The sequence below is a fragment of the Tunturiibacter gelidiferens genome, from assembly GCF_051013345.1.
Lineage (GTDB): Bacteria > Acidobacteriota > Terriglobia > Terriglobales > Acidobacteriaceae > Edaphobacter > Edaphobacter gelidiferens_A.
Genome location: NZ_CP132939.1, coordinates 4,293,229 through 4,350,899, shown reverse-complemented (window position 1 = coordinate 4,350,899; position 57,671 = coordinate 4,293,229). Strand labels below are relative to the sequence as shown.

Sequence of the window (57,671 nt, the reverse complement as noted above, 5' to 3'; positions counted from 1 at the left end):
CGTTGCCCAGCGCGCCGCAGCCGGCCACCAACAACTTTGCCTCCGAGAGTACATTCTGCGACCAGCCATGAATCTGGCTTTGCCTGCTGAACCGGTCGCTTTCGGAAGACTCCCGGAAAGTAAACGCCTCACCCAATGGAGCGATCATAGGCTTCACGCCGAGCCGGGGAGCTGAGCACTTGATACGCGAGATTCAATTGTTGCATGCGTCTCTCGGCCGATTCACTCGACGAAAATTGGTTCAGATCCGGATGGCACTTCAAAGCAAGCCTGCGATACGCGGTTTTGACTTCGAGCGATGAGGCATTGCGCGCGATGCGGAGATCGCTGTAATAGTCGGGAAAACCATTTAACTCACGCCAGCAAAGAATTCCCTGTGGCTCTGGGAGTGCAGGTTCGGTAATCTCTCGCCAAGTCACCACGGCAATACCTTTCAGATTATGTACCTAGTCTCGTCTCAACAAGAAGTTCGTGCCAAGTAGCATTCCATGTACGTCTGTCAAAGAGACTTGCTGGATCACGTGATCATATGGAATGAACGGCGTCTCAAACGGCTGATGAGCGAGTACGTCCACTATTACAACGATGACCGAACACATCTTTCACTAAGGAAAGCAACGCCGGCAAGCCGAGCAGCGGTAGAAGATCCAGGTGCAAGCGGTAGAATTCTGTCCATGTCAAGGCTCGGTGGCCTCCATCATCGCTAAGATTTGGCTGCCTAACTCTGGGTTATGGCATTCCCGACAAAATCGAAGATAGGTGACGGCAGAGGTGTACCCGCGTTCCCATCGTCAAACGTGCAGCTACGCTTTCGTCGTCACGCGTAGCCGTCAGCAGTCTAACTTCGCCCGGATGGCATTTTGACGAACCACAGGTGGCGCGCCGGGGCGACTTGGTGACGATAATTGCGATGCAGTCTGAAGACGCGAAACGGAAGCCCAGGAGATGGCAAAGGCGAAGACGTGGTCAGTTGAGCCGCTCGTGTCGGTGTAATGCTCCTCGATCCGCAGATCGGACTTGTGGTAAAGCAAGCCATCGAGAACATGCGTGGCGTCAGGTGCCGGGGCGGAACCTCGAAAGCCTACGTTACTTCCTTTAAACTCTCTCAAATTAGAGAAGGAGTTTGTTCGATACATCTCCGGCTTCTGCCCATTAAATAGCTTCCGATAATGGGGACGCGTCTTATCAACTCTTTAACGTTTCTCCGCTGTGTTCGAGCCCTTGGCCCGGGGCTTCGTGCTGAGAGCCTGAGATTGGTTCACCATCACAGAAGATGATGGCGTTCTTGAACTTCGGCGCTACCCTCTCGCCCTTATGACTGACATGTCTCTCGGCTGCCTTGCCGTTAAAACCGAGAACCAAATACTTCGGTCCGAGGACTGCACTCAATGCTCTTGCGGGAGAAACGTTCTTCACACCTTCTACAGGTTCTTTTAGCTCCGCCGCACTCCAGCAACTGTCCAAGACTACGGTCTTTAGTTTTAGCCCATAGCGGGCTTCGAGGGCGTGCAGATTCGAAGCGAACTTTTCGGCGGCTTTTCTTTCTCCACCAGGGAGATCGCCAAAGAGCCAATGTATGTTTCCATGTGTACCTACAACGAGCACACCGTCGGCGAGAATTTCCGTGTCGGAGTCCGATGCTGGTATGCCCTGTAACTCATGTCTTCCTGGGTCATATGCGATGGTCTTATCGTTCATGAATTTTACGTTCTCGCCGTAGTAATTTCGCATCGAGTGGTCGATAACATCTCTTTCTCTAGCATCATCTGACGTCGATGTGAGTAGTACGGCCTGTGTCTTCGTAAAGAGATTATCCCTTTTGAGAAATTCGCTGAACTGCTTCTCCCAATTCTTCACCATTTGGATTGCTGTCGCACCAGGTGAGTAAGGCGGTCGATCACACTTGGTGAGATTCAAAGAGCTCTGGAGGGTGGCCCGTTTTGTTACCAATGGAACCGCCTGTCCCAGCAGAGGAGCCTGCGGAGTTCTCGCGTTTCCCGCACGACGCTGGATTGCCTTCGGTGGTCCGAGCTTTATTTCCTCTGGACGGTATACCGGTGGTGCGCCGGGGCGACTTGGCGACGATAATTGCAATGCAGTCTTGCGATTGCCTCCCGTATGCGGTTGGGCCGAAGTCACATTTGGGCGGTAAACAGGTGGAGAGGCAGGCTTCGACTGTGCGACCAGCGGGCTCTGGGGGCGGTAAACAGGTGGCGAGGCAGGCTTCGACTGGGCGACCAGCGCGCTCTGGGGGCGGTAAACGGGTGGCGAGGCAAGCTTCGACTGGGCGACCAGCGCGCTCTGGGGGCGGTAAACGGGTGGCGAGGCAAGCCGGGATGGCGTGGCGAAGTTTGGCTTGCGGGGCGATAGGACATTCATGACGCGCTGGCACCTCGTAAATGGAGTTTACCAGTGCTGCAATCCGGGCAGCGAAAAGCCCTCGGGCCTCGGCCTCATCTCGACCGTATTGAATGGATACGACTGTGTTGCCAGCTTACTGGTATTTGGAGTTATTTATACGCAACACTCGTACAACTACCATAACGTCTGATTCTAGGTAGTTACGGAAACCTGTTGCGCAGTTAAATAGCTGATAAATAAGCTAGGGAGAGTCTGCACAAGTTCTGCATCGCTTGCCTGATTGATTAATCTGATAGCTGCGAGGAGATTGCGATGAAGCAGCAGAGTCTGTCGAGTCAGGGTGTGTTTGAGAAGTACGGGCGGAAGAGTCGGCGGGAGTTGTTTCTGGACGAGATGGAGCAGGTGGTTCCATGGTCTGCGCTGGAAGCCCTGGTACGACCGCACTATGCGAAGGCGGGCAAGGGACGGCAGCCGGTAGGGTTGGCGATCATGCTGCGGACTTACTTTGTGCAGCAGTGGTTCAATCTGTCGGACCCTGGGGTGGAAGAGGCGTTGTACGAGTCTGCGGCGCTGCGGCGGTTCGTTGGCGTGGACCTTGGGATTGCGCCTGCGCCGGATGAGACGACCATCCTGCGGTTCCGTCATCTGCTGGAGAGGCACGAGCTGGGCGGGTTGATGCTGGATGCGGTGAACGTGCATCTGGATGCCAGGGGCATCCGGATCGCGACGGGCACGATTGTCGATGCGACCATCCTGCATGCGCCTTCGTCGACCCAGAACGCGAGTGGCGAGCGCGACCCGGCGATGCACCAGACCAGGAAGGGCAACCAGTGGTACTTCGGCCTGAAGGCGCATATCGGCGTGGACGCGAGGAGGGCATCGTCCACTCTGTGGCGACGAGCGCAGCCAGCGTGGCGGACTGCCACATGTTACCGGAACTGCTGCACGGCCAAGAGCGTAAGGTGTGGGGCGACGGCGGCTATCAGGGCCAGACCGACGCCATCCAAGAGGCCGCTCCGAAGGCACAGGACATGACCTGCAAGCGGACGAAGTTCAAAAACTATGTCGACGAGTTACAGAAAAAGAAGAACCGGAGTAAGTCGAGGGTGCGGGCCAAGGTAGAACATCCGTTCCGGATCCTGAAGCGCATCTTCGGCTTCGACAAAGTGAGATACAGAGGCATCGCGAAGAACCATCACCGCCTGTGCGCGAACTTCGCGCTGGTGAACCTGTACCTGCACCGCAAACGTCTGGCAGTCCTTGGGCAGTAGTGCGCCTGGAAGCCCCGGAAAACGGGCGGATGCGCGTTCCAATTAGCCCTCCAACAGCATCAAACCAACCAAAACCCGCGCATCTTCCATGCCCACTCCCTGACCCCAGAAAGTCAGACGCCTACGCAGAGGTTCCCTAGATCTTCTGTCTTATGCTGTCGGGATTGTTGCTCGCGCTAAACGGACGTCTTTGTTGCGTCGATTTTCAAACTGTGACGCAACACCCAACGCTTAGCCGTACATCCCGAAATCCACCACCATGTCATCGACGAGCTTCGTCACCGCTTCCATAGGGGCATGCACGCATCGCGTCGGGCCTTTGGGGACGTATCTGCTCGCCCACTCGAACGGGAATTCAAGCTTCGGATCGGCTGTAATGCGGTTTTCGAGTATCTTGCTAAAGGCCATTTTCTTCATGGGACAAACGGATCAGATAACAATTCACTCCCCAGCTTGATCCGATTTCGTCCTTGGTGACGATGAGCCGTATGAATTTCCTGATGCCGCAGCCAGGGCGCGGGGACATCGGAATATCCGAAGATGTTCCGGCATGCGTGGAATGCTGACAGTCAGCGATATATAGAACCGCAGGAATTGCACCATCGCGTCAATCGGCGAATCGATCTCGTAGATCGGCAGCATCCAGGATATGGTGTTCGCAATCGAATCGTATTTCTTCGACGGTGGTGGAATCCTTTGATACAGAAGCTCGCCAGCGCGCAGGAGCAATTCGCCAAGTTGATGGTTTTCGGGCGACGGTAATTCTTCACTCGACATCGGCTGAAGACGCAACACTTCGGGCGCGATATACCGTAGTTGCCCCTGGAAGAAGATCACCTGATTCTTGGCATAGGCCTGCAGTGTGGGAACGAGACTTCCGCCAGCGGTTATTACCTTACAGTAAACGATATAGTGGACACCAATTTTCCACTCCTGAATATGCTGGAACATTGAATTCGCAGGTTTGAGTGTTGAAAGACCGCCTCATCGTTTTGCAGGCGTCCCTGCAGGCTCATCGATCTTGAGGATTTGATCCGCGGGGAGATCTTTGAGGGTCTGTACAATTCCGCTCGGCCAATGAATTTCGATTGTCTTTACATTTGTGTCTGAACCTAAGCCGAAGTGAGCTCTGCGGTCACCGGAGGAGAGATAGCTGCCGGCTGTAGAAACGATGTTGTATTGAGCGCCAAGCGAGGTAGTAATTTTGATCTCTGCGCCAATTCCGTCGCGGTTGCTACGGTGCCCGACCAGGGTCAACGTGATCCAATGATTCGAAGTTGGAGTTTCGTTGCGCAGCAGGTAAGCAGGACCGTCGTTGGTCGTGACGACAGCATCGATACGGCCATCGTTGTCGATGTCCCCTACGGCTAGCCCTCGGCCTACCCAAGCTTGATGAAACACATCTCCAGATTGGCTTGAAACATCGACAAAACCTTTGCCAGTATTATGGGCCAGCAACATAGGTTCTTTATAGCGAAGTTGAGGATAATTGAGCTGAATTGTGTCAAGATCGTGGCCCTGCGCGACCAGTAAATCCTTTCGTCCATCGTTGTCGTAGTCGAGAAAATGGATGCCCCAACCTGAATGCAAAAGGGTCATGCCACCGATCCCAGTCATGTAACTATCGTAAGTAAAGCTGCCGTCTCCGTTATTGCTGTAGAGAGCATATTTCTGGTTAGCAAGGTTGGTAATTACCAGATCAGGTAGGCCGTCTCCGTTGAAGTCCTGGAAATCGATACCCATGCCGGCGTATGTTCGACCTTCGCCATCAACGGCAATTTCTGCTGGCAAACCGACTTCCTCAAATGTTCCATTACCCTTATTTCGGTAAAGGAACTCAAGCATCGAATCATTCGCTACTGCAAGGTCAATCTTTCCATCCCTGTCGAAATCACCGATGGCGATGCCCAGTCCCTTGCCAGGCTTGTCGAGTCCCATCTTTGCCGAAACTTCACTGAATTTGCCGTTCCCGTCGTTGTGGTAGACCAGCGCAGAGATCGCGGGGAAGATGTCGGGATGGCAGTACGATCGATAGCCCTCCCGGTGCTCACCGCACCAGACGTCGTCAAAGTCCCACTTAACATAGCGCAGAACAACGAGATCCAGAAGGCCATCATTATCGAGATCGACCCAGGCCGCCGAGGTTGACCATCCGCCGCCACCCGTACCGGATCTTTCGGTGACATCGGTGAAGGTCCCATTCCCGTTGTTGTGATAGAGACGATTGCCTCCGTAAGAGGTAACGTAGAGGTCTTCGTATCCGTCGTTATCGTAGTCACCAACGGCTACGCCCATTCCATAGCCAATTCCCTGGAGGCCAGCCTTCTCGGTAACATCTTCAAAGGTTCCATCCTTTTTCTGATGAAAGAGTCGATTCCAGTACTTCGAATCGGTCTTTTGCGGGATGGTGCCCTTCGGCGTCGTGCTGGACAGGGGTGCGCCATTCACAAAGAAAATATCCAGCAGACCGTCGTTATCGTAGTCAAAGAGGGCCACCCCGGACCCCATGGTCTCGATCAGATACTTCGTTGGAGTGTGGCTCGCTTGGCTGTTGAAGAGAAGATGGCTCATTGCCGTGATGTCCACAAACTTACCCGGGGACGCAACTGTAGATGCGGGTTCCGAAGATGTCACATCTTCGGCCGTTTTTGTTTGCGCTGACGCAATAGAGACCAGGAGCGGGCACAGGAAACAAAGAATGATCAAACTCTTGAACATCAGATCCATTCTCCTTTTTTGTAGAGGAAATGAAGATAACATGCAGGACTATTCGTCATGGTCATGCGAACGGACCGCCTTTGGACCGGCGGTAATGTTCTAAAGGCAGCATGTGCACACCTGTCCGGTGCGGTCGCTGCGAGGGTGGGTCTCATCAGTCGAAATCGACACGGGGCCTCTATTTCAAGAGGTCTCGAGACACGGTCAAGTCGGTCAAAGTTCGCTGCATAAGGATTCGATTGGTCTTATCATGTGGTTCATCGTCTGCTGGAGGAATTTGACTTGCGCGGCGATGGCTTTGGGATTGGTTCCTAGCTCATCTTTTTTGTAGAAGTGCTCGAAGCCGCGAATGATGGCGGAGCGACTGAACGAGATTGGGAGACAGGCGAAGAAGGGGGATTGCAGTATACGTATCACAATCACAACTTCGAGTTTAAGAAGCTATGGGGCGGTCAATCCGGTTATGACATTTTGCTGACTAAGATTGATCTGGAGGCGGTTGCCTTCGAGCTGGACTGCGGGTGGGCAGTGTCGGCAGGCGTGAATCCGGCTGATTATTTTGTGCAGAATCCTGGGCGCTTTCGGATGCTGCATGTGAAGGATTGTGTGGCGACGCCTGAGCCGATTTTTTCGCTCACTAAGGATCAGAGACCGCAGGGTACGGAGCTGGGGCCGAGGCCATATCGATTACAAGTCGATTTTTTGCGGCAGCGGCGAAGGCGGGAATCAAGGACTACTACATTGAGCAGGAGCCCCCGTTTATTCGATGACGACGATGGAAGCAGTTGGAGTGGAATATCGTTATCTGCGTGCGATCTAAATCGCGCTGCCGTTGGGGAGAGAGATGAATCGTCGAGCGTTTGCTCAAATGATGACCGCTGCGTTGGCCAATCCGCGGTGGCTGCACGCCAAAGAGACCGTGGCAAAGGGTGTGCGGTTTTCTTTTATGCTGTGGGCGCTGGAGATTGAGGCCCCTTTCGACCGCTGCGTGGAGATCGTTGCTGAGGCGGGTTACCAGGGAATTGAGTTGACGGGAGAGTTTCAGAAGTGGTCCCCGGAGGAGCGGAGGCGGGTGATGGCGAGAATACGTTCGCTAGGGCTGGTGGTGGATTCGATGAGTGGGGTTCGAGCCGGGTTCGCGGTGGCGGAGGAGACGGAGGTTTTTCGCGAGCAGTTCGTCGAACATCTGCGTTACGCGAAGGAGCTGGAGTGCCCCCAGGTGATTCTGCTGTCCGGCAAACGGGTTCCGGGAGCGACGGGGCAGCGTGAGACAGCGGTTGAGAATCTGAAGCGTGCGGCAGAGATTGCGGCGAAAGAAGGCGTTGAGATCGTGATCGAACCGATCGATTTGATTGAGAATCCGCCGATCTACCTAGCGAGCGTGCACGATGGGTTCGAGATTGCGCACGCGGTGAATATGCCACAGGTGAAGGTGCTTTATGACTTCTACCATGAGCAGAGGAGCTTCGGAAACCTGATCGAGAAGCTTGAGCAAAATGTGGACATGGTGGGGCTGCTTCATGTAGCGGACGTTCCGGGAAGACATGAGGCAGGGACCGGAGAGATCAACTATACGACGATCTATCGAAAGCTGGCGGAGCTGAAGTACAACCGTTGGATCGCGATGGAGTACTACCCTACGGAAGAGCCTGTGGCTTCGCTGAAGAAGACGAAGGCGGACGCGCAGAGGGCGCTTGCGACGGTTTAGGTGCGTTTGTTCCTGTTGAGGGGGTAAGGCGTTGTAGAATCGAGCGTCGTCCACGACGGCCGAACGAATCGCTTGCGGGATCAGAGAGACAGGATCGCGAGAGTGCGGGTTTCCATGTCAGCGCTGTTGCTCCTGCTGATGATGACGCACGGGATGTTTGGCGTGAGTCCCGCGCAGCCGCAGTACACGCGAACCGTGTGAAGGGTGCAGGATGGTCTGCCCGAGGACACGGTTCAGGCACTTGCTGACGAAGGATGGGTATTTATGGGTGGGAACGACGAGTGGCCTGGCGCGCTTCGACGGCACTCGGTTTCGATGTACGAAGCGTCGTCGTCCATGCCAGTGTTAGGGGGAATAGCATCTTCTGCCTGGAGCCTTCGAGCGACGGCGGGTTGTGGATCGGGACGGAGGGCGGAGGGCTGCTGCATCTGCTGAACGGGCAGGTGAGGAGCTTATGGGGTGACGAGCGGTCTGACGGACGGCTGTGCGGACTGTGCTTGAGGATCGGCAAGGGACAGTGGGTAGGCACGGATAACGGGCTCTTCAAGGTTAAGGGAACAGGGTGGAGCGCGTGGAGATAGCGGCGGGAATGGGACCGCTGGCGATTCACGCGATCTCTGAAGACAGAGGGGCAGGATCTGGGTGGGAGGCTCGCGGCTTCTCTCCATCGAAGACGGGAAGCTTCGTTTTTATGATTTGCCGGGCAGTTATAGCAGCAACCGGGTCAAGACGGTTCTGCAGACGACGGATGGAGCGCTGTGGGTGGGGATGGTCAATGGCCTGGAACGGCTGGAGGGTGAAAGTTCAAACGCGTGCCGGAGGTTGAAGGCACTGTGCGTACCCTGAAGCAGGCAGGCGATGGGACATTATGGATCGGCACGATCGGGAATGGCCTGTGGACTTATAAACAGGCGGTGTTTTCGCACCTTACGGCCTGGTGGGCAACAGCATCTATCAGATACTGGAAGATCTTCACCGGAGATTCTGGCTAAGTGGTCCGAACACGATCTCATCGATGGATGAGCGGCAGCTGAACAAGGTTCCGATATCTGCGGATCATCTGAGCGTGTCGCTGTACACGATGCCGTACGGTGCGGAGGATGCACAGATGTACGGCGTTCGTGAAGAACTGGAAGGTGCGTGAGAGTTATGGAGTACAGTTCCGCTGGGAGTTGTTTAATGCGTTCAACCATGCTAGCTTTGCAACGCCTAACAACGATCCCACCGGTGCGAACTTCGGCCAAATCACCAGCATCGGTCCAATAGCTCCTCGAGTTATGCAGGGAGCCTTGAAGCTGACCTTTTAGAATAAATCCGCCTTGTCGGCGAAACGTGGTCTTTAGAAAAACCTTAGGATGGCTGATTTCATGGATAGACGCGATTTTCTCCGGGGGACGGGAACGTTGCTGGCAGCTGCGACGCTACCGGGCGTTACCGCCTTCGCCGAAGAATCTCCCACGTATGGGCGAGCGATTTTGCCAATCAACCGTAGCTGGCGATTTCACCCGGCACAAGTGGCTGGGGCCGAGACTCAGGAGTTCGACGACTCTTCCTTCGAGCGAGTTGTTCTTCCGCACACGAACATAAGCCTTCCGTGGCACAGTTTCGACGACAAGGATTATGAGTTTATCTCGATCTATCGTCGCCGCTTCAATACACCACCCGGTTCTGCGGGTAAACGTATCTTCGTGGACTTCGAAGGTGCCATGACGGCCTCAACCGTATGGATTAATGGGGTCTCGCTTGGCGAATATAAAGGTGGCTTTACCCCGTTCTCTTTCGAATTGACTCCGCATCTTCGGAGAGACGGCGAGAACGTTCTCGCCGTGCAGGTAGATTCCACGGAGCGGAACGATATTCCCCCGTTCGGCAACGAAATTGACTACCTGACTTTTGGTGGCATCTATCGCGAAGTCTCTTTGCGCGTGGTTCCAAGCCTCTATCTGAACAATATCTTTGCGCATCCGAAGAACGTGCTGAGTGGTAGGCCCACGCTCGACGTGGACTGCTTTCTCGCGGGGACGTCTCCTCGCGGTGATTTGGTGCTTGAGGCCGAGTTGCTCGATGGTGAACGTACTCTCGCAAAGACAAGCAAATCGATTAGAGTATTGGCGGGCGGCGATCCGAACGCAGCAGCCGACCCGTCCACAAGCGCTCCTGTTTACTACAGCACGGAGACGGTCGATGACCGCGCGAAGCAGACGCTATCTCTCAAGGAGATTGACGGGGTAAAACTCTGGGATATCGCAACACCAAACCTCTACACCATTCGGGTACGTCTCCTGCATGCCGGAAAGATTATGGACGAGGACACTCGCCGTATCGGTTTCCGCGGCGCAACCTTCACCGATCACGGCTTCTCTTTGAACGGGAAAATCATCAAGCTGCGCGGCCTCGATCGTCACCAGACTTTTCCCTTTGTCGGTCAGGCCATGCCGGCCCGCGTGCAACGCCAAGACGCAAAGATTCTTCGCCATACCCTCCACTGCAACATTGTTCGAACCTCGCATTACCCTCAGTCGCGGCATTTTCTGGACTGCTGTGACGAGATCGGTCTGCTTGTGCTCGAGGAGATTCCAGGGTGGCAACACATCGGCCCCGAACCGTGGAAGCTTATCGCTATTGATAATGTCGGGCGCATGGTGCGACGGGACTGGAACCATCCGTCCATCATTCTCTGGGGCGTGCGAATCAATGAATCTCCAGACGATCACAGCTTCTACGCGCGCACCAACGCGCTCGCCCACGCGCTGGATACCACTCGCCAAACGGGTGGCATTCGTAACTTCAAGGAGTCGGAGCTTTTGGAGGATGTCTTCACCATCAACGACTTCGGTTTCCCGTTGAGAAAGCCGAATCATCCCCTGTATCTCAATACCGAGTTCGTTGGACACACTTTTCCTACCAAGACGACCGATGATGACGAGCGCCAGCGTGAACACACGTTGCGGCACGCCCGCATCCACAATCAGCTCGCATCCGACCCGCAGTACGCGGGCGGCATCGGATGGTGTGCCTTTGACTACAACACGCATGCGAACTTCGGGGCAGGGGATCGCATCTGCTATCACGGTGTGACGGACATCTTCCGTGAGCTGAAACCTGCTGGGGGATTTTACAAATCGCAGTGTGACCCGTCAGAGGAGATTGTTCTCGAACCAGCCTTCCACTGGGCCAACAGCGACGAGTCGACCAACTTCACCAAAGCCGTCGTCTGCTCGAATTGTGACCACCTGAAGTTCTATGAACGTACAGATAGCGCGGCGACCAACCTATGGGATCTAATCGCAGAACTCGATCCCGACCGAGGAGAGTTTGATCACCTAAAATATCCACCGTTCATCCTCGATCGGAGCCAGGTAAAGCGTACCAACCGGCATGGCTGGGGCGACCTCAGGATCGATGGCTACCTGCAGGGAAAGCAGGTTGCGTCCAAGGCTCTGTCTGGATTGGGCGTCGACCAGAAGTTTGTCCTGCTGGCCGACGACACAACGCTCCATGCTGATGGCGCAGACGCGACACGCGTCGTGATGCGTGTAACGGACGAGTTCGGGGCCATGCGAACCTATGCGAACGATCCGGTCGAGTTCAAACTGGAGGGCCCGGCAACCTTGATCGGTGACAATCCCTTTGTGTTGATCGGAGGAACCGGCGCCGTCTGGTTACGAGCGAAGGAACAAGCAGGAACGGTTCGGCTAACAGCAACCCATCCACGACTTGGCTCCCAAACCATTGACCTGAACCTCACCGCTGTCGCAGCAGAACCGCTCTAGGGAGTCGCGATCAAAACCGCTCCACGCCGATGCGTGCTGCCTTCTCTGCCAGCGCTTCTTGGCCAGTCTCATTGACAGCAAATTCCGTCGCTTCCCACGAGTTGTAAATCACGGGACGGGTCTTAGGGTTCGGCGCCTGTGGTGTCCGGTCGATCCACGCCGGCTTTCAAGTATTGTCTCGCCCGAAAAATCTTGTGGTGCTGAAGGGTGTCCTCGCCTGCCCCATCGACCCGTCAGATAGTGAAGAAAGTAGTCTGTTCCTAGGGATAGGTTCCAGGTAGCAGCAGATGCCTGCGCAATGACGAGCGGTTCGTGAGTTCGGTTAATGACCGAAGAGGAGCGCGCGATAATACCTGTCGTCTCGTCCACGCGATAATGCAAGCCAACGAACAAATCCCGATATCTCGAAGTAACGGTAAGTTCATTTCCCTTGATGCTGTGCGAGGCGTACCGCAACACAAGATCACGATTGCCATCGAAAAGCTTATCTTCAATGCGGGTTCGACGAAGAGGCCCGCCCCCAACCGACGTAATCGAGCGGCGTTGTTGTGACCGATGAATCGAAGGACGCAACACCAGCGTTTGCGGCTGGGCCGCGGAGCAGGTCATCCCTGCCGATCTGTTGCCCCCAGTAGATAGACTGCAGCTGATCCTGCGCATTTACGCCAAAAAGCATAGGTTATGCCTGCGGCGTCAATGCGAAAGATCTTGGTCTGGGCATCAAAGCGAATCGATGAGGATATCTGTGCCACCGCGGCAGACGTGGTTATAGAGATCCCAGAAGGATGAGGACCTTTAATGCAGTCGATTGAATCTTCATTTGCATTTACCGTCTCATAGAACGCAGATCAGATACAGAATTCATGACAGGCTTTCGAGAAGTGGATCTATCCCATCTAAGAATCAAGGGATGCCGTAACCGATTTCATCGTATCTCCTATCGCCGCGAATTTTAGATTACCGATTAGTATGCGCAATTACTTCTTGCGAAGAAGGTTGAGGTTGGGCAAACGAACCGATTTTCGCGCGTTCCCCGGGACGTTGACTGCCGGGTCTTGCCGCGCATCTAACCTTTGACTAAACCGGTCGTCTGTCTCACAACGAGTTCGGTTGAGATCCGGTACTCTGTCCCATTGTTTACGTGTTTGTGGCTGGCCGCGTAGAGAGCAGTGAAAGCGCTCACCGCAATCTCCACACGTGGAACACGAATCGTGCTCAGCGGAGGCTGTAGAAAATTGCTAATCTCGATATCGTCGAAGCCCATCACGGAGATATCTTCCGGCACGCGCAGCCCCGCGGCGTGAATCGCACGCATCATCCCGATCGCCGTCAGGTCATTCGAAGCCATCACGGCGGTTGGAGGTATGCGCAATTTCAGTAGTCGTACCATCGCGACCTGCCCCCCGTCTATTCGATGGTTGCCTGTTTGCATATAGTCGGCGCTATACCAAAGTCCCTTCTTCTTAAGAGAAAGCGCGAAGGCGTTGCTGCGGATTTTGGCAGACGAGAGGGTCCGCGGGCCGCTCACGAAAGCAATTTTGGTGTGTCCCAATGAAACCAAGTGTTCGATGGCTTGTTCGATACCGCTGACGTAGTCGATGAAGATGTTACTGATATTGGGTCCCACCCGTCCGGTGTCGAGGAAGACAATTGGGACGCCACGCCTGTTCAGCAACTGCACGAGTTTGGGATCCATCTCCGATGTCATGATGGCGACGCCATCTACTTTGCGCTCTAGCATCCTGCGGACGCATACTTGCATTCTTTTTGGTTGATAATCAGTATTCGCGATCAGAAGTTCCTGCCCGTGCTCCACCGCGATGCGCTCAAAGCTCTTCGCAATATCGGGGAAGAATGGGTTCGCAATATCCGAGATGATGAGGCCGTACATATGACTTCTGCCGGAGCCTAAGGTACGTGCATGTGTGTTGGGATAATAGCCGAGGGACTTTATTGCGCTGCGCACTTGGCGCCCAATTTGAGCGCTGACCGGAACGGTTCCATTGACGACTCGGGATACAGTGGCTGTGGAGACCCCAGCTTTTTTGGCTACTTCTCGAATGTTCACGTATAGGTTGGGGATCCATCACCTTTCTGTATTCGCCTAAATGGCAAAATGCAATTTTGGACTAAACCAACGCATCACAACCACCACCTCCTCAGGGCATCACAGTCACTATAGCCCATCGCTGAACATCCATCTTGCGACAAAATGGTTCAGATGGGTTCCAAGCCGAACCGATCTTGTCGTTGCAGGCGCCAAAAAGTTGCAGGATATTTTTAGCCATCCGCCGACTTCGAACGCCATGTCGGCAGTTCTGTAACCGATTGCATTCAAAGGGATGCGGTCGTCACATAGGGTATGAAGATTGAGTGTCAGATAAAACGACAGAAGCGTCGATCCGTAGCTTTTGAAGAAATTCTAATCATTCGGTTCTGATTCGGTAGGGTTTCCTTAAATCGACACATCAAGCACCAAGCGATAACCTGATTTGGATCCGGCACGAAGCGCGAGACTACCATGTTCCTAGTCGATGGCAGCGATCACGTAGGGAGACCGAATGTTTTGAGAGAGCCGATAGTCCTGCTAGTGAATGTGCGATAGCAGACGGAAAAAGGCGCACCCCGTAAAATGAGCGACGTAAGTGAATTAGTCCCGGTATGAATGGCTTTCACAAATCGCGGCCTCCCTCTGAAATTGGCGGCTCTCGGTGTCTCCCGGGAGCCTTCGCAGTCATCATGGCCTTGATTGGCATATTGTCTTTCACGTCAGTTGCCAGGAAAGCTCACGCGCAACACTCGGATGAAGTCACGATCCAAGGGAACGTCCTCAACCAAGCGGGCAACTCGGTTAGTGACGCATCGGTACGGCTTGAACAAAAAGGTGTTTTAGAGCCTGTCGAGACGAAGACGAATGCTGCAGGTGGCTTTGCGTTTACCGCCCTCCCAACGGGCCATTATCTACTCAGTGTAGAGAAATCAGGGCAAAGGAGTCGTGCTACTACCGTTTTCGCGCTGTCTAAGGGAGATCGAAAAATTATCGATCTGATCCTCGACGTCCCTGGAGATAGTCAGCTGAATTCAACTGGCTCTTCGCCGCCTCCCCCTCAGGCGATGCAGTTTTCCGATAAGCCGAACTTCACCATTGCGGGAGTTGTTGACTGGACAGCTGTAGGAGGGCATGGATCGGACTCTGCCTTGCGAACCAGCGAAGATCTTGCGCGTGAAACTCTCACTCTGAAACCCGAGAGTTCCAGATCCGACGGGCCGACACTGTCGGACAGCGCAGAAAAAAGGAATGAATCCGAGAGCAAACTGATTGCCGCTCGCGCAAGCGCTCCGGGAAGCTTCGAAGCAAATCACCAGCTTGGTGAATACTATTTCCATGCTGGTAGATCCCAGGACTCTATCCCCCTGTTGCTGGCTGCATACCAGATCAATCCAACGATGGATGGCAACGCATACGATCTGGCGCTGGCTTACAAAGAAGCAGGCGACTTCTCGCGCGCCCGTGAGCAAGCCCGGAAACTACAAGTTCACAATGATTCTGCAGACTTACATCACTTGATGGGTGAACTTGATGAGAAGCTTGGCGATCCGTTGGCTGCCGTCCGGGAAGATCAACAGGCCGTTCATCTGGATCCAAGCGAGCAAAATTACTTTGAATGGGGCTCGGAGTTATTACTGCACCGGGCCGTTTGGCAAGCTGTAGAGGTTTTCAGAGATGGGACGAAAGCATATCCAAAATCATCTCGAATGCTAACTGCACTCGGTACTTCTCTCTTTGCAGGCGCCCTCTATGATGAGGCAGCCCTTCGACTCTGTGATGCCTCCGATTTAAATCCGACGGATCCGGAGCCCTACGTCTTCATGGGCAAAATAGAGACAGCGGCACCGACACGATTACCCTGCATAGAGCAGAAATTAGCGCGATTTGTGCGGGACCAACCTGAAAACCCTCTCGCGAATTACCTCTATGCGATGGCTGTTTGGAAACGGCGGGAACAACCAGCAGACAAGCAGGCCTTGGAACAAGTAGAAGCCCTGCTTACAAAGGCCGTGACGATCGACTCCAACTGCGTGGACGCCTACCTGCAACTTGGAATTCTTTATTCTTCGCAACGTCGTTACGAAAAGGCTATCGATTTCTACATGAAGGCAATCAAAGCGGATCCACAATTAGCTGAGGCACATTATCGGCTGGGCGTGGCCTATGACCGGACGGATGAGCCGACAAAGGCTAAACAGGAGTTCGTGCTTCATGATGAGATCGAGAAGAAGCAAGCTGCTGCTGTTGAAAGCCAAAGGCGCAAGATCAAGCAGTTCCTGGTTGTTCTGCAAGGGCAGCCGACTGATACTACAGCGCAATGAATACGCAAGAACATTGGTCCAGCAAGTATTAAATCGTGACTGCCTCGTACGTTGAGGCGAAAGTTATCTCTGTCGTTCTAGTTTCAAAAGACTCTACAGTGAAACTGGCTTTAGGCTACCGACAATACCATCCCCTTCGCGGATAGTGAGTATCTGATTTGCTTTCATCTGCGTGAATCGTTCCGTCTTCTGAGTAGTCGGCCACTTAATTTCGATCGCATCCACGGTATCCACCTTCCCCAGTCCGAAGTGAAGGCGTAGGTCATTTTGTGACATGACGCTTGAACCACTATTAACTTCGTCCATCTGGATATGCTTACCCGTGATAACCCGCACCCTCGCTCCAATGGCAGTGCGATTACACTTGGTCCCCACGAGCTTGATCTTGATCCAGTTCTGTTTGTTGCCTCCGTCATTGCGAAGGAGCGATGGCAGATCGTTCATATTCAAAACCAGCGCATCCATATCGCCATCGTTGTCATAGTCTCCGAAGGCCGCGCCCCGGCTGGAAAAGTGTTCGATAATGCCGGGTCCCATCTCCGACGAGACATCCTTGAAGCGTCCATTGCCGAGATTTTTGTAGACCAGGCGCTGATTCTTGAAAGTTTGATCGAAGTGGTAGTTATCAATCTCCGGGTACACGTGTCCATTCACTTGAAGAATGTCCTGCCAACCGTCATTGTCATAGTCAATAAACCCGCATCCCCATGCGACGTAGCGATTGTTGACTCCGACGCCTGCAGCAAATGTAACGTCGCTGAAAGTTCCGTCACCATTGTTGCGGTACAAGTTGCAGGTGTCATCAGCAAAGTTAGTTTTGAAGATGTCGAACCAACCATCGCAGTCGTAGTCGGCGACGGCGACGCCCATTCCGGCCTGTTCATGGCCGCCATCGCTATAGGCGCAACCAGCCATCACAGCAACATCGGTGAACGTGCCGTCATGGTTGTTCTGGAAGAGAATGCTCGGTTGCGAATCTACCGCGACATAAATATCCGGCCATCCATCGTTATCGAAATCGTATGAGACGGAAGTGATGGAGTACCGAGGGCCAGGTTTTAGAATGCCAGACTTCTCCGAAACGTCGGTAAAGGTGCCGTCTCCATTGTTGTGGTAAAGAATGTTCGTATCGCCAGGAAGACCGCGCGGGCCACACATGATAGGAACTCCCTTCCACTGGCAATAGTGCGTGTCGGCTGCGGCGGCAATCTTCTCGGGATCCAGCTTAATGTAATTGCATACAAAGAGATCGAGGTGACCGTTCCTGTCGTAATCGAGAAAAGTACAGCCCGCGCCCCAACGAACCTGCTCCTGGCGGAGGCCGGCTTTGCGCGTAACATCCGTAAAAGTTCCATTTCCATTGTTGTGGAAAAGAATGTTATGCCCCAGAAAGTGCAAAACAGGTCGTCCCATCCATCGTTGTTGTAGTCGCCGACACAGACGCCGGTCTGCCAGCCTGTAACTCCCAGCCCTGACTTCTCCGTGACGTCGGTAAAAGTGCCATCTCGATTGTTCTTGTAGAGATGAGATGTCGGCGCCTTTCCAGCCGGCCAATGTGCATCGAGCCGATTTCCATTTGTGAGATAGATATCCAGCCATCCGTCATGGTCGTAGTCAAAAAACGCCAGGCCGCTTCCTTTGGCCTCAATGATGGACCGCTTGTGGTCAACACCACCCCACACATTGGGGACGCTCAGTCCTGCCTGCTGCGCGACGTTTACAAACTGGACCTGCGGGGGCGGGATTCGAGACAGCGGCTTCTACGAGTGTTGGATCTCTCCACTGCCAAAGTGGAGTCGCCAAAGTCTCCATCAACGTACCGCCAAATACAAAAAGAGATGAGCCGAGAAAACGTCGGCGGAGAAGATTCATAGGCTGCGATTATAAAGGCACACCCTGCCTTCGACCTCATCTTTGGAAACGCCCATCAAGGCGTTCTGTTTAACATCTCCATTGCCTGAATCGCGCCAGCGTTCTGTGGCTGCATCTTCAGCAGGTCCTGCAAGACTTCGATAGCTCTTCCCTTGTCATTCTGCAACACATAGAGTCGAGCAAGATTGAGATAAGACTGATCAAATGTCGGGACAAGACGCATGCAAGTCTCGAACCACTCCTTCGCCTTCGCATAATCCTGCTCACGCACAAGGAGAACTCCAAGATTGTTCAGCGCTTCAGGATAATCCGGACGCAGCGCAACCGCTTTCTGCAGGTAATCCGATGCACTCTGCATCTGGCTCTGCTGAGCGTAGAACATGCCGAGACTGTAATTGACTTCAGGATTGTCGGGTTCAATTGCGCGTGCACGGGTCAAGCAATCCAATGCCTTCTCAAAAGCCCCCTGCCGCCGGAAGACATTGCCCAGGTTCAACAGCGCGATTGCATAGGTCGGTCTCAGGAGCAACGACTGTTGAAAGCTTTGGATGGCTTCGTCCGGATGGCCTTCCTGCGCGGCCATCATTCCGAGATTGTTCCACGCCTCCGGATAGTCTGGACGCAGTTTCAAAGTCTGTTGAAGATATTGTCGCGCCAGCTTGAAATCATTTTTCCGCAAGTTGAGCGTTCCCAGGTTGTAATATCCTTCGGGATCATCCGGTTTTGCAGCGATGACCTGTTGAAAAGACTCGGCGGCCTGTTCCAGGTATCCGTGTTGATAGAGCGCTACACCGTAGGTGAAGTCATTCCGCTGGAACCCTCCCCGATATAGCACTCCGCCAAGGGGCATCGCCTTCTGCATCCGACCAGGCGTCGTGGTTGGGGCAGCCCATACATCATCAAGCAGGCGCTCAGGGCTAATCGGTCCCTGATACACCTTAACGATCATCCCCTCTCTGTCCAGCAGGAAGGAGGTGGGAATTGCGAGATCCCTGCGGCGATCGAACAGGTAACGATAGATGATGTTATAGATTCCAGCCACATCTTCTGTTGCAAAAACAATGGGAAAGGAGAATTTTTCCTGCGCCGTAAAGGAGCGCGCCTTGTCAATATCGCCTAGCTCGTCGACGCTTACCCCCAGAATTTTTACTTGGTCTGCGGCGAGCGCGGACTCGTGACGATGAAGCAGTCTCAACTGGTCGCGGCAGAGAGGCGTCGTTGTCGCCCAGAAGTTGAGCAGCACGAAGCTGCCCCTCAACGAACGGAGTTCTTGCATGTTGCCCGCAAGATCGGGTAGGGAAAACGCCGGTGCCAGCAAGGGCTCAATCAGCCATGTATCTACCTGGGATGGCAACGGTTCTAACACCGGCGGCAGTGCCGCTTGCGCGTAAGAAGGGTTTGTCGGAGCGAAAGGCTTAGCGGTAAAGGTGTCAGCACCTTCCTCAAATTCAATCCGATGGTTTACAGGTAGGCGTTCGAATCTCTGAGACAGACCGCTAGGCCAGCGAATCGTGCACCGAATCGCCCCCTCCGGCTTTCCAATTCCGAAGAACACCTCTTTCGAATGCTGAGCCAGAAACCCAGAGCCCGCTTGCAGATACTTCGTCTGCTTGAGCGTTCCAGCTTCGACTGTAAGGGCCGTTCCGATCGCATCGCGATTGCTCTTGGTCCCACGCAAGCGGAATGCAACCGAGTCGCCGAGGTCCTTCATCCCGTTATGAAGAATCCGTAGCTGCGGTGCGTTTCGGTTTTTGAGAATGAGCTCCAAGCGGCCGTCATGGTCGAGATCGGCGAGAGCGAAGGAGCGGCCGTCCTCAGGAAAATCCAGTCCAAGCGCGCCGGAAACTTCGGAGAACGTGCCATCGCGGTTATTCGCAAAGGCTATATTTCTTTCGTGGCCGCTCCAGGATGTATCCGACCGGATCAATTCGTTTAGAGCGTTCCATCCCTTCTCGTAGGCAAGAGATGGAGTCGAGTCATTGGGAGATTTTGCCACCACCTGCCGCCAGAAGAAGCTGCCTAGATCGTTCCGTTCTAACTTTTGCTCCGGCGCTGAGATGTACCCATTGGCGACGTACAGGTCCGGGTATCCGTCGTGGTCGAAGTCCCAAAAATCGGAACACCAGGCCCAGCGGCCCATTTCAACCCCGGCTTGCTGGCTAACGTTTTGAAATTCCCCATTCCCCAAGTTGCGATAAAGTGCATTGCCTCGTGCATGCCGCCGATAGAGCGCCCGGATATCCTCAGGAGCTCTCTCCTGAAAATACTTTTGCGTTGAAACCCTCTGACCTGCCGCCGACCACATATTGGCGACATAAATATCCTGCTTTCCATCGTTATCGAAGTCCGCCCAGCATGCACTCATTCCGGCACCAACGTCCTCAACGTGGGCAGAACTCGAAACTGTGCTGAACGTTCCATCACCATTGTTGCGGTACAAATTATTCCGACCGAAGTCATTGGCCACATAAAGGTCGGGCAAGCCACTGGAGCCAGAATCGCCCCACGCGCAAGCGAAGCTGTAGCGGTTGTTATCCACGTTCAATCCCGCCGCTTCGGTCTTCTCGACAAAGATCGCATTCCCTTCGTTGTGGAGCAGGCAATTGGCCGGGCCGTTGCGTGCGTCGAAGTAGGGAACTGGGTAGTGATACTGATCGAGCCCCAAATAGTAGCTGTACAAACAGAAGTAGATATCGAGACGTCCGTCGCGATCGTAGTCGGCAACAGACGCATGTGTGAACGATCCTTGAGGAGCGTTTGTAAACTTGAATGCGTCGCGCTTGAGCGCGAACGTCCCGTCCCCTTTGTTGAGAAAGAGCAGGGGACCGCTGCCGCAAACCACCAGAAGATCCTGAAGCCCGTTGTTCTGAAAGTCGGCAAAGAGAGCGCACGCGGTATTGTCCAGCACTCCGACGCCCGACTTTTCTGTGACGTCTTCAAAGGTTCCGTCGCCCCGGTTGCGGTAGAGCCGGTTGGGCAATCCCGCCGGCTGGCATACATAGAGATCGTCGAATCCATCGTTGTCGAAGTCACCCGCGGCTACACCGTTGTTGCCGTAAACATCAATTCCGCATGCGCCGTCGAGGACGGTGCGCCAATAATCGGACCCTCGAAGCATCTGGGTTTTATACGACTCCGTTCCACCGAGAGCGTGAGACGTAACGTCGACAAATACCTGCCCATTCGTAACGCTCAGGGTCTCCTCGCCAACCTCCCATCGGTGAGCCTTCCAAGCCTCGGGGACACTGCTCGATTCATCATGCGCCCACACAGTGCGCCACGATCCAACCCGCTCCTCGCGGCGTTGATCGCTTCGAACACCAACAATGTCATATCGAATATCCAGCCGGACGGTGAGTGGAGTGTTCGCAACCACTTCGATGCTGGTAATTTCGAACTCCGCTGTCTCCACGAGAGAGACCTCTCCCAGCCAACCTTGGATCTCCTGTAGAAATCGCCCGCGCCCAGAAACGACACTACTCCCGAATTGTCTCCGTACGACATCGATTCCCCCTCCGGAGCGCAGCGTCTTCTTCTCTATCGGAACTAACGACGAGGCTTCAATGGAAGGATCCAGCGATCGAGCTAGGGCTGAAAGGTCGTGTGCTGATGCCTCAAGTGCCCGCTTCCACCCGTTGAGTTGTGCTCCGATCTCAAAGGCGTATTTCTCAGTGATGTACTCATCCGAACCGGGGGCAACCAGGCGGAGGATATCTTCCAGGGAGATTTTGCCGGGTAGTGGGGTGTCAGCCTGATATCGGCGAAGGAGAAGTTCGAATCCGAACTTGGAAAGGTCTTTGATGGGCTAAACAAAAAGGACGACGCATAGAAAGGAGTCGGATGGAAGAGCATGGGCGCCAAACTTAGGCTTTTGAGGAGCCTACGGCGGGAAAAAGAAGATTCTCACTCTGGTAATGCGTCATTTCAAAGGGGGTTCCGTGTTGCGGCAATGTTAGCACCAGGCTGGATTCAGCCCAAAACCATGCCCATCGAGGTGAGGACGCGAATTTCAACCTTTTGATTGACAAAAGTTATTTGTTTGTACTAGATTCCTCCCGGCAGTGAAGTAACCGGTTACATCGCCGAGAAGCGCATTAGCAAGGCACTGCCCATACCCCCAATCAGCGCATCAAGTTCGGCAACACGCAATGACCATGGAATGAAAAAACTGAGGTTATTCGGATGGCTACTGATCGCAACGCAATGAGTCGGTTTAGATATCTTGGCTACATAGCCGTCACATGTTTGGGTCTTTTGCTGATGCAGACTCAAACTTTATTCGGCCAGGTGGATGAAGGATCGATCAATGGCACGGTCCAGGATGCCGCCGATGCGAATGTTCCTAATGCGCGTGTGACCCTGTTGAATACGGATCAAGGGATCACCTTGGAGACCACTACGAACAGCGGCGGCGTATATATCTTCTCTCCCGTGAGGATCGGGCACTACACCGTAACGGTCACGGCTCCGGGTTTCTCCACCACCAGTCAGAAAAATTTGACGGTGTCGGTGGGACAGAACCTGCAGGTCAATGTCCAACTGAAGATCGGCGAAACCACCACCACGGTAGACGTTACGACTGCGCCACCGCAGCTGGAGACGGACGAATCCTCGGTCGGACAGGTTATGACCGAACGCACCGTGAATAGTCTCCCTTTGAATGGGCGCAACTTCACGTTTCTCGCCCAGCTTGGTGCAGGTGTGAACACATCGCAGGCGGACACACGCGGAAACGCGGCCTCCGGAGCCTTTACGGCAAACGGTCTCCGACCGGCTCAGAACAACTACCTGCTCGACGGCATCGACAACAACTCCAACGCAGTCGACTTTCTGAACGGAACGAACTTCGTCATTCTCCCTCCGTTGGACGCGATCCAGGAGTTCAAAGTACAGACGGCAGACTTCAGCGCCGAGTTGGGTCGTTCTGCCGGAGCCGTTCTCAACGCCACGATCAAGTCCGGCACAAACAGCCTCCACGGCGCGGTCTGGGAGTTTTTCCGCAATGACGTACTCGACGCGGCAGACTACTTCGAAACCAAAAAAGGAGAGCTGCGGTTCAATCAGTTTGGAGCCACCATTGGTGGGCCAATCATCAAGAACAAACTCTTCTTCTTTGGTGACTATGAAGGTTTTCGGCGCGTCCAGGGGAATACTCAGTCCGGTCTTGCTGTGCCGACAAACTTGGAGAGAAGCAGTGGCTACACAAATCTCTCTGACCTCATCACTGGTCAGTCGGGCAAGCCGCGCATTGACAATGTAGGCCGGTCAGTACCATTTGGCGCGATCATGGACCCGGCAACAACGCGTCCGGTTACAGCAGGTGTGCTCGATCCTGTCTCAGGTTTCGTCGCTACGCAGACTGGTTACGTTCGTGATCCGTTCGGCTCGTGCGGAGCAGGCACGCAGACCTTCACTCTGGCGGGTTGCAACCTGAACCAAATTCCTGGCTCCCGCCTGGATCCGAACGCAATCGGTCTGCTTAATCTATATCCACTGCCAACGACCGCTTCGGGCATCACCTCGAACTATGTAATAAGTCCAAATTTGTTTGAACATCGCAACGCCTTTGACGTGCGCGGCGACTACAATCCGACGCAAAAAGAACAGATATTCGTCCGCTTTAGCTATGTGGACGACCCGCAGTTTATTCCGGGGCCTTTTGGCGGTGTTGCAGACGGAGGCAGCTTCCAACAGGGCCTCCAGACAGCGAAATCCGATCAGGCTGTTGCCGCTTGGACCCACGTCTTCACTCCCAACATTGTTAATGTAGCGCGTGTTGGCTTCAACCACCTGCACACCACTCGATTAGGCCCGGAGGGTGCCACCCAGGGCATCCCGGCTAAATACGGCATCCAGGGCATTCCCCAAAACTCCGAGAACGGGGCCTTCCGGCGATAGTCATCGGCGGTCTACAAGAGCTGGGCAGCAACGATTTCTTGCCCTCCGATGAGGTCAGTCAGACCCTTCAGATCACGGATGACTTCACGAAGATCTATGGAAAGCACAATTTCAAGATGGGCATCGAGTACCAGAATGTACACTTCAACACGCTGCAGCCCGCGTACTCGCGAGGTGAGTTCGACTTCAATGGCAACTTCGCCGGGGTTCCGGGCCAATCCGGTGACCAGACCGGGCGTGCACAATTCCTTTTGACGCCAGCGGCAGCAGCTTATCCAGGTGGTGTCGATTTTGTGGGAGGCGCGAACGAGATACATGCATCGAATATCAGCAAAACCTATGACACCAGGAAATACACCGCTCTCTACTTCCAGGATGACTGGAAGGTGAGTCCAAGGCTGACCCTAAATCTAGGCCTGCGCTGGGACTACTTCAGCCCAATCTCCGAATCGAATGGTGGCCAGGCCAACTTTGTTCAGAGCGGTCCTCCAAACGGAGCACCGACTTATATAATCCCGGCGTCAGGGAAGGCCGATAGGTCTTTGTCCTCAACCGCCAATAATCCTGCTCTTGCTGGCAATGGCTTTCTCGATCTCTTAGCCAAAGACGGAATTGCGCTTGAGCAGACCAACAGATACGGTCAGGGGCTCACCAAGGCTCAAAAGAACAACTTCGCGCCGCGCGCAGGCTTCGCCTATCAAATTACCCCGAAGTTTGTCTTCCGCGGCGGCGTTGGACTCTTCTACAACGCCTTTGAGAACCAGGGTTATTCACCCAACATTGGTGAGAACTATCCCTTCGTCTACAACTTCGACTACAAGGGAACCACCGACTCCGCACCCTTCAGTTCTGGTTCCAACCCCTACGGTACGTGCGCAGCAAGTCCGGGAGGAAGCGCTCCAATCGGTACCGGTCTCAGCTGCAGTTCCTTTACTCCTCTTGCGGTGAACGCTAAAGGTTTGGGTCTAGAGGGGCTTCAGTTCAAATACGTAACACCGGTTACTCTCAGCAGTAACTTCACTCTCCAATACGCGATCACTCCCTCTATGTCCGCACAGGTTGCGTACGTATTTACGAACGTCAATAACCTACAGATTGGTATAGGTAACAATAATGTCTCTCAATTGTTACCAGCCAACACCAGTGTGCTTCCGTTCCTGCCGTTTCCAGATTTTGGTCAGAACGGGAGCTACGAGCAAACTCTCGGCATCAGCAACTACAGCGGCCTGCAAACCAAACTTGAACAACAGTTTGCTAGTGGCTTGAATTTTCTTGTCACCTACACCTATTCGAAGACGCTTACAGATGCCGCCGACCTCCTCAACGGAGGTAGTTCAGGCAATGGGAGTGGATACCGGGCAGCGTATGTTCCTGGACTTGGTCCCAGATTCGATTACGGTCTGGCCAGCTTCGATATCCGAAATGTGGCCCATTTGAGCGGCGGATATCAGCTACCCTTCGGCAACAATAAGAAGTTCATGGCCGGTGCTGGCAAGCTCGAAAATGCAGTTATCGGTGGGTGGAGCGTGAACTGGATCGTGACCCTGCAGGGCGGCCAACCGATCACTCTCACTTGCCCAACCGCGACAACCTCTGGAACGTATTGCAACGATGTGCAAGTGCCTGGACAGAGTCAGAAACTTGGCCTGCACACGGACTCGAACGGCAAACTCAATTGGTTCGGAAATCCGGCGGCCTTCCAGCAACCGTGCCCGCTGGGAGCAGTCGCACCCGCTGGATGCTTCCCTCTAACCGGAAGTGCAATTCTGGGAGCCGGACCGTCAACCACCACAGGGCCCGGATTCCATCGGTTCGACTTTTCATTATTCAAGGCCATACAGTTCAGCGAACGCATCTCGCTGCAGTTCCGGACCGAGTTCTTCAACATCCTCAATCACCCGAACTTCAACTCACCTAACTTCGGCGGTAACGGAGTGACTTCGATTGGAAACTCGGGCAACTTCACCAGTTCCACCTTTGGAGAGATTGGATCGACTCGCGATGCACCATACGATCCGCGACAGATTCAATTTGCTCTCAAGCTGTACTATTAGTCCTAAGTTGAACAACTCCGGAAGACGCACCTGCAAAGGTGCCTCCCCGGATTTGTTTTTCCAAAGGGTTACTCGTGTGTAGCGGTTGCTCGCGCCACGATGACAGAGGTGAACTGTGAGCAATAGGCCCCGGTTGCGGCTCGTAGTTCTTAGCGGCTCGCTTCTGGTCTGTTCAGCATTATCTGCCCAAGGCGCGTTGGCCCAAGAGAATTCGGGCCAAAAACTCGATCGACAGTTTCAGTCCGCGGTCGCCCAATATCATGCAGGAAAGTTTGCAGAAGCTTCCACACAACTAGAGAGACTCTTACCTCACGTACCGAAGAGCTTTGAAGTCCACGAGCTTCTGGGGTTAACCTATGCTGCGCAATCGCGGGACGAAAAAGCTATAGAGCAGCTAGAAATAGCCACTCGACTAAAACCTGATTCAGCGGCTGCGAGAACGAATCTGGCAACAGCTCTCGCAAGCTCAGGAAAGTTGGAATTAGCCGAGGCACAGTTTCGCAAAGCACTCGCTCTCGAGCCTCGAGACTTTGACGCGAACCATAACCTGGCCGATTTTTATCTTCAGGTAAATAGGATGTCGGACGCGCTTCCTCTCCTCGAGCAGGCGCAGCGAATCACTCCCTCGTCTTACAACAACGGATACGATCTCGCGCTCGCATACTTTCTTGTGGGAAGGCGCAGCGACGCGCGTCAGCTGATTCAGACCATGATGCAGCAGAAGAACACCGGCGAACTCCATAACCTGCTCGGTCAAATTGAAGAGAAGGATGGTAAGTTCGTGGAGGCGGCGAACGAGTTCCAAGTCGCTGCTCAGATGGATCCGAGTGAAGACAATCTCTTCACCTGGGGAAGCGAGCTTCTTCTCCACAGAACATACGAGCCAGCCATCGATGTATTCCAGCAATCAACCAAGCGCTACCCAACTTCGCCGCGACTGTTGATCGGGCTTGGAATGGCCCTGTACTCACGAGGCAGGTACGAGGAGTCGATCAAGTCCTTGTTATCTGCAGCAGATCTGGATCCAACCGACCCCCGCTGCTATCTGTTTCTATCTAAGTCGTACCTTAGTTCTCCAAATCAGGCCGACGATGTAATCCAAAAATTCCGACGCTACTCGGAGTTACAGCCAAACAACGCGTTGGCACAGTATTATTACGCCGTGAGTCTATGGAAGGGAAAACGGCTCGAAGAAACCAGTGTAGATTACCGCACAGTGGAGTCCCTGCTGCAAAAGTCGATTGCGTTAGATGGAACACTTGCCGACGCGCACTTGCAGCTAGGCATCCTCTACGCAGACCAGCACGAGTCAGCCAAATCGTTGCCGGAGTATCAGCGAGCTCTGGAGCTGAATCCCAATCTTCCCGATGCTCACTATCGTCTCGGCCAGTATTATGTTCGAGCAGGGCAGAAGGATCAGGCACAAAAGGAATTCACCGTCTATCAGCAACTCCAGGCGCAACATATGGCCGCAGTCGACAAGGAAAGGGCCGAGGTGCAACAGTTTGTGTATTCGGCAAAGCCCGCATCTGTCACTAAGCCTTGAGGTGTGCATCTGCGAGGAAGAAGTAGGCGAACGATCGAGACCGAAAGGTCATAAGGTGGATCTCAGTTGAAGGCTTCATCATTCAGCAAGGCGGTTCCAGCACGACACGAAGTGGCCCGGCATCTGGGTCTCACCAGACGCGAATTTCTGCGTACTACAGCCGGGCTTGCACTTGGAAGCACCCTCACGAGCGCCAGCCCATTTGTGTATGGAGAGGCAGCGGCAAAAAACGAAAAATTATAGTCATCACATTTGGTGGAGGCGCTCGCGATCAGGAGACGTTCGCACCAGATGGACAGCAGAACATTCCACACATGCTCCAGGAGCTGGCCCCGCAGTCCAGTTTCTTCACGCAAGTAATGAACCAGGGAATACTGGGCCACTACGTGGCGACCGCGAGTCTGGCGACTGGTGTCTACGAAACACTCAATAACTTTTCGGCAGTTCCACCCGAACATCCAACCGTGTTCGAGTATTTTCGCAAGGACCTGAATCGTCCGTCGTCAAGCACGTGGGTGGTTGCCCCCAGCAACGGATTTAACCGAATCGGCGAGAGCGACTATCGATCCTATGGGCCCGGCCTTGGGGCCAAAGTTATTTTGCCAAAGCATCTACTCAGTGCAGCAGCATCCGGAGCGACAGCCGACTATAACCATTTGCTGCACGACAACTATGAGACCCCGCTCTACGCGCCGCAAATTGGAGGGGGTGAAGTCGAACTCCAGCAGATGGAAAAGATACTGAAGCTTTCGGTTGACGATTTCATGGCGCATGCACGAACCGTCTCGAGCCCGGACGAGCTTTCTATTTACGTTGCGAAGCGTCTGATGCAGCAGGAGTCGCCCAATCTGCTCTGGATCACGATGCACGATATCGATATCGCTCACTCCGGCGCCTACTCGCTTTACGTGGATGCGATTCGACGCACGGACCGTCTCTGTGCGGAGCTCTGGAAGATGGTCCAGGCCGAACCTGAATATGCCGGTAATACGACGATGTTTATCCTCCCGGATTTTGGACGAGACGCTGACGAGGACGCCGGCGGCAACGGATTTCAGCATCATCGCACGGGCGATCCAGCCTCGCGCACAACTTGGATGATGACCCTGGGCGCAGGTATTCGACCGGGAATGGTGTATGATCGCCCACTGCAATCGATTGACCTCGTACCCACTCTCGGAGCTCTGATGGGCTTCTCGCCGAAGCTGTCACAAGGCGCCCCGATCCACGAGTTGTTGTAGTTATGTTGCCAAGCGATCTCAAATCCGAACAGTTCGCCGGGTATCCGCCCCAGGCACGGAAGCTGGCCGTAGCTCACCTGGCGACGCTACAACAGTTGCCGCTCAGTTTTTTGCCGAGTTTTCTGCGGGAGGTCATCGAATACGACTTCAAGTTCCCCGCAGAGCGCACTGCAATCGATCAGGAGATTGTCACGCTCAGCTCTCTGACACTCCCACATCTCAAGAATTGGTTTCAAGCGTTTTCGCAACTTTCACTCTCGCCGAAACTTGAAAAACTTGATTGGATCAACCAGCCAGCCCAGTTTGTCGAACAGCTAGCGGCCTACCTGTGGACAACTCACCAACTGGATGCGTTCCGCGAGGCAGCAGTAACTTACGGGAACCGCCTTCAAAAGGGGCGCCGCCCGAACAAATAGCCGTACGCAGGTTGGGTATTGCGATCATCGGACAGGGCGTTGTCTCGTATGATGAGCCACTCTTCCTTAATCTTCGGAAGCACGGCACCTACTTCAAGCAAATCAAGCCGGAAAACGGAGTAGAACTCCTGCTGGCCGCAGTCGAAGCCAGGGCAAAGGCGCATCCCGTTCAATATGGGCATTGGTACGTCGATGGAGGCCACGCGGCCGATCACAGTTCGTTGCTCAGCTGCGTCTCATTTCAGAAGATGGAACCCGTACGCGCTGCATTGCTGAAAGACATTCAGACTGAAACTGCAAAGCCGGGGATGGGCCCTGAGGAACTGCGCACGCATATGGCGGGTCTCTCCCCTCAGACCTTGGAATCGATAAAGCAGGAGACGAAGTGCTGGAACGTTTCCAGGTCAAGTTGCTCACAGAGGGCTCCGGGACCCAGATATTCAGCACTACCTTCGTCCAGTGGACCACGCGCGAAGTCTTGCGACGGGCGCAAGCGGTTACCTTGTTCGTGCGCTTTGCTCCCCGTCAACGACAGAGACCGATGAATGAGCTGCTGTCCGGAAGCGGGAGCAACCTTGAACTCGATCCTGTTGGCTCCCTAATCGATGCGGACATGGCCGCCTACTATCAGTGGATCAACCAGCAGCGACTCCCGCAATCCGAACAGTCTTCATTTCTGGTGTGGTTTGAAGGCCATAATCACGCCCTCGTAATCTCTCCGTCCTTGCCTCGAGGCACAGAGTCAAGCTCAACCCTCGATCTTGGACAGTTGCTTTCATTGGCTACCGGATAACCAGACAATATCGACCACAAGCCAGGTTCCCAATCAAGTGCCTAGCGGCGTCAGGCTTCGATCAAAGCGCACAGATCATCCTTAACCATCAGAGTCCTGTTGCCTCCAGAATTCGCGTGAGCGAACTCCTAGCGCTTCGCTGGCAGAATGTGGATTTCGACAACCTTGAGCTCAATGTGACCCGGTCCATTTGGCACCAGGTTGGTGGGCGACTGTAAGACGGAGGCATCAGCTAAGCCGGTCCCGCTGGACACGTAAATGGCGGAAGACCTGCTTCGCCGGCGTTGCCAGAGCGCTTATCCATCGGATGACAAGTGTGTCTTTGCCAGCGAAACCATGAAGGGAGAACAGGCTTATTGGCACTCTGGAGCCTTCGTCGACTCCAACGGCAACGGCCTCGTCCTCAACCCCGCAGCCTTCGGCATCCCGAGCATCCAGCCCGGCCAACAGGGCGTTCCCACCTGCGGCGTCTCCACCGCAGGGTTCCCGTCTGCGATATCTAAGAGACTGGCTTCACCACAGGTCAACGCAACATCTTCCGTCAGGCCTTCCAGAAGCGCGCTGACATCTCCCTCATCAAGATCACGAAGATTACAGAGCGCATATCAGCTCGCTATACCTTCGATGTCTATAACCTCACCAAAACACGTCCAGCTCGGCAACTTGCAGGTGCCCTACGATTCAACCAAAACCAACGCAGACAATCTCTCCGACCAATACCAGGCTCTCAGCCAAGGCAACAATCAAGGTCTCGGTCAGGTTACCAATACCATCGGTGGCCCACGCAACATCCAGATGTCGACAAATCGCCCACACCCTTTGTGGCAGAACGTGTGAGTTGAATCGTCAGCGTTGAAGAGGGAAAATCCGTCGCGGATGTTTGATTTAAAAGCGTTTCTATCAGATTCAAGCGGTGGGAGATTCCGTCGAGAACCGGGTCCGGCGGATTTTTCTTCGCAAATACGGTTTCAATTAAAGCGGTGATTACACACGCCAAAAGAGTCGCGAGCCAAGTGTAGAGCGTACGTTCCACGCGTTCTTCCGCGGAGATTGGATAGTCCCAAATCCGGATCCCGAGCGCGAGTACTGCGCTGACAGCGAGGGACGCGTTCATAAAGTTCAAGCTGCTGATTGCGTAGAACACAGCGAAGAGGCTCGCGATCACCCACATCACATGGAGAAATGGCGAACCGGCCGTCAACATCCCACCGATAATTAAGTCAGCGGTTCCGATGGAACAAGCCAAGCCGATCTGAAATGCAGTTTTCCTAGTAGCTTTGGGGCTCTCTCTCGAAATCAATATTGGGAAACCGGCGCCCAACACTGCGCCGGGAATCCGGAAGACTTCGGCCAGCAACATTACACTCATGCAAGCGAGCACGATTCTTGCCACCAGGGCGGGCCTGCCTGGGTACCAAGCAAGTTCGGTGCGCAGCATTTCGAAGAGATTCCGAACTGACGACCTGGCCCCTCCGTATGTCGTCATGGCTAACCTCAGCGATCTCGGTGGTGAGGTCGCATCACGACAACTGCGACCTGACCTACGCGAAGTATCGCCGGAGGCGGGTCAATGATCTTGATACGCACCGGATATCGTGATGCCAGACGCACCCAATTGAGCGTGCGCTGTGCATCCGGCAATCCCTCCGAAAGTTTGCCGACTACATCTGGATCGGGGGTGACGCCAAAGCTGGCGCTCTCGACAACACCGTGATATCTCCTGGTTGAATCGGACATGAGGAAGACGTCAACGGGCGTTCCGGGACCAGTGTGTGAGATCTGCGTTTCTCTGAAATTTGCGAGTACCCACCAGGTCCTATTGTCGATAAGGATGAACAGTTGCTTACCCACCTTTACGTACTGCCCCTCTGACGTGGTGAGGTTGGTAACGCGGGCATCGAATGGTGCAAGGACGCTGCATTGCTCATAGTTGTATCGAGCCAGTCGAACCGCCGCAGCCCTTTGTTCGCGCTGTGCGAGCAAAGGTGCCAGAACAAGAACCGAATGTGACGATTCCTGGACTTGGGCTCGGCTCTGTGAAATCTGTGCAACGGCTTGCTGCTTTTGGGCAGAAGCTGCCAGCAAACTCGCTTTTGCAAGCTGCAATTGAGACTTGGCCTGGTCCACTGCCGCCATCTTCGCGTCGGCTGTCGTACGAGCTTTATGAACGTCATCTTCGGTTACGAAGCCCTTGGCAAGGAGCGGCTCGACACGATGAAAGTTGCCTGTTGCGTAACTTTCGTCTGCCTGCGCTTGCTTGAGGGCGGCTTCCGATCGTGCAATCGCAGCTTCCGCAATCTCGATTTCGTCGGCCGCCCTGGTTTCGTTCGCCAGAGCGCTCTGCTCGCCGGCGTTGGCAACATCAACGACGTTCCTTTGAGAAGAGATACGGCGGGATTCGTTTTCAATCTCGCCTTCGAGCTCAGCCTGAGCAGCGATTGCATTCTGTAAAGCATAGAGATAGGGTCGATCGTCAATCTTGTAGAGCAAGTCACCTTTTTTACGAAGTCGTTATCGTGAATAGGTAGTTGCACGACGGGGCCTTCGACTACGGGCGCTATACCAATGAAGTTCGCGGTGACTTCAGCGTCATCAGTGCGCGGATACAGTACCACCTCCCAAAGTACCAACCCTGCAGAGATAAGTGCGCCGACGACGATGCAGGCGCTGATGATCGATCCTTTGCTTCGCAACGTTTGTGAAATTGAAGTTTGCAAGACAGTTTCCTCACTACTTGAAGAAGATCAACCACAGGGTGCAACTGAAGAGACAGACAAGCGCGGAGTAGACGATTGGTAGAGGCCAAAGCTGATCCGCAAGATTCTTCGTTGCGACAAACAGGTGAGCCAAAAACGTCAACCCAATCGAGATTCCCAGACATACCAGCCATGAAGGAAAATACGATCCCAAGATGTTGAACGTTGGGGGGCCGGCGCACCCTGAGGTCGTCAACAGAAGCAGGCTCGTCACAAGGCCCATCCGAACTCGATGGATGCGTGGGGAACGCTTGAATGGCATGCGATTAGAGCTCACGGGTGGTTGCCTCTCGGATGATTTGCCAATAGGTCTCCAGTTCCGAATTGAAGATCGGTGAAGGTCTGAAGTACCTGAGTGCGGGCTATAACGTCGATAGAACGGGCTTGCGCCAAAGCATCTTCCGCAGCCAGTACATCCAGAAAGTTGCGGACGCCATCTTTATACGACTCCAGCGCCGCTGCGTACGACTCGGACGAAGCACTTAGTAAGGCTGCGGCAGCCTGCTTTTGCTCCAGCGCTGTCGCCGCATTTGCATAATCGTTCCAGACCTCATTGACAATCTCGTCCTGGCGGTCGTGAACCTCCTGCGTTGCTACTTTCTCTTCCGCATTTGCCTGGCTGATGCTGCTTTCGCGACGGAATCCGTCGAAGACCGTCCATTTCAAGCCGAGTATGGCAGCGTAGTTACGAGTGCTTGCGTAGGTGCCAGGGAAACCGTACTGCTCCCCAAAGCCGCGGATCCAACCCTTCGAGCCGCTGAATGTCAGCGATGGGTAGTAGGCGGTCTGAGCATGTTTTACTTCAGCCTGCGCCGCACGCACACGGGCCTGGTCGGCCTGCAGGTCGGGGCGATCTTTGAACGCCGTGTGTATGGCATCCTCGACTGATTGATCCAGCGCGTCCGGAATTTTAAGTTGATCGAGTGGTTCAACTTTCAGAGGCTTCACCGGATTTGCGGTGATAGCCCTGGCGAGATCTCCTATACCGACTTGTTCGGCTCCGATCGTACTCTGCACGTCATAGGCTGCTTTTGCAGTGGCAGCCTTAGCCTCGAGGACTTCCGGGACGGTAGCAAGCCCGTTCTTACGCCGTTCCTGCGCGGCAGTCTCGGTAGTTTTGGCGTCGTTGAGTGAGACCTCAGCAGCTTCGCGTAGTCCTCTTGCTCTGAGCAGGCTGAAGTACGCCTGGCTAACCTGCCGGATAAGAATCAGATGTTCCTTGTTGAAGGATAGGTTTGCGACGACGAGGCGCGCTTTTGCAGCGGTAATCTCAGTGCTTCGCGCACCGAAGTCCACCAGTGTGTAAGCCAAATGCAGCTCCGCATCGAAGATGGCCCAGTCCTGCAGGACAAAGGTCGGACCGAAGAGTTGTGGATTGAGATAGGTTGTTCCGGAGACCGTTGCAAAGAGTGTCGGATACAGGTCGCTTTTCGCGATTCCGACGGATGCCGCAGATGACTTAGCCCGATTCCAGGCTGCTTGCGTCGTGGGGTTATTCGATTCCGCAATGTCAATCAGCTCGCCCAAGCTGTAGACGTGTTCGGTATCTATCGACGCCTCGTATGCGATTTGAAAAGGCCAAAAGCTGAAGTGTTTAGCAGATTGGGCCGCAGACCTGTAAGACGGAGGAAGACCAAGCGCAGTTTTACCTGAAATTGAGAACCAGTTTTACCTGAATGGACGGCAACGGGATCTGCAGACATCACAAAGTTTTCTTAGAAGAAATGCTAAAGAATTCTTAGAACGAACGGCTCTCGTATCTTCAAGTTCATGAACACCATGCCGTCTTTATGTCATTGATTTCAAGAATCGATGCTTCACAAAAAGCCATCTTTTACTTGAAATCTTTTCAAGTAAAGTGTGAATTGAGTGGCCGTTTCAAGTAAATCATTGTTCCAGCGGCCAATCGGCAGTGTAGTCATTTTGCCAAAGGATTGCCAAATCTAGCGGTCTGCGGCATGGCGATTCCGGTTGGGGGAAGTCGGTAGGGTACGGTTTGCCCGTTATTCGGGAGCAAACCTCTTGCAATCATCTGTACGAGATGCCGACTATACAGACACGTGCTCGCGCTCCATTGTAGGTAAGCGCTTTTGGCGATTTCGCATCAATTGAGACGACAGCTACGAAGCTTCTCCTTTTGCCAGCTAGAAGGACCGCGAGTATCCCCGATGGCAACCATTCTCGCGAAGCCATCGACCTTCAAAGGGCACTGTCGCAACTGACGGACCGCCGGGAATAAGCAGCGCTCAAGGCACTGATTCCGAAGAGAATCCGCGTTGTCGCTTGCTTCTCTGGTTCTCATAAGCGTCGAAGAGTATCTACACTTCCGCTGGTGCGGCCATCTATGAGCGGTCATTTTTTGCCGATAGGATGTAACCTTTTCCAAGCTACCGAATCAAAGTTGGTGAAGTCGTCTATACTCGAGTCCGAATGAAGCTCATTTACCAAATCGTAGCTGCAACCGTTCTCCTGCTCTTCTTGGGGGTATCGGGGGCGGACTGTTTGGTCCCAAATGCGCAGATGAGCGATGCGGAGAAGACTTGCTGCCAGCAGATGGCAGGGCAATGCGATATGAGCATGGCGGCCAAGCATCCTTGCTGCCAAAAAATCACGCAACGGCATGATGATGCAGATCTGAACGATCTATCGCACTTTGCTGCTCCGCCGATGTCTTCGCAGGTAGCAATGCTCGGGTCAGGCCTTTGTCTTGACGCAGCCGTGTCGTTGTGGGTTCTTCCTGATTTACTGGAGCAGCCACCGCCTGATCCTCCAGTACCTTCCGTTGAAATCCTAAGAATCTGATCTGGCTCTCGTTGCTTGCGAAGGCGTGTAACTGCGTCTTCGTGTCGCCGGCCTGTGCCTGGTGCGGAAAGATACGAGAGCTATGCCTTTTTCAGTTAGCATTCCTTGCTTGCTGTGAACACTCCTGACTCAGGGGAGTGACAGGCCGACTCTCTCTACTCCCCTCGCTTGGCAAAGGACCGCAAGTTCCATCAACGGCGCTGAGCGAGAGGCTTGCCATGATTGATCGTCTTATCGAATTTTCTCTAAAAAACAAGTTCATTATCGTCATGCTCTGGATCGGTATTGCGGGCTGGGGTTTGTGGGCGATGCTACATGCTCCAATCGACGCTATTCCGGATCTCAGTGACAACCAGGTGATTGTGTTCACCGATTGGCAGGGCCGCAGCCCGCAGGAGGTTGAGGACCAGATCACCTATCCCCTCACTACCAATCTGCAGGGCCTGCCGGGCGTGAAGGTCGTGCGCTCCTCATCAGCCTTCGGCTTTTCGATGATCTTTGTCATCTTCAACGATGACGTCGATCTCTATTTCGCACGCACGCGTGTTCTTGAGCGGCTAAACCTCGTCGCCAAGGAGTTGCCTGCGGGAGTTGTTCCAACACTCGGACCTGACGCGACCGGCGTGGGTCATGTCTTTTGGTACACGGTAGAGGGCGGTGGCAAGAGCCTACGAGACCTTCGCTCGCTACAGGACTGGTACGTCCGCTACCAACTTAACTCAGTGCCCGGTGTTGCCGAGGTCGCAAGCGTCGGCGGGACGGTGCAGCAGTACCAGATCGATGTCGATCCCAATCGTCTGCGCTCGTATGGCATTCCTCTCAGCACAGTCATGCGTGCCGTGATGACGAGCAACTCAAACGTGGGTGGCAATGTCATCTCCGAGAATGGATCGTGGTCCATCGTGCGCGGGCTTGGTCTGATCGAGAACCTCGATGATATTCGCAACATCGTGGTCGGCTCGCATAACGGCACACCGGTATTCGTGAAGGACTTGGGTAACGTCAAGATTGGCGACGCATTCCGTACGGCGGCGTTAGTGAAGAACAGCTCCGAGGCGGTTGGTGGTGTCATCGTGGCACGAACGGGCGAGAACACAAAGGACGTCATCGACCGTGTGAAGCAAAAGATCAAGGAGATCGAGCCGGGCCTGCCTCCCGATGTTCACATTGTTCCCTTCTACGATCGTTCGCAGTTGATCGAGGCCACTGTCGATACACTCCGTCACGCGTTGATCGAAGAGATCATCCTTGTCACACTCGCGCATGTCATCTTCCTGATGCACTTCCGCAGCATCCTGGTCGTCACCGTACCGTTGCCGCTTGCAGTGCTCTGCTCCTTCCTGCTGATGCATTACGCGCACGTGACCTCCAATGTGATGTCGCTTGCGGGCATTGCCATCGCCATTGGAGTGCTGGTGGATGCGGGCATTGTCGTCACCGAAAATGCGTTCCGACATTTGGAGGGTGTCGATACGAACGACCGAGGACTCGTCTTTGAGACAGTCATGAAAGCCACAAAGCTGGTTGGCCGCCCAACGTTCTTCTCGATGGCGATCATTATCCTCGCTTTTGTCCCGGTGTTCGCGCTGACTGGGCAGGAAGGAAAGCTTTTCCACCCGCTCGCATTCGCTAAGACCTTTGCGATGGTGAGCGCGACCGCGATTGCGCTAACGCTGGTGCCCATTCTTTGCATACTCCTGCTCCGCGGCAAGTTTCACTCGGAGGACCGGAACCCGGTAATGCGCTTCCTGCAGAGACTTTATCGCCCAGCGTTATCGTGGGCGCTCGATCATCGCGCCATTACGCTCGGGATTGCAGTTGTCTTTCTCGTGGGTGCTGTAGTTCTCGCTTCCGGCATAGGCAATGAGTTCATGCCACCACTCAACGAGGGCGACATCATGTTCATGCCCATTGCAGATGCGAGCATCTCGCTCGCGCAGAACATCGATTATGCAAAACGGCAGGACAAAGTGCTGGAGAGCTTTCCTGAAGTGGCCTATGTCGCAGCCAAGATAGCGCGCGCGGAGACATCGACCGATCCGGCTGGTCTGAACATGACGGAGACGATTGTGCATCTCAAGCCACGCGATCAATGGCGACCGGGAATGACGCTTCCGAAGCTCAAGAGCGAAATGGACCGTGCCGTCTCTCTACCCGGTGTTGCCAACGTCTGGACGCAGCCGATCATCAACCGAATCGACATGCTGACCACGGGTATCCGTTCGGAGATTGGTATCAAGCTCTTTGGCGCCGATCTGACACAACTCGAAGCGAAGGCCCATGAAATTGCCGACGTTGTGAGGACGGTCAAAGGAGCAAGCGATATCTACCCGGAGCAGGTCACGGGTGGCCTGTACCTGGACATCAAGCCGAACCGCGAGGCGGCCGCACGCTATGGCATTGACGTTGGCGAGATCCAGAACGTCATCGAGACAGCCATCGGTGAAAATAATCTGACTACCACCATTGAAGGGCGGCAACGCTTCCCGGTGCGGGTACGCTACGCACCCGACTTCCGCCACGATCCGAGTGATATCGCTAATGTGTTTGTAACAGGTGCGAATGGAGCACAGATTCCACTGGGGCAAGTCGCGGATATCCATCAAGTGGCCGGTCCGGCACAGATTAACAGCGAGAACGGCCTGCTGGAGGTTTCCGTTCTGATGAATGCGCGTGGGCGGGATGCCGGTAGTGTGATCGCCGATGCAGACAAGGCCATCCGTGCAAAAGTGAAGATGCCTGCCGGCTACTACTACAACTGGAGTGGGCAATTTGAAAACGAGGTCCGGGCGAAGAAGCGGCTACAGCTTGTCGTACCGATCGCCATCGGTATCATCTATATCCTGCTCTATCTGACCTACCGCTCTTTCCTCGAAGCGGCGCACGTCTTGCTTGCGGTACCGTTTGCTCTTACCGGAGGTCTCTACCTGCTCTGGTTGCTGCACTATAACTTCTCGGTTGCCGTTTGGGTCGGGTTCATCGCGCTCTTCGGTACGGCAGTGCAGACAACAGTGGTGATGGTGATCTACCTCGAAGAGGCAGTGGAAAGAGCAAAACTCAAGTATGGCGTGCTTACCGTCGCGCATCTGCGCGAAGCAGTAATGGAAGGGGCACTCCTCCGCCTCCGCCCCAAACTCATGACAGTATCGACGATCGTTGCTGGTTTGCTCCCAATCTTCTGGAGCACTCGTGTCGGCTCTGAGGTGATCCGTCCGCTGGCGACCCCTGTTCTTGGTGGCATGGTCAGCTCCCTTGCCCATGTACTGATAGTCACGCCGGTCATCTTTCTGTGGCTGCGGGAACGAGAACTTCGCCGCGGCCAACCGCAAGCTGAAGTGTTACAGCCTGCGCCAGCCACACCAGCACTTCCAACCACACTCTAAGGAGAGCGTTTATGAAAAGTCTCTATGCAATCTTGTTGGCCTTCATCTTTGTTCTGGCTGGATGCAACAGCGACAAAGTCGATCTTTCCTCGCTCAAACCAGCCGCGACAAAAACCGTAGGTAAGCTCACCATCGTGCTCCTGAACAAGAGCGGTGAGTTGATGCAAGGACAAAATGAATTCGTCATCCAGTTCAGGGATGACCAGGGGCAGCCTGCCGATGTCGGTGATGTGCAACTGGGCTCCAATATGTCCATGCCAGGCATGAGCCCGATGTCGGGTGACGCCGAGCTTACGCCTACCGGCCAAACAGGGGTCTATAAAGTGACCTCGAACTTTGCAATGAGCGGGGCATGGCACTTCACTGTCTCCTGGAGCGGCCCCTACGGTCATGGCCACACATCGTTCAACAACAGCGTGAGGTAAGGAACATGAAACGGATGCTATTCACTTATCGATTGTGGTTGCTGATGTCCTTTCTATTGTGGGGTTCTCTGTCACTATATGGACAGACCGTCCAGCCTCCAGACATTCCGTCTCGCTCCGCGAGTGATTTTCTCGATCTCAGGCAGGGAGTTACAGAGAATGAACTCGTAACGAGGGCTCTGTCCTCCAATCCCACATTGCTGGCGCAACGTCAGCAGATCGCTATGGCGAAAGGGGGCGTTACGCAGGCTCGCCTCCGGAAGAATCCAACGCTTGCGCTTGGTGGACTCAAAGAAGTGAATGGAGGCGACAACAGCTTCAACGTCGGTGGCATGTTGCCGCTGGAACTATACGGACGCCGTGCCCGGCGCACGGAAGTCGCCCAGAATAAGGAGGACGCCACGGAACAGAGCGTGGCCGATCACGAACGCCTGCTGACGGGAGAAGTGCGAACTCGTTTTGGAGACGCACTTGCCTCGATTCGTAATCTCATGTTCGTCGAGCAGCTTCTTCGGGTGAACCGGGACTTTCTGAAGCTGATGGATGATCGCGTGCGTGAGGGAGCCACACCGACGCTCGATGCGGCCGAAACTCGGGTCGAAGTCAACCGCATCGAAACTATGCGCATTGACTATCAGGCGAAGGCAGAGATTGCGCTACTTGCTCTCAAGGAAGCTGTGGGCATAGACCCGGAGGAGTCCATTCGGCTAAAAGGGGCGCTTGAACTCGCCCCTCTCGCCTATGACCAGAAGCAGCTTTTGCAATTGGCGATGGATCATCGACCCGACTTGGCGGTTCAGCGTGCGAACGAAGCTTTGGCTGACGCGGAGCTTCGTTTAGATAAAGCAACGGCGAAACCCGACGCCAGCGTATTCGGTGGTTATCAACGTCCGGACAGCGGTTTTTCGCAGCAAGGATTCGATGCCGCGGGGAACCTCACTCCGATACGTCAGACGTTCAACTACGCTACTTTTGGACTCAACATTGATCTGCCGCTCTTCAATCGAAATCAAGGCGCTGTCGTATCGGACACGGCGGCTATCCATGCGGCAAACAGTCAAACCGCGGCGGTCAACCTGAGTCTTCGGCATGAGGTCTCACAAAATCTCATTCGGCTCAATGGTGCTCAGACACGGGTGAGGGTCTACGGGAGTGGTGTGCGCGACCAGGCGGCCCACAATCTGGATATCGTTCGCCAGACCTACAGTTACGGTCGCACTACCTTACTCGATGTCATCGCAGAACAGCGCCGTTACATCGATATCGAAACCGGATATACGGAGATCTTGCTCGACGCGTATGCGGCCCGCATTGCTCTCGAACAAGCAGTAGGAACCAACCTGCCATGAAAGGTGAAGCCATGCAAAATATAGATAAGACGGACACGACCGCTGCACCGCGTCGTCGCACGATGTGGATCGGTCTCGGTGCAGTCGTAGCCCTTGCTGCTTCAATCGGGCTCTGGCTCGGACTACGGAATTCCAGCCGGCCTAATCCTCGTCAACACTCTCCGATGGCAAGCATGGCCGACATGCCATCTCCTGCGAGCAATGACTCCGCAGAATCAACCGCGCCAGACGCAGCCTTGCAGGTCGATCTTGGTCCAGATGATCTGAAGAAGGCCCAGATTCAAACCGTCCACGTAGATATGCGAGAGACTGCCAGCACACTGCGTGTTCCGGGAGTCGTCAACCCGGATGAGTACAAAGAGGTGCATGTCACACCTCTGGTCGGCGGCGTCATCCGACAGGTTCCTGTGGTGCTCGGCGACCATGTCCGGCGCGGCCAGCCGATGGCAGTAGTCTTCAGCAGCGACCTCGCGGACGCCGAGACGGGATATCTGGCCATGCTGGCGGAGTTGGGCGCAGATCACAAGAAGCTGGAGAGAACAGAGAACCTCCTTAAACTTGGCGCAGCGAGTCAGCAGGAGGAGGAAGAGGTGGCGGCAAGTCACGAGGCGCACGAGGCCCATGTGCGTGCCTCGCTGGAAAAACTCAGATTGCTCGGCGCGGATGACCGTCAGATAGCCGCACTAAAGCAAGCCGAACAGATTGATGCAAACTTGTCCGTGCCAGCGCCCATCAATGGAATCGTACTGACACGCACTGCGAATCCTGGCTTGGTTACAAATATGGCGCAGGAACTGTTTACGGTGGCCGACTTGTCGACGGTATGGGTCATGGCAAGCATCAACGAGAAAGACTTCTCAACTATTCATGTCGGAACAACCGCTGTAGTGACAGCTCAGGCTTATCCGGGTCGCGTTTGGAAGGGCCACGTCGTCTACATCCAACCCCAGGTGGACCCTGCCACTCGCACGGCACAGGCCCGCATCGAGGTGGCAAATCCCGACGAAAGTCTGCGGCTCGATATGTACATGGATGTCGAATTTATGTCTGCAAGCGGCAAAGGTCTCGCCGTTCCAGAATCGGCCATTCAGGCGATCGGCGAGAAACAGTATGTCTTCCTTCCGGTTAAGGATAGTGACGGTAGCTTCGCCGTGCGTCAGGTAAAACTTGGTTCCGTCTCAAATGGGTTTTACCCAGTTCTGGACGGGCTGAAGCTCAATGACGAGGTCGTCAGGGAAGGCAGTTTCATCCTGAAGGCCGAAGCGATACGCCAGCATCCCGAATTGTAGGGAGGGTGAGGTTATGAACGAGCTCAACAACATCCAGCCAAACAATACATCAAGTTCGCCGTCAGAAAAATCAGCCCCACTTGGGGAGCATCAGCCCGTCGAGACTGATGCTCTTGCTCTGAGTGCGCAGGGGCGGGAATCGAACGATGACACCGAACCGGTGTCCACTGCTGGAAATCGGGCGAAGATCAGGGTTGAGTACAAGCATTCGCTCGCTACTCGGTGGATGCACTGGATCAACTTTCCTTTGCTGTTCGTGATGATCTATTCAGACATTCTCATCTATTGGGCCGACTCTCAGCACGAAGGACTTAACGCGCACCACGTCTATCGCGTCGGAATCGGAGACTGGACGCTATTCCGGTTCTTTCCCCGATGGTTTTATAACGACTTTCATCTCAAATATCAGCTCGCACAAGGGCTTGCCTACCACTTCTTCTTCATGTGGTTCTTTGCTCTCAATGGGATTGTTTATGTTCTCTATACCCTCTTCTCAGGAGAGTGGAGGTACCTGATTCCAACCCGACATTCCTTCGTCGGAGCGCTTCACGTCGTGATGCACGATCTGGGTCTGAGCACGAGACCCTTACCACAGCAGAAGTTCAATGATGCGCAACGGGTCGCCTATACCGGAGTCGTTCTGATGGGCATAGGGTCTATGCTGACCGGACTCGCCATCTACAAGCCAACCCAGCTTCACATCATTACGACTCTGCTAGGTGGCTATGAGATGGCGCGGTGGTTTCACTTCCGGCTCACGCTCTTTTATGTCGCATTTTTTATAGTGCATGTTGTACAAGTCATTCGTGCAGGATGGAATGGCTTCCGCGCGATGCTTATTGGATATCAGATTATGCCCATTGAACTGGTTAAACAGCAGGAGGTCTCCAATGGACAAGACGCCCCTGGACGTTGAAGCTGATGAAATCCGCCGCCGTACTCGTCGTAGTCTCCTGGCCGCTGGAGCAGCAGCCGCTATAAGCGGGGGCCTCTGGAAATGGCTCAATAATTGGTCCCAGATAGACAGTCTCAATGCACCTTTCAGAAAAGCCTTGGACTTCAACGCCGCAGTTGCACGAGGGCTCTTCCGAGAAGAAGTGCGTGCCCCGGAGTATGCGTGGTCGAAGGCAGTGCGCTCCTTTCGATTCGGTAATCCCGGCTTCAACTTTGCAATGCCGCTGCAAGCGATCCGTCTCACCCGACGCGCGGATGCGTTCACGACGGACTACACCCCGTTCGCCCTGATCAAGCAACTTCTGGAAAGGGATGGAGAGTTTAACGAGTGGCAGGACGAGATGTCCATGTCCTTCGGCGGCTTCGGGCTTAACTACGCCGCTGTCGGACCGGTTCGGGAGAGCGCTCTGGATTATCTAGACTTCGCGCTCGAAGGAGATGGCCGGTCTGCAATGCTGGCCGTCGCTATCTTGGGAGGCCTGCTTCACAACTATCTGAATCGGATGGGCCGGGCATCGACAGACCAAGAGAAGGAATGGCAGAGTAATGAACGTATGCGCTGTCTCGAGACGCTGCGCCAACGCTATGACCGACCTGCAAGCCCTCAACTGAGAGCGATTATTTATGACGCCCTTCGATCCGCGACCGCAATCAACTGCCCTGAGCCGGTTCGTGAAGGGGCGAAGAAGCCCTTGCCCACATCGCTGTGGACGATGAAGTGGCCGTCATCGACGCGATCCGTACCGCCGACCACGAGCTTCCAATGCTCTCCACCAAGTTCGACCAGATCCGCTGGGAACAGCCAATTACAGCTTTGATGGAAAGGGGGCGCGCAAGCCTTGAGCGTCTCATCAAGTCCACGGGCAACCAAGCCCGGTTCACTATTGACCAGACGCAGGCGTGTCTCGAACTGCAGATGAAGACCGGGGGCTTCCATCGGTTTATGTTAGCTTTTGCCGACCGCCCGGACTTTCTCGCTGAGATGGCTGATCAATTGATCGCCCATTCCCAGGTTGATGAGATGATCAGCCAGCTCTCTTCGGTGATGGCAACCATCCACAGTACCGATCCTGCAGCATTTCGACTGAGAGCGCTATCGGCGCTCGAGGCGGGCGCGGTGCAGGTTATACACGCTTCCGCCAACAATCTACGAGTATTCGAGGGGGCGAATGAGCAGGACGTTGCCATAATTCAGGCCTACGGTGGCTACCCGGACCCGGTTGCGAAGCGCGGCGCAATCCATGCGATCGCGTATATGGGTAAGTTCACTGAGTTACGGCAGAGCCTGAAGGAGGCCGCACTTTCAATTCATGCAGAAGGAGATCGAGTCATCGCCTCTGATCTCGTGGATGCCTTCGGCGCCTACGGCGTCCCACTGACAAGCCTCACCCTGGACGAGGCTGCCTCTGTAACTGCAGAGTTTCTGACCGTGGACGATTGGGAGTTCGATCAGGAAGCCATTCCACGGTTCCTCGGTTCCTTCGTCCATCTCTTTCCCAATGAGACATACAACCTGCTGTTAGGCCGCATCGAGAGGGCGATCCAGGCTCGAGCTGTCGGTAAATACAGCTTTCACGTCTTTGGCCGGGACCAAATCTCCTTCGGCGGCCTGCCCGCTGACAAACGCACACAGCTAGGCAGAGACTGTATAACCAGACTTGTGAGCCAGGAATCGACCGAAGAATTTGCTGAGTTGTTCTGGATGGTCGCTGGGTACGATGATGCCGCGTTGAATCTCATCCTCGAGATCGCGCCGACTCTCAACAATCAGGGGGTCCGCAATTTAGCGGTCCTGATCGACAAGTCGATTCCTAACCTAGCTTTCACTAATCCAGGCTTCGCGAAGGATCTCATCCGGAGTTTCACTAGCGATCAGAGGCAACTGATCGTAGACGCTCTGGCCTATCAGGCAAGTCATTTCGGAACAGGCGTCTATGTCGGGCTTCCCGGCGAGTACATGGCGAACCAGCAGCAACGTTTCAGGGACGGGATGGCGGCGTTTCCGGAAGAAGCTGGCTTCGAGGATCTGGCCCGGGCGCTGAGGCGCTTTACCTAAACAGCAATCCAGGGAAAAGTCGTCATTACTCCGAGTTGAGTTTACCGCGCCATAAGTTCATCATCTGCTCTCTGCGGCTAGTTCTTCTTCCGCTCTTCGATCTCCCTGTTGGAATGATCCGTCGTTTCAACGCACCGGAGTGTGCTGCTGTGCACAACCAAAGACACACTGGAGATTCTGAAGGCCTTTATTGATGCGAACCTGACAGTAAAAATACGAAAGTTGTTCAAGCCAGACGTGAGGAACAGGTCGATGGATCTAGTGGCAGAACTGTTTTTACATAGGCGAAGAGTTGCAAGCGTCTTCAGCTTACTCGGAGAGTATGAGAACGACTTTGACGATTGGCGTCGACCACGGCGATATCTGGAGCCGTTGCCGCACGTGATCGCGCTGAATGTAACTTGTGGACGATTGATCGCAGGATACAAAGGATATAATTCTCGGGTGATAGAACAAGTTCCGGACAAAGTACTCTTCCACTACATAGCGGCGACATGGGCAGCGGCGGGACCGCTCGGCGGTGTCATCGTTGGCGCATATCTCTCTCGCTCATGGGATCGTCAAAAGTGGATGAACGATAACCGGAAGTCAGAGTTCAAGGAACTAATCGAAGCGCTCACCGATGCCGCGACTGCACTCATGTACGAACAACGGATGCGCAGTATAAGTCCTCATCGAGTCTCTTCGAAGATCCGGATGCTCGAACAAAGCATCTCCAAGCGCTCAAAGTTATCAAGACACGTATATTTATCGCGACTGATATGAAAGAAATGAATGTCTTTGATCGTTGGAGCGAGAGTATAAAGGTCATGATCGCAACGGTGGCATCCCTCACTTTGAGACCACCTGTGAGAGTCTACGAGATGAGTTTATCGAGAGGGCAACGAGTGTGCCTCGGACGTTTCTATCTGACTTCCCGCAATTTATGACGGCGATGTTTCGGCGCCAGCACTCACTGTAATTTGCTTTGAACAACCGAGGCTTCGCTGGCGCGTAAGCGAAGCGATTGATTGACATTCTTGGCTACGTTTCGAGCAGAGTAATCCTCGACCTGCGTATGTTTCTGAAAAAACTAAGACTCAATGATCACAGCCGCGATCATTGAGACGACTGCTGACATCTGAGAATGCCGTATTCTCAGATGTCAGAAACGAGCGAGTGTGTCGTAACTGTGTCGCTACCTAGAGAGCATAAAATAGCAGGGAAGTGGTTTGAAGTTCCTCAATCCATAGGATCTCCCCATGCCTCGTTCCTCCAGCTGGCGCCATCGCGTCTCGCAGATCTTGACCGCGCTGCGGACGCTCGACTGCGAGGAGTTGCAACGGGCGCAGATCGAGTCGCTCTTCGGTCTGCAGCGCCGGGCGGCGTTACGCCTTATGGCCCCCTTGGTTTCAGCAAGCCGCAATGGCAGCTGGCAGGTGGACCGGCAGCGGTTGATTCAGTGGCTGGAGGGCTTCGAACAACAGGCGACCGAAGAGGAGAAACGTCATCAACTCGTGCTGCAGGCTCTCCATGACGTGGAAGCTGAAAATCGGAGCCTGCGAGAAGAGCTCCGCAGTAAGGGAAGGCCCGATCCTGCGAGTTGGACATTGAAGCAGGAGGTCTTCGCTCGGAACATCCGCTCATTGCCCGCAGAAATCGCAATCACTCAGGGCATGGTCTCCGTAAGCTTTCCCGCGGGAGATCCCGCATGTGGCGCTCGGCTGCTGCATGAACTCTCTCTTGCTATGGTGAACGACTGGACAACTTTCTGCAGGCTAACCGGATCCGCATCGGACAAGACTGAAGAGGATGTGGTCAATCATCTACTGAATAGCCTCGAAGAGCAAAAACAGAGCAGAATTTAGACTCCAGGCACGCAAGAGTTACACTGAGTCCAACTTGGAGCGATGGAAAACGAGATCACCTTTGTAGTCGAAGAACTCGGAGGAGAGACCGCATTGGGTCGTCCGGTGCATACCGGCGAGGATATGAGCGCCGTTATACGAGAGGGGTTTCCGCGCGCTAGTTCAGGGACTTGTCAAGGCCTCCGGGCTGACCTTGCATGAGGTGGCATCGTGCCTTGACCTATCGATTCGCAGCCTTCAAAGGCGTAAGTATGAAGGCCGTCTGGCGAGGTATGAGTCAGACCGTCTATATCGCCTGGCTCGGGTGGTGGCCCTGGCGAAACATTTCATTGGCAATCAGAAGATGGCGACCGACTGGCTGAGGAGGCCGAATGTTGTGCTTGGTAGCGTTCCACCGCTACGGCTCTGGACACACAGATCGGCGCCTCGGAGATAGAGCATATTCTAGGTCGCATCGGTTATGGCGGGGTCAGCTAATCGAGGGACTGACTCGCGCGTGAGTAAACTTCCGTCGGGAGTGCCCTATGGCGACCTCAGCACAGATGTCGACGACGGAGTACTTGCACGCCACGTTCGAACCGGATGCCTTTGAAGTTGAGGCATCCCCCATCTACCTGTCGCTAGTCGAGCTGTTTCGTCAGGTGGACACGAATGAGGATTAGACGACCTTCCAGATTTTGAAGAAAAGTGGCTGACAGACTTCTCAATGCGCGACTCGCCTGTTGGCAATAGCCGAGAGCGGAACCTCTTTACCAAATGCGCGCGCAGGATCGGACGGCCCTCGGGTCGTCGAATTGACCCGAGGCCGTAGCCGATGGTAGGAAGGGGTGATGTAGGTGACCCGGGGCCTATGACTATCTGATGCTCGACCCTTGGCTCCGGGCAAGATATAGAGATTGCCGTCAACGACAACCTCGGACTGTAAACACAAACTCACAGCTGTTTTGCTAATTTGGCAACAGGCTGTTGCCAAATTAGCCCAACGCCGTTGGCTCTCGATCCTCATCGTCTTCAAGGTATCGCTCTGTGGTCTGAATCGACGAGTGCCCCAGCCGTGGAGTTCGGGTGCCGAAGAGCAACGGGGCAGAGGCTTCCGCAATGATTTACTTCTCAAAATGACAATCTTTTACTTGAACGGTCGTTAGCCGTCCGTTCAGGTAAAAACGTCTCATCACTAGACGCCGTAAATCACTGATTCGACACAATCGAGCTAGGGAACAGCAGCAGAATTACTTGATTTTATTTCAGGTAAATCTGCCATCTTGTTGGTCATTTCAGGTAATTCTGCATTCTCCGAGTACAGAAAAATGGGATACAATTCCTCCGCTGCACGGAACCAATCGGGAGGACGCATGAGCCGCTTCCGAGTATCCGAACTCGATCCGCGCCTTGTGAATCTCGAGGTCTGGCCAAGCGTCGCGGAAGATGCAATCAAAGACCCGAGGCTTCTAGAGCAATATCAAATGCGCAGGAACGCCGTGAAGCTTTTGATTTTAGGAGCATCGCGGCGGGAGATCACGGAGGCGACAGGAATTGATAGGCTTTCAATTATCCGCCTATTCAAGCGTTGCCTCCTGATACACCCTGACGGCAGAATCTACGGATTCCGCGCTCTTCTTTCGAGAACACGGATCATGCCTTACCGTCGGTCCGCGCCTGTGGCTGTGACCACGGCCACATCTAAGTCGGGTGCCTCGGGTGCATTTGGCAACCTTCTAAGCAGGTTTCCGGATATTGAAAGGGAGCTTCAAGATTATGTGCTGAAGCGAGCGCGCCGCAAGCATGGCAATCTTTCGGGAAACCGGTACGTTCATGAAAGCCGAATTCCAATCAAATCTCTTCATAAGCGTTTTATAGAAGCCTGTCGGAGGCACAACCTTGAGACGATGGGGCAATACCCATTTACGACAAAGAAATTGGCGTACGAGGCGCTTTCACAATATGTTCGTAAGCTGATGGAACAGAATTGGGACCGTGGAGCAAAGGCGCGGCTGGGTGCCGACGCCGCGAAAGTGCTCCGTACTGGCGACGGCACGGATCGGCCGGTTTTCATGCCGTTCGAGCGAGTGGAATGCGATGCTCATTTGATCGATGCAATCTTCTGCATTCTGATTCCGTCTCTCTCCGACGAGCTTATTCCCAAAATTGTTCACAGGCTATGGTGGATCATCCTGCGGGACGTGGATACCGGTGCCATTCTCGGACACCACTTAAGCATGAACGAGGAATGCACGGCGGATGATGTACTTCAGGCTGTGAGGAATTCGCTGACGAAATGGCAGCCTCGCAAATTGAGTGTGCCAACGCTGAAGTATTGGGACGGCGCAGGATTCCCTTCCAGCCATGATCCGAGACTGGTCGGAGCACGCTGGCAGGAGTTCAGCGTTGACGGCGCAATGGCGAATGTATCCCCCAGGGTGATCGCAAGAATGCAAGACGTAGTCAAAGTAAACCCAATAGTCTTGCCGCGCAGAATTCCGAACGACCGGCCGTTTGTGGAAAGGCTCTTTGGTGTTCTGGAGGAATTGGGTTTTCATCGGATGCCAAACACCACCGGAAGCAATCCTCGTGACACCCGCCGAACGAATCCAGAAGCCGCCGCTATTAAGTACTGGATCCAGGTTGAGCAACTGGCGGACGTTTGCGACGTATTGGCGGCTAACCACAACGCGAATCCACACAGTTCTCTGTACAACCGCACTCCACTCGAGTACCTGTCATACCGATGTGAGAGTGAGAACTGCTGGCCGGCTCAAGTCGATGATTCGGATCTCCCCAGGTTGCTCTCTATCACCAAAACCGTTCGAGTTCGAGGAAACATATATAAGGGTCGACGGCCATACGTCAACTTCTACAGTGCCCGATACACGAGCGCCGTACTAAGCCATGCGCCACACCTCATCGGCAAAAACCTTCAAATAACCGTTGAAGGGGATATTCGTCATATGAAAGCGTTTTATGAAAATGGAGCTGAGTTGGGCATCTTGCGTGCCGGTCCGCCTTGGCATCGAACCCCCCATACCCTCCCAATGAGAAGAGCAATCAACTCTCTATCTCATAGAAAAAGGGATGTCTTCTTGAATCAGAGCGATCCAGTAATTGCTTGGCTAGAATATCTGGAAAGCAGTGCTCTAAAGAAAAAGGCCGTGGAACCGCTGTACCTAGAAGTACGTCGCTTTTTCAGTCAATACGCGAATGAGATTCAAGCGCCGCCAACCACCATGTCGGGCCAGCAGCAGGCGGGAGCACGCCCCAGACAGACCAACACGAGACAGCCAAAGACGACGCCCAGTGTCACGGTCAACATGCGCCTTCCTGCGCCTAGAGTAGCGGCGAACGGATAGTCATTTGAGCAATGTATTTCTATCTCCCGAGAACGTGAACCATCCGATGGTGCGAAGGGCCTATGCCCTATTTACGCCTCCGATAGATGAGTTTGTTAATACTCTCGGTGAGTGGATCGAGGACCATGTGACAGGTGGCTACGGCTATGGTGTGCCACGATTGGGAAAGAGCCGAGCAGTGAAGTTTTGGGCTGGACAGATACTAGCTGAGCGGTTTCATCGCAGGCTGGCCCTCTTCAGGATGACCTATAAGCGTCACGACCGCTTCTCTGAGCGTGACTTTCTTGGTGAGCTTCTGGATTCGACGCACCATAAACATCCCGGGGCGCAGACCGGAAACAAAGGTTCGACCGCCTGGTGCGGTCGTTTGCCACGTCTGCGCTAAGCAGTGGCGGCAACCATGTGGTGCTAATTGTGGACGAAGCGCAGTATATGCATGATCCCGAGTACCAAAAATTGTGTGACATCCAAAATGCGCTCGATGAGTTGGGGATCCAGTTCACGGTGATATCCGTTGGTTCCCATGAGCTCACTTATCAACATGAAGCGTTTGTTCGGGGCGGTGATATTCACCTTATGGGGCGCTTCATGGTACGGGATGTGCAGTTTCATGGAATCCGCAGCTGCGAAGAACTGGAATTTGTATTAAACGGATACGACCGCGACTCGAAATGGCCGACCGAAAGCGGCTGCAGCTATACAAAGTTTTTCTTTCCCCGAGCTTTTGATGCCGGTTTCAGATTTGCACATTACGGCCCGACGTTATGGCGGATCTTCGAGGCGCTAGCACCGCCCAATCCGAAACGACAGCTTGAAGTTGCTATGGAGCACATAGGGAAGACTGTCGAGGGGCTATGTCGTAGATCCAGTGACAATGAGGTCAAGAGCCTCGATTTCTCACGAGGTGACCTCGAGGAAGAGGTCGCGCGTACTGCGTATCGTAAGTATATGAGAGCGGTTCGGATGCTAGCTGGGAGCGGCAGAAAGGACTAGATATGCCTCAAAACCCAGGTTCTCCGGCGCTGTATGTTGTGCCAACTGGGGATACCGCGAGTGGTGAGGGGGAAAAGCATTGGACTTGGCCTGAAAACACGGTGCGACCGTTCGAGTCGCTTTGGATACTGGTGCAACGATTCTTGTGGCTGAATGCTATAGGCGCCAGCCGCCTTAGAAATGAGATCGGCGGGTGTGACTGGTGGCGAATTGATCTCATCACGTCGGATTTCCACGACTCTAACGGAAAAATGCGCGACGCGCGGAGCCGATTGATTGGCCTTTTGGGCATGACCAAGAGACAGACTAGCCGTGCCACGGTAAGAGATAGCCTTACAGTGGAAAGATCATATTTTCGCTTTTGCCCACAATGTTTGGTTCAAGCCTATCATTCGGCCATATTTCAACTCCGGGCGCTCTCCTGCTGTCCCATACATCGGTGTAAATTCCTCGAAAGATGCGTACATTGCGGGGCACTGCTGCCGCTCGGCACTGATAACTACAAGCTTGGCTTCGCCTTCGCATGTTCCGAATGTCGGCAACTGCTTACTACGACCGATACTCTTCTTCGCCCTCCCTCCGTCGGAGACTTGTCTCCAATCAGGAAAACATGGGGAATGGTAGCGGAACTACCCCATGTGGAATGGATGAGGGGCTCTGATGACGAAGCTGCTCTTGTGAGGCTAACCTCCACAATGTTCGGCGAAGGTTTGCGGAGAGGACAGGATGTGACCATGCAGCTACATATAAGGCGCCCAAATGGAACACGGGGAGCCAAACGGCGAGGGCCGGAGGAGCGCTTGTACTTGTTGACCGCGCGCGAGGAGCGCTCCGCAAGGATATATAAGTCGTTCCGACGTCATCTAGAAAAACGGATAGCTGGAGCCAGAAGATTCGGAATAAAACTCTTGAACCGATTAGACGACACGCTCACTGAACTGCTTTGGTCCCCTCTACCATCGGGATTTTCAGCTGAGGCGCGTGCTTTTGGCCTGCTCCGTTACATCGTGGAGTGTCGTGGTTTTGAGGGTATTCGCTCAGTCCACGCCCGCCGCTCCACTTGGACGAATCCTGCAACACAGCGCAAATGCCTCCCGAACGCTGCGGTTATTCCGAAACCCAGGTGGCCCGGAGAGTTCCATTGCACGGAAGCGGACCGGCAATGGATCGAGGATCATTTTCTGGGCCAAGCGCTTCTCTGTATCTTCGCGGATTGTCTCGAGGAAGAACACAGGGCGAAACGGGAGGGAGAGGTCGACCTGCGGATCTTTCAAACCGCCGACCAATGCGATGCTGCGGCTTCAGCCTATTTCAATAGTGCCGGAGAGCTGGAGTTCTGGTCCGGTCAATTCCCCGGCAAGAGGGAGCGGGCCCTCAGCGTCGACGACATTGGGTAGGCGCCCGGGAGACTATATTGTCCCCTGGATAAAGCTGGATCCGCGTGCTGACCGTGGTCGATCAGTTTAGTCACGAGTGCTTCACGCAGGAGGAGAAGACGGTGCTATTGTGAACTCGATGGCGATTTCCCTACAGGGAGAACGAGCGAACAATCTTTCCAAGGAGGAATTCTGAGCTAGGCGCGCGATCGGAGGCGGTAGAGCAGCTCACCCAGCGACTCGTCGTCGACGGGTGGCGGCGGGACCTCCATCAGTTTTTGAAGTCCCGCAAAATCGTTTTCAAGCACCTTGGCAAGGGCGACGAGGCTCTCGAGCAAGTTCTCCATCCCGGACGCGCGAATGGTGAGCTCTCCCGGAGCGATCCGGATATGATCTGGCAAGTCCCGAACCATCGCGTTTCTGAGATCGGCTGGCAGGGAAACCTTAAGGGGACCGCGGCGGGGAGGGGAAGGGGCGTCGACTACCCTGATGCGGAGAGCCTCGTCCACCGAAGGCGCCGCGATCATGGCATCCAGAAAAGCAATAAGGCTATTGCGCTCGACAAAGTGGGCGCCAGCGACGGTCTGTACCTCGCCGATCGCTCGGGTAAGCGTTTGCGCTGTGACTCGCCCGACATTGAAGAGTTTTTCGATATCTGCCCGGCTCCAAGTTTCCGTGCGGGAGTTCATGGAGCGTGCTCGAATGGCATGCAGATCGCGCACCCACTTTACGGGTCTAGGCAATGGGATCTCCTTTGTTTTCGCGACCTTTCCTTCATGGGTATTATTGGCACAGCTGCCAACAACGGTCAAAAAAATTGTTTCGCAATCACCCACGACAATGGCGATTGTCAGGGGTAATATCATTTCATGACAACTGTGCTCGTTTTGGTGCCTGTACCACCTGAAAGCAGGGCAGGGAGACCTCGGCCCTCACTCCGGCCCAGGCCAAGCTGCGCAAGATGGTGTTGGACGCGGTAGCCTCGCCTCATTCTAAGCGCAACTACGCCAAGGCGCTCGAGGACCTCTTCGCCTTCGCTGCCAGCCGGCCTCTCTCCCGGTCCTTATTAATGGAGTGGCGGGCGGGCATGGAGTCGCTCTCGCCATCCACTATAAACGTCCGGCTCTCCGCCGTCCGGAAGATGGTCGAGGAGGCGCGGAAGAACGGAATGCTCGGCGCCGAGGAGGCCGCGAACCTCACTGAGGTCCCCAACATCCCGCAGAAGGGAACCCGGCTGGGCAACTGGCTGAACCGCGAGCAGGCCAAGGAGCTGCTGGCCGTCCCCGACCGCTCTACCCTGAAGGGCAAACGGGATTATGTCATCCTGGTGCTGCTGGTCGGCTGCGCCCTGCGGCGGAACGAACTGGCCGAGCTCGACGTCGAGACCATCCAGCAACGAGAGGGGAGATGGGTCCTGGCCGACCTTGAGGGAAAGGGCCGGCGCATCCGCACCGTTGCCGTCCCCATCTGGGTCAAGCAGGGCATCAACGCCTGGATGACCGCGGCCGGCATCGAAGACGGGCGGTTGCTGCGGTCGGTCTCGAAGGGCGGCAAGGTAGGCGAGAGCCTGAGCGACTGGGCGGTCTGGTCGGTAGTTGAACAGTCATCGAAACAAATCGGGATCGAGCACTTCGGCGCTCACGACCTCCGCCGTACCTGCGCAAAACTCTGCCGGAAGAGTGGCGGCGATCTCGAGCAGATCAAGTTCCTGCTCGGCCACTCTTCCATCCAGACCACCGAGCGGTACTTGGGTTCTGAACAGGACATCGAGATTGCGGTTAACGACAATCTGGGCCTGTAGTGAAAGAACGCGACTCATCGGGATTTTTGGGCTCTTCGCAATATACGAGCGGATACGATAGGAAGGGATGGTGCGATGACGAAAGATTTGCGCAAAACGGTTGAAGCCGACGAAGGTGCATCCCAGCTTCTTCATAGTCTTCGCGACTTGATTCAAAACGCTCGTCAAAAGGCATTACGGGCTGTCGATGCTGTTCAGGTGCAAACCTGCTGGGAGATCGGCCGACATATCATCGAGTTCGAACAGGGCGGGTCGGCACGGGCGGAATACGGGACTGGGCTGCTACAGACACTGGCTTCGTCGCTCGCCGCAGAGTTCGGGAGAGGTTTCGACGTCTCTAACCTGAGGCATATGAGGGTCTTCTACCAGGCATTCCCAATTCGCGACGCATTGCGTCCTGAATTGAGCTGGACCCACTACCGCACGCTTTTGAGGGTAGAAGGCGATTCCGCTCGGCAATGGTATATGAACGAAGCGGCGGGCCAGGGCTGGACGACGCGCTCGCTTGAGCGCCAAATCAGCACCCTTTATTACGAACGGCTTCTGGCAACGTCAGACCGAACTGCTGTCGAGAGCGAAGCCAGAGGCAACTTGGCACCCTCCCAAACCCCACGAGATTTCGTTCGAGATCCGGTCATGCTGGAGTTTTTAGGTCTTCCCGGAGTCGGCAGGTTGTTAGAAGCGGATCTCGAAAGAGCCTTGTTGGACAATCTGCAGGCATTCCTGCTGGAACTTGGGCGAGGTTTTGCGTTTGTTGCGCGACAGTACCGCATCAGTTCGGAATCCAAAGACTTCTACATTGATCTGGTCTTTTACAACTATCTACTGAAGTGTTTCGTCCTGTTCGATCTCAAATCCGGCGAGCTAACCCATCAGGACATCGGACAGATGGATATGTACGTACGCATGATGGACGACCTCAAGCGAGCGCCGGACGACAATCCCACGGTCGGAATAATTCTTTGCGCTGACAAAGATGCCTCAGTTGTGCGCTACTCAGTACTGAATGAGAACGAACAGTTATTTGCCAGCAAGTACAAACTTGTTCTTCCGTCTGAAGAGGAATTAAGGTCAGAGTTGGACCGAGAGCGCAGTGAATTAACTAATCGAGTGAATGCCTCTACTCGGGATTTGCTCTGAGCGAATGTGTCCGATGATCCGCATGCTCTAAAGTTATATACCGACGGAAACTGTTATAAGAATCCCGGAGGGGCAGGGGCGATCGCATGCGTGGCAAAATTTCCCGAATCCTGGGCTCGTGACGACGAAATCATCTTTAGTGAAGGTTTCTATGAAACTAGCAACAACCGTATGGAACTCCAAGCGTGCATAAAAGCCCATGAGTATGTCGCAGCCAATGGGCGCGCGCTAGGCGTTCAGCGGGTGCTAATCGTGACCGATTCTCTGTATATAGCTAATAACTGCAGGCGAGTTGCAACATGGCGAGCAAATAAGTGGTGCAATGCCTCGGGGCGTCCACTGGAGAACTCAGATCTCTGGAAGCGATTCCTCTCAGTACAGTCGAGGGTCAAAGTTCGAACAGACATCGTCTGGAAGAAAGGTAAAAAGTCGCACACCCTCAAAATGGTCGATCGAGCAGCAAAGGAAGCTGGTAGATCGCCGAGGAGCTTCGACAGAGGATTTAGAGGCGGTAAGGTCGCTCGGTCCAAAGTTGTCGGCGGATCAGCTTTTCTATATGCTGCCCACGGCAAGCACGAAATCATCCGGATATACAGGTCCGGATTGATTCGTAAAACGGGGCACAAAATCACGTTTGATCTGTATGACGAACCGTCCGCCTTGTATTCACAGAAATGCTTTGCATATACCGATGTCAAAATAGCGTCTGAACTGCATCGTCAGCATTGCTATCGGGTAAGTTTTAACGACGATCCTAAGCACCCCGTCATCCTCAGCATAGTCGAAGAGGTGGATTGCGGCGCGGTTAGTGCTCCATCATCCCGACTGGGGGAGCCTGACTGATGAAGACACTTGCCCCATGGAGGCCGCATTGGAACTATGACCATGCGTATCACAAAAAACCAGAAGATCGCGGGCATCGCTGCGATTGGCGTGCGCAACGTTTTGCAAAAGGTCTATAACGACAGCTCGTTTAATGAGCAGTGGCTCGCGGAGGAAATCTATTGGCTCAGGATTAAAGGTCAGTTCGAATACACGACACGTCGTGACTGTCTCCTTTGGCTGCACTCGAAAGACGCGAAGAGCTACACCCACTATCCTGCGTGCCGACGCCACTGGAACGCGAGCCTTCGCGCTGCTCCTCAACTCATCGAGACTCTCATTCAGCAGGGCTTCATTAAGCTGAATGAAAAAAAGGCGAACGAAAGAAAGCTCCCGCGCTACGAGCTTACGGACGACGGACGGGAGTTTCGCCGCGCTACCGCAGCCAAGCCGGTTCATCGCAAGAAGGCCGATGAGGCCATTAAGGGACTCATGGAGCGGGTCCGCATTGTCAATGAGGATGATTTCTTTCTTTACCGGGTCACGACTGTAGTCCTTTACGGAAGTTACGTGCGGGGCGCCGAACGTCCCGCCGATGTTGATCTGGCCATCGATGTCGAACGCAAAATATGCGATGTCAAAAAGTTCCATGAAGCTTGCTGGAAACACCTCAACGACTCGGGGCGAGAATGTCGACGGATCGGGTACGAGTTCGACCTTCCTCGTGACGAGGTGTTCGTATTCCTCAGGCAGCGCAAGCGAACGCTAAGCCTTCACACGCTGCACGACTTCATTGGTATGGAGAAACACGAGAACTTCAGCTATGAGGTGCTGTTCGGAGACAAGAACGCTATCTCGCAAATGCTGGGGGAGCCACAGCGGGTGTGAACCATGATCACCACCCTAGCGTGTAGCTTGAGAAGATATTTGTCGTAGATATTTCGCCGCTATGTGGCGTAGGGGCAGGGTGTACCTTTGATCGCTATTTGTCGTCATCTTCAGCGCTATTTGTCGTAACGCTGGGCCTCCAAGAACGATTGAGGAGTTAAAAGCCGGGGCTTAGCGAGAATCCAGATAACGGATAAGTGTCTGATTCTGCAGATTAATTTCAATTACTGGAGTCTAGGCGCCTGTCTGGCGCAGGCCGTAGAGAAGATCCGACACTACGCCAAATATCTCTGAAACACTACGCCAAATAATTCTGACAGCAACATCTTTGACGGTCGGAACTGTCGCCGAAGACCGATCTCGTCCCGTGATCTGACAAAAATCCAAAGTCGTGAGTGAATTAGTGAGAGCCTTTATGCGGAGG

General features: G+C 54.3%; 53 protein-coding genes and 2 pseudogenes (1 of these 55 running past the window's edge). 36 read left to right on the top strand and 19 right to left on the bottom strand.

What is annotated here, in order from left to right; all coding sequences use genetic code 11:
- Positions 1 to 148, bottom strand: partial view of a HesA/MoeB/ThiF family protein gene (locus RBB80_RS21835; protein ID WP_433964476.1) — the 5' portion only. The gene continues 1,049 nt to the left of window position 1, outside the view; only the first 148 of its 1,197 coding nucleotides appear in the window; the start codon lies at positions 146 to 148; the stop codon falls past the left edge of the window.
- The gene (locus tag RBB80_RS21830; protein ID WP_433969811.1) at positions 129 to 419 is read right to left on the bottom strand and encodes a J domain-containing protein; all 291 of its coding nucleotides are present in this window, start codon (positions 417 to 419) and stop codon (positions 129 to 131) included. The genes RBB80_RS21835 and RBB80_RS21830 overlap by 20 nt, the downstream gene beginning before the upstream one ends.
- Positions 420 to 488: 69 nt before the next feature.
- Here RBB80_RS21830 and RBB80_RS21825 point away from each other — a divergent pair, with 69 nt between their 5' ends.
- Complete coding sequence (locus RBB80_RS21825; RefSeq protein ID WP_433964475.1) at positions 489 to 707, top strand: IS3 family transposase; 219 nt, start codon at positions 489 to 491, stop codon at positions 705 to 707.
- Positions 708 to 924: 217 nt separating this feature from the next.
- On the opposite strand, the pseudogene RBB80_RS21820 reads toward RBB80_RS21825, so the two are convergent.
- Both RBB80_RS21820 and RBB80_RS21815 read right to left on the bottom strand, forming a co-directional pair.
- A pseudogene (locus tag RBB80_RS21820) lies at positions 925 to 1,088 on the bottom strand (Tn3 family transposase); the annotation flags it as partial.
- Positions 1,089 to 1,185: 97 nt separating this feature from the next.
- A complete protein-coding gene (locus RBB80_RS21815) occupies positions 1,186 to 1,860 on the bottom strand; it encodes a hypothetical protein (RefSeq protein ID WP_433964474.1) in 675 nt (224 codons plus the stop codon).
- Positions 1,861 to 2,377: 517 nt separating this feature from the next.
- On the opposite strand from RBB80_RS21815, the gene RBB80_RS21810 reads away from it, so the two are divergent.
- Positions 2,378 to 2,551, top strand: a complete 174-nt coding sequence (locus RBB80_RS21810; RefSeq protein ID WP_433964473.1) for a hypothetical protein — start codon at positions 2,378 to 2,380, stop codon at positions 2,549 to 2,551.
- A 122-nt stretch (positions 2,552 to 2,673) separates the two neighbouring features.
- A protein-coding gene (locus RBB80_RS21805) for an IS5 family transposase (RefSeq protein ID WP_433964472.1) occupies positions 2,674 to 3,632 on the top strand; the annotation gives its coding sequence in 2 pieces (ribosomal slippage) (positions 2,674 to 3,229 and positions 3,229 to 3,632; 960 coding nt in all).
- Positions 3,633 to 3,863: 231 nt separating this feature from the next.
- On the opposite strand, the gene RBB80_RS21800 is transcribed toward RBB80_RS21805, so the two are convergent.
- The 4 genes from RBB80_RS21800 to RBB80_RS21785 form a co-directional block, all read right to left on the bottom strand.
- Positions 3,864 to 4,040: a hypothetical protein gene (locus tag RBB80_RS21800; protein ID WP_433964471.1), complete on the bottom strand. Its 177-nt coding sequence runs from the start codon at positions 4,038 to 4,040 to the stop codon at positions 3,864 to 3,866.
- 33 nt (positions 4,041 to 4,073) lie between these two features.
- A complete protein-coding gene (locus RBB80_RS21795; protein ID WP_433964470.1) occupies positions 4,074 to 4,583 on the bottom strand; it encodes a hypothetical protein in 510 nt (169 codons plus the stop codon).
- A 33-nt stretch (positions 4,584 to 4,616) separates the two neighbouring features.
- The gene (locus RBB80_RS21790) at positions 4,617 to 6,350 is read right to left on the bottom strand and encodes a CRTAC1 family protein (protein ID WP_433964469.1); all 1,734 of its coding nucleotides are present in this window, start codon (positions 6,348 to 6,350) and stop codon (positions 4,617 to 4,619) included.
- A gap of 213 nt (positions 6,351 to 6,563) precedes the next feature.
- A complete protein-coding gene (locus RBB80_RS21785; RefSeq protein WP_433964468.1) occupies positions 6,564 to 6,767 on the bottom strand; it encodes a hypothetical protein in 204 nt (67 codons plus the stop codon).
- A gap of 427 nt (positions 6,768 to 7,194) precedes the next feature.
- Between RBB80_RS21785 and RBB80_RS21780 the strand changes: the two genes are divergently transcribed.
- From RBB80_RS21780 to RBB80_RS21755, 6 genes are all read left to right on the top strand, one after another.
- Positions 7,195 to 8,058 (top strand): TIM barrel protein, encoded by an 864-nt coding sequence (locus RBB80_RS21780; RefSeq protein ID WP_433964467.1) that lies wholly within the window; start codon positions 7,195 to 7,197, stop codon positions 8,056 to 8,058.
- A gap of 281 nt (positions 8,059 to 8,339) precedes the next feature.
- Positions 8,340 to 8,639: a two-component regulator propeller domain-containing protein gene (locus RBB80_RS21775; protein WP_433964466.1), complete on the top strand. Its 300-nt coding sequence runs from the start codon at positions 8,340 to 8,342 to the stop codon at positions 8,637 to 8,639.
- A gap of 61 nt (positions 8,640 to 8,700) precedes the next feature.
- Positions 8,701 to 8,904 (top strand): hypothetical protein, encoded by a 204-nt coding sequence (locus tag RBB80_RS21770; RefSeq protein WP_433964465.1) that lies wholly within the window; start codon positions 8,701 to 8,703, stop codon positions 8,902 to 8,904.
- A 169-nt stretch (positions 8,905 to 9,073) separates the two neighbouring features.
- Complete coding sequence (locus tag RBB80_RS21765; protein WP_433964464.1) at positions 9,074 to 9,202, top strand: hypothetical protein; 129 nt, start codon at positions 9,074 to 9,076, stop codon at positions 9,200 to 9,202.
- Complete coding sequence (locus RBB80_RS21760; RefSeq protein ID WP_433964463.1) at positions 9,195 to 9,365, top strand: hypothetical protein; 171 nt, start codon at positions 9,195 to 9,197, stop codon at positions 9,363 to 9,365. The genes RBB80_RS21765 and RBB80_RS21760 overlap by 8 nt, the downstream gene beginning before the upstream one ends.
- A gap of 60 nt (positions 9,366 to 9,425) precedes the next feature.
- Entirely contained in the window at positions 9,426 to 11,831 is a 2,406-nt protein-coding gene (locus tag RBB80_RS21755) for a glycoside hydrolase family 2 TIM barrel-domain containing protein (RefSeq protein WP_433964462.1), read from the top strand.
- A 10-nt stretch (positions 11,832 to 11,841) separates the two neighbouring features.
- Here RBB80_RS21755 and RBB80_RS21750 read toward each other — a convergent pair whose 3' ends face one another.
- From RBB80_RS21750 to RBB80_RS21735, 4 genes are all read right to left on the bottom strand, one after another.
- The gene (locus RBB80_RS21750; RefSeq protein WP_433964461.1) at positions 11,842 to 11,943 is read right to left on the bottom strand and encodes a hypothetical protein; all 102 of its coding nucleotides are present in this window, start codon (positions 11,941 to 11,943) and stop codon (positions 11,842 to 11,844) included.
- Entirely contained in the window at positions 11,940 to 12,407 is a 468-nt protein-coding gene (locus tag RBB80_RS21745; protein WP_433969810.1) for a glycoside hydrolase family 36 N-terminal domain-containing protein, read from the bottom strand. Before RBB80_RS21745 ends, RBB80_RS21750 begins: the two co-directional genes overlap by 4 nt.
- Positions 12,322 to 12,507 (bottom strand): hypothetical protein, encoded by a 186-nt coding sequence (locus RBB80_RS21740; RefSeq protein ID WP_433970087.1) that lies wholly within the window; start codon positions 12,505 to 12,507, stop codon positions 12,322 to 12,324. The genes RBB80_RS21745 and RBB80_RS21740 overlap by 86 nt, the downstream gene beginning before the upstream one ends.
- 390 nt (positions 12,508 to 12,897) lie before the next feature.
- Positions 12,898 to 13,899: a LacI family DNA-binding transcriptional regulator gene (locus RBB80_RS21735; RefSeq protein ID WP_433964460.1), complete on the bottom strand. Its 1,002-nt coding sequence runs from the start codon at positions 13,897 to 13,899 to the stop codon at positions 12,898 to 12,900.
- 671 nt (positions 13,900 to 14,570) lie between these two features.
- Here RBB80_RS21735 and RBB80_RS21730 point away from each other — a divergent pair.
- On the top strand, positions 14,571 to 16,202 hold the full coding sequence (locus RBB80_RS21730) for a tetratricopeptide repeat protein (RefSeq protein ID WP_433964459.1): 1,632 nt from the start codon (positions 14,571 to 14,573) through the stop codon (positions 16,200 to 16,202).
- A 93-nt stretch (positions 16,203 to 16,295) separates the two neighbouring features.
- On the opposite strand, the gene RBB80_RS21725 is transcribed toward RBB80_RS21730, so the two are convergent.
- Positions 16,296 to 17,615, bottom strand: coding sequence for a CRTAC1 family protein (locus tag RBB80_RS21725; RefSeq protein ID WP_433964458.1), 1,320 nt, complete (start codon positions 17,613 to 17,615; stop codon positions 16,296 to 16,298).
- A 191-nt stretch (positions 17,616 to 17,806) separates the two neighbouring features.
- Here RBB80_RS21725 and RBB80_RS21720 point away from each other — a divergent pair, with 191 nt between their 5' ends.
- Positions 17,807 to 18,076, top strand: a complete 270-nt coding sequence (locus RBB80_RS21720) for a hypothetical protein (RefSeq protein WP_433970085.1) — start codon at positions 17,807 to 17,809, stop codon at positions 18,074 to 18,076.
- 53 nt (positions 18,077 to 18,129) lie between these two features.
- Here RBB80_RS21720 and RBB80_RS21715 read toward each other — a convergent pair whose 3' ends face one another.
- Positions 18,130 to 21,486, bottom strand: coding sequence for an FG-GAP-like repeat-containing protein (locus RBB80_RS21715; RefSeq protein WP_433964457.1), 3,357 nt, complete (start codon positions 21,484 to 21,486; stop codon positions 18,130 to 18,132).
- Between the two features lie 770 nt (positions 21,487 to 22,256).
- Between RBB80_RS21715 and RBB80_RS21710 the strand changes: the two genes are divergently transcribed.
- The 5 genes from RBB80_RS21710 to RBB80_RS21690 all read left to right on the top strand — a co-directional run bounded on the left by RBB80_RS21710 (position 22,257) and on the right by RBB80_RS21690 (position 29,229).
- A complete protein-coding gene (locus RBB80_RS21710; protein ID WP_433964456.1) occupies positions 22,257 to 23,972 on the top strand; it encodes a carboxypeptidase regulatory-like domain-containing protein in 1,716 nt (571 codons plus the stop codon).
- A 38-nt stretch (positions 23,973 to 24,010) separates the two neighbouring features.
- Positions 24,011 to 26,026, top strand: coding sequence for a hypothetical protein (locus RBB80_RS21705; protein WP_433964455.1), 2,016 nt, complete (start codon positions 24,011 to 24,013; stop codon positions 26,024 to 26,026).
- Positions 26,027 to 26,141: 115 nt separating this feature from the next.
- Entirely contained in the window at positions 26,142 to 27,572 is a 1,431-nt protein-coding gene (locus tag RBB80_RS21700) for a tetratricopeptide repeat protein (RefSeq protein WP_433964454.1), read from the top strand.
- Positions 27,573 to 27,886: 314 nt separating this feature from the next.
- The gene (locus RBB80_RS21695) at positions 27,887 to 28,813 is read left to right on the top strand and encodes a hypothetical protein (RefSeq protein WP_433964453.1); all 927 of its coding nucleotides are present in this window, start codon (positions 27,887 to 27,889) and stop codon (positions 28,811 to 28,813) included.
- A gap of 2 nt (positions 28,814 to 28,815) precedes the next feature.
- Positions 28,816 to 29,229, top strand: coding sequence for a hypothetical protein (locus tag RBB80_RS21690; protein ID WP_433964452.1), 414 nt, complete (start codon positions 28,816 to 28,818; stop codon positions 29,227 to 29,229).
- Here RBB80_RS21690 and RBB80_RS21685 read toward each other — a convergent pair.
- Entirely contained in the window at positions 29,202 to 29,444 is a 243-nt protein-coding gene (locus RBB80_RS21685) for a hypothetical protein (RefSeq protein ID WP_433964451.1), read from the bottom strand. The genes RBB80_RS21690 and RBB80_RS21685 overlap by 28 nt on opposite strands.
- Positions 29,445 to 29,614: 170 nt before the next feature.
- Here RBB80_RS21685 and RBB80_RS21680 point away from each other — a divergent pair, with 170 nt between their 5' ends.
- Positions 29,615 to 30,022, top strand: a complete 408-nt coding sequence (locus tag RBB80_RS21680) for a hypothetical protein (RefSeq protein WP_433964450.1) — start codon at positions 29,615 to 29,617, stop codon at positions 30,020 to 30,022.
- Positions 30,023 to 30,280: 258 nt separating this feature from the next.
- Positions 30,281 to 30,859, top strand: coding sequence for a hypothetical protein (locus RBB80_RS21675; protein WP_433964449.1), 579 nt, complete (start codon positions 30,281 to 30,283; stop codon positions 30,857 to 30,859).
- 657 nt (positions 30,860 to 31,516) lie between these two features.
- On the opposite strand, the gene RBB80_RS21670 is transcribed toward RBB80_RS21675, so the two are convergent.
- Positions 31,517 to 32,512: an HlyD family efflux transporter periplasmic adaptor subunit gene (locus tag RBB80_RS21670; protein WP_433964448.1), complete on the bottom strand. Its 996-nt coding sequence runs from the start codon at positions 32,510 to 32,512 to the stop codon at positions 31,517 to 31,519.
- A gap of 75 nt (positions 32,513 to 32,587) precedes the next feature.
- Here RBB80_RS21670 and RBB80_RS21665 point away from each other — a divergent pair, with 75 nt between their 5' ends.
- Positions 32,588 to 32,821 (top strand): hypothetical protein, encoded by a 234-nt coding sequence (locus RBB80_RS21665; protein ID WP_433970084.1) that lies wholly within the window; start codon positions 32,588 to 32,590, stop codon positions 32,819 to 32,821.
- Here RBB80_RS21665 and RBB80_RS21660 read toward each other — a convergent pair.
- Positions 32,753 to 33,001 (bottom strand): YtcA family lipoprotein, encoded by a 249-nt coding sequence (locus tag RBB80_RS21660; protein WP_433964447.1) that lies wholly within the window; start codon positions 32,999 to 33,001, stop codon positions 32,753 to 32,755. The genes RBB80_RS21665 and RBB80_RS21660 overlap by 69 nt on opposite strands.
- A gap of 50 nt (positions 33,002 to 33,051) precedes the next feature.
- The gene (locus RBB80_RS21655; protein WP_433964446.1) at positions 33,052 to 34,305 is read right to left on the bottom strand and encodes a TolC family protein; all 1,254 of its coding nucleotides are present in this window, start codon (positions 34,303 to 34,305) and stop codon (positions 33,052 to 33,054) included.
- A gap of 1,493 nt (positions 34,306 to 35,798) precedes the next feature.
- Between RBB80_RS21655 and RBB80_RS21650 the strand changes: the two genes are divergently transcribed.
- The 13 genes and pseudogenes from RBB80_RS21650 (at position 35,799) to RBB80_RS21590 (ending at position 51,220) form a co-directional block, all read left to right on the top strand.
- Positions 35,799 to 38,963: an efflux RND transporter permease subunit gene (locus RBB80_RS21650; RefSeq protein WP_433964445.1), complete on the top strand. Its 3,165-nt coding sequence runs from the start codon at positions 35,799 to 35,801 to the stop codon at positions 38,961 to 38,963.
- 11 nt (positions 38,964 to 38,974) lie between these two features.
- Positions 38,975 to 39,388: a FixH family protein gene (locus RBB80_RS21645; RefSeq protein ID WP_433964444.1), complete on the top strand. Its 414-nt coding sequence runs from the start codon at positions 38,975 to 38,977 to the stop codon at positions 39,386 to 39,388.
- A gap of 5 nt (positions 39,389 to 39,393) precedes the next feature.
- On the top strand, positions 39,394 to 40,737 hold the full coding sequence (locus RBB80_RS21640; protein WP_433964443.1) for a TolC family protein: 1,344 nt from the start codon (positions 39,394 to 39,396) through the stop codon (positions 40,735 to 40,737).
- Positions 40,738 to 40,748: 11 nt separating this feature from the next.
- Positions 40,749 to 42,026: an efflux RND transporter periplasmic adaptor subunit gene (locus RBB80_RS21635; protein ID WP_433964442.1), complete on the top strand. Its 1,278-nt coding sequence runs from the start codon at positions 40,749 to 40,751 to the stop codon at positions 42,024 to 42,026.
- 13 nt (positions 42,027 to 42,039) lie between these two features.
- Positions 42,040 to 42,942: a cytochrome b/b6 domain-containing protein gene (locus tag RBB80_RS21630; protein ID WP_433964441.1), complete on the top strand. Its 903-nt coding sequence runs from the start codon at positions 42,040 to 42,042 to the stop codon at positions 42,940 to 42,942.
- Positions 42,917 to 43,798, top strand: coding sequence for a hypothetical protein (locus RBB80_RS21625; RefSeq protein WP_433964440.1), 882 nt, complete (start codon positions 42,917 to 42,919; stop codon positions 43,796 to 43,798). The genes RBB80_RS21630 and RBB80_RS21625 overlap by 26 nt, the downstream gene beginning before the upstream one ends.
- Positions 43,744 to 45,036, top strand: a complete 1,293-nt coding sequence (locus RBB80_RS21620) for a hypothetical protein (protein ID WP_433964439.1) — start codon at positions 43,744 to 43,746, stop codon at positions 45,034 to 45,036. Before RBB80_RS21625 ends, RBB80_RS21620 begins: the two co-directional genes overlap by 55 nt.
- A 1,241-nt stretch (positions 45,037 to 46,277) precedes the next feature.
- Complete coding sequence (locus RBB80_RS21615; protein ID WP_433964438.1) at positions 46,278 to 46,883, top strand: hypothetical protein; 606 nt, start codon at positions 46,278 to 46,280, stop codon at positions 46,881 to 46,883.
- A 172-nt stretch (positions 46,884 to 47,055) separates the two neighbouring features.
- Positions 47,056 to 47,319: pseudogene (locus RBB80_RS21610) on the top strand (antitoxin Xre-like helix-turn-helix domain-containing protein); the annotation flags it as partial.
- Between the two features lie 88 nt (positions 47,320 to 47,407).
- A complete protein-coding gene (locus RBB80_RS21605; protein WP_433964437.1) occupies positions 47,408 to 47,545 on the top strand; it encodes a hypothetical protein in 138 nt (45 codons plus the stop codon).
- 690 nt (positions 47,546 to 48,235) lie between these two features.
- Positions 48,236 to 50,227, top strand: coding sequence for a hypothetical protein (locus tag RBB80_RS21600; protein ID WP_433964436.1), 1,992 nt, complete (start codon positions 48,236 to 48,238; stop codon positions 50,225 to 50,227).
- A gap of 4 nt (positions 50,228 to 50,231) precedes the next feature.
- Positions 50,232 to 50,612, top strand: a complete 381-nt coding sequence (locus RBB80_RS21595; protein WP_433964435.1) for a hypothetical protein — start codon at positions 50,232 to 50,234, stop codon at positions 50,610 to 50,612.
- Positions 50,613 to 50,641: 29 nt separating this feature from the next.
- Entirely contained in the window at positions 50,642 to 51,220 is a 579-nt protein-coding gene (locus RBB80_RS21590) for a hypothetical protein (protein ID WP_433964434.1), read from the top strand.
- A 1,573-nt stretch (positions 51,221 to 52,793) separates the two neighbouring features.
- Here the strand turns inward: RBB80_RS21590 and RBB80_RS21585 are convergent.
- Positions 52,794 to 53,339: a hypothetical protein gene (locus RBB80_RS21585; protein WP_433964433.1), complete on the bottom strand. Its 546-nt coding sequence runs from the start codon at positions 53,337 to 53,339 to the stop codon at positions 52,794 to 52,796.
- A gap of 218 nt (positions 53,340 to 53,557) precedes the next feature.
- Between RBB80_RS21585 and RBB80_RS21580 the strand changes: the two genes are divergently transcribed.
- The 4 genes from RBB80_RS21580 (at position 53,558) to RBB80_RS21565 (ending at position 57,247) form a co-directional block, all read left to right on the top strand.
- On the top strand, positions 53,558 to 54,397 hold the full coding sequence (locus tag RBB80_RS21580) for a tyrosine-type recombinase/integrase (protein ID WP_433964432.1): 840 nt from the start codon (positions 53,558 to 53,560) through the stop codon (positions 54,395 to 54,397).
- Between the two features lie 75 nt (positions 54,398 to 54,472).
- Positions 54,473 to 55,537 carry a PDDEXK nuclease domain-containing protein gene (locus RBB80_RS21575; RefSeq protein WP_433964431.1) on the top strand — a complete coding sequence of 355 codons (1,065 nt, stop codon included), beginning with the start codon at positions 54,473 to 54,475 and terminating at the stop codon, positions 55,535 to 55,537.
- Between the two features lie 6 nt (positions 55,538 to 55,543).
- Positions 55,544 to 56,380, top strand: coding sequence for an RNase H family protein (locus RBB80_RS21570; RefSeq protein ID WP_433964430.1), 837 nt, complete (start codon positions 55,544 to 55,546; stop codon positions 56,378 to 56,380).
- 42 nt (positions 56,381 to 56,422) lie between these two features.
- A complete protein-coding gene (locus RBB80_RS21565; RefSeq protein ID WP_433964429.1) occupies positions 56,423 to 57,247 on the top strand; it encodes a hypothetical protein in 825 nt (274 codons plus the stop codon).
- Positions 57,248 to 57,671 lie beyond the last annotated feature (424 nt).

Excerpts from the sequence above, each read along its gene's own strand:
- RBB80_RS21810 (WP_433964473.1), top strand. The coding sequence starts at position 2,378 with ATGACGCGCTGGCACCTCGTAAATGGAGTTTACCAGTGCTGCAATCCG.
- RBB80_RS21645 (WP_433964444.1), top strand. The coding sequence starts at position 38,975 with ATGAAAAGTCTCTATGCAATCTTGTTGGCCTTCATCTTTGTTCTGGCT.
- RBB80_RS21815 (WP_433964474.1), bottom strand. The coding sequence starts at position 1,860 with ATGGTGAAGAATTGGGAGAAGCAGTTCAGCGAATTTCTCAAAAGGGAT.
- RBB80_RS21580 (WP_433964432.1), top strand. The coding sequence starts at position 53,558 with ATGGTGTTGGACGCGGTAGCCTCGCCTCATTCTAAGCGCAACTACGCC.
- RBB80_RS21630 (WP_433964441.1), top strand. The coding sequence starts at position 42,040 with ATGAACGAGCTCAACAACATCCAGCCAAACAATACATCAAGTTCGCCG.
- RBB80_RS21675 (WP_433964449.1), top strand. The coding sequence starts at position 30,281 with ATGGCGGAAGACCTGCTTCGCCGGCGTTGCCAGAGCGCTTATCCATCG.
- RBB80_RS21575 (WP_433964431.1), top strand. The coding sequence starts at position 54,473 with ATGACGAAAGATTTGCGCAAAACGGTTGAAGCCGACGAAGGTGCATCC.
- RBB80_RS21765 (WP_433964464.1), top strand. The coding sequence starts at position 9,074 with ATGGATGAGCGGCAGCTGAACAAGGTTCCGATATCTGCGGATCATCTG.
- RBB80_RS21730 (WP_433964459.1), top strand. The coding sequence starts at position 14,571 with ATGGCCTTGATTGGCATATTGTCTTTCACGTCAGTTGCCAGGAAAGCT.
- RBB80_RS21600 (WP_433964436.1), top strand. The coding sequence starts at position 48,236 with ATGAGCCGCTTCCGAGTATCCGAACTCGATCCGCGCCTTGTGAATCTC.
- RBB80_RS21650 (WP_433964445.1), top strand. The coding sequence starts at position 35,799 with ATGATTGATCGTCTTATCGAATTTTCTCTAAAAAACAAGTTCATTATC.
- RBB80_RS21780 (WP_433964467.1), top strand. The coding sequence starts at position 7,195 with ATGAATCGTCGAGCGTTTGCTCAAATGATGACCGCTGCGTTGGCCAAT.
- RBB80_RS21640 (WP_433964443.1), top strand. The coding sequence starts at position 39,394 with ATGAAACGGATGCTATTCACTTATCGATTGTGGTTGCTGATGTCCTTT.
- RBB80_RS21795 (WP_433964470.1), bottom strand. The coding sequence starts at position 4,583 with ATGTTCCAGCATATTCAGGAGTGGAAAATTGGTGTCCACTATATCGTT.
- RBB80_RS21690 (WP_433964452.1), top strand. The coding sequence starts at position 28,816 with ATGTTGCCAAGCGATCTCAAATCCGAACAGTTCGCCGGGTATCCGCCC.
- RBB80_RS21790 (WP_433964469.1), bottom strand. The coding sequence starts at position 6,350 with ATGTTCAAGAGTTTGATCATTCTTTGTTTCCTGTGCCCGCTCCTGGTC.
- RBB80_RS21755 (WP_433964462.1), top strand. The coding sequence starts at position 9,426 with ATGGATAGACGCGATTTTCTCCGGGGGACGGGAACGTTGCTGGCAGCT.
- RBB80_RS21720 (WP_433970085.1), top strand. The coding sequence starts at position 17,807 with ATGGTCGTAGTCAAAAAACGCCAGGCCGCTTCCTTTGGCCTCAATGAT.
- RBB80_RS21635 (WP_433964442.1), top strand. The coding sequence starts at position 40,749 with ATGCAAAATATAGATAAGACGGACACGACCGCTGCACCGCGTCGTCGC.
- RBB80_RS21660 (WP_433964447.1), bottom strand. The coding sequence starts at position 33,001 with ATGGGCCTTGTGACGAGCCTGCTTCTGTTGACGACCTCAGGGTGCGCC.
- RBB80_RS21625 (WP_433964440.1), top strand. The coding sequence starts at position 42,917 with ATGGACAAGACGCCCCTGGACGTTGAAGCTGATGAAATCCGCCGCCGT.
- RBB80_RS21725 (WP_433964458.1), bottom strand. The coding sequence starts at position 17,615 with ATGGGACGACCTGTTTTGCACTTTCTGGGGCATAACATTCTTTTCCAC.
- RBB80_RS21710 (WP_433964456.1), top strand. The coding sequence starts at position 22,257 with ATGGCTACTGATCGCAACGCAATGAGTCGGTTTAGATATCTTGGCTAC.
- RBB80_RS21615 (WP_433964438.1), top strand. The coding sequence starts at position 46,278 with ATGCCTCGTTCCTCCAGCTGGCGCCATCGCGTCTCGCAGATCTTGACC.
- RBB80_RS21665 (WP_433970084.1), top strand. The coding sequence starts at position 32,588 with ATGAAGTTCGCGGTGACTTCAGCGTCATCAGTGCGCGGATACAGTACC.
- RBB80_RS21695 (WP_433964453.1), top strand. The coding sequence starts at position 27,887 with ATGCTCCAGGAGCTGGCCCCGCAGTCCAGTTTCTTCACGCAAGTAATG.
- RBB80_RS21800 (WP_433964471.1), bottom strand. The coding sequence starts at position 4,040 with ATGGCCTTTAGCAAGATACTCGAAAACCGCATTACAGCCGATCCGAAG.
- RBB80_RS21565 (WP_433964429.1), top strand. The coding sequence starts at position 56,423 with ATGCGTATCACAAAAAACCAGAAGATCGCGGGCATCGCTGCGATTGGC.
- RBB80_RS21605 (WP_433964437.1), top strand. The coding sequence starts at position 47,408 with ATGGCGACCTCAGCACAGATGTCGACGACGGAGTACTTGCACGCCACG.
- RBB80_RS21620 (WP_433964439.1), top strand. The coding sequence starts at position 43,744 with ATGCTCTCCACCAAGTTCGACCAGATCCGCTGGGAACAGCCAATTACA.
- RBB80_RS21740 (WP_433970087.1), bottom strand. The coding sequence starts at position 12,507 with ATGCTTTTTGGCGTAAATGCGCAGGATCAGCTGCAGTCTATCTACTGG.
- RBB80_RS21825 (WP_433964475.1), top strand. The coding sequence starts at position 489 with ATGTACGTCTGTCAAAGAGACTTGCTGGATCACGTGATCATATGGAAT.